The sequence below is a fragment of the Hymenobacter endophyticus genome (genome assembly GCF_032464715.1).
GTDB classification, from domain to species: Bacteria; Bacteroidota; Bacteroidia; order Cytophagales; family Hymenobacteraceae; genus Hymenobacter; species Hymenobacter endophyticus.
Genome location: NZ_JAWDJT010000006.1, coordinates 1 through 57671 on the forward strand (window position 1 = coordinate 1; position 57671 = coordinate 57671).

The 57671-nt window shown below is 57.8% G+C and carries 51 protein-coding genes and 1 tRNA gene (1 of these 52 running past the window's edge); 23 read left to right on the forward strand and 29 right to left on the reverse strand.

The genetic code is table 11. The features are described from left to right. Positions 1–66: 66 nt before the first annotated feature. From ROI90_RS10430 to rpmH, 10 genes are all read right to left on the reverse strand, one after another. Positions 67–624 (reverse strand): hypothetical protein, encoded by a 558-nt coding sequence (locus ROI90_RS10430; RefSeq protein ID WP_315998287.1) that lies wholly within the window; start codon positions 622–624, stop codon positions 67–69. 39 nt (positions 625–663) lie between these two features. After that, positions 664–1953, reverse strand: a complete 1290-nt coding sequence (locus ROI90_RS10435; protein WP_315998288.1) for a serine hydrolase — start codon at positions 1951–1953, stop codon at positions 664–666. A 218-nt stretch (positions 1954–2171) separates the two neighbouring features. Next, entirely contained in the window at positions 2172–3461 is a 1290-nt protein-coding gene (locus ROI90_RS10440; protein ID WP_315998289.1) for a hypothetical protein, read from the reverse strand. 59 nt (positions 3462–3520) lie between these two features. Then, positions 3521–4363 (reverse strand): ion transporter, encoded by an 843-nt coding sequence (locus ROI90_RS10445; protein WP_315998290.1) that lies wholly within the window; start codon positions 4361–4363, stop codon positions 3521–3523. 21 nt (positions 4364–4384) lie between these two features. Next, positions 4385–5701 (reverse strand): APC family permease, encoded by a 1317-nt coding sequence (locus ROI90_RS10450; protein ID WP_315998291.1) that lies wholly within the window; start codon positions 5699–5701, stop codon positions 4385–4387. Positions 5702–5958: 257 nt separating this feature from the next. After that, positions 5959–6480 carry a DUF2480 family protein gene (locus ROI90_RS10455; protein ID WP_315998292.1) on the reverse strand — a complete coding sequence of 174 codons (522 nt, stop codon included), beginning with the start codon at positions 6478–6480 and terminating at the stop codon, positions 5959–5961. 59 nt (positions 6481–6539) lie between these two features. After that, the gene (tsaB, locus tag ROI90_RS10460; RefSeq protein ID WP_315998293.1) at positions 6540–7241 is read right to left on the reverse strand and encodes a tRNA (adenosine(37)-N6)-threonylcarbamoyltransferase complex dimerization subunit type 1 TsaB; all 702 of its coding nucleotides are present in this window, start codon (positions 7239–7241) and stop codon (positions 6540–6542) included. Positions 7242–7884: 643 nt separating this feature from the next. Then, positions 7885–9597 carry a S41 family peptidase gene (locus tag ROI90_RS10465; RefSeq protein WP_315998294.1) on the reverse strand — a complete coding sequence of 571 codons (1713 nt, stop codon included), beginning with the start codon at positions 9595–9597 and terminating at the stop codon, positions 7885–7887. Between the two features lie 95 nt (positions 9598–9692). Beyond that, positions 9693–10127: a ribonuclease P protein component gene (locus tag ROI90_RS10470; RefSeq protein WP_315998295.1), complete on the reverse strand. Its 435-nt coding sequence runs from the start codon at positions 10125–10127 to the stop codon at positions 9693–9695. Positions 10128–10164: 37 nt separating this feature from the next. Further along, a complete protein-coding gene (rpmH, locus tag ROI90_RS10475) occupies positions 10165–10323 on the reverse strand; it encodes a 50S ribosomal protein L34 (RefSeq protein ID WP_045689549.1) in 159 nt (52 codons plus the stop codon). Positions 10324–10556: 233 nt separating this feature from the next. On the opposite strand from rpmH, the gene ROI90_RS10480 reads away from it, so the two are divergent. Together ROI90_RS10480 and ROI90_RS10485 are read left to right on the forward strand one after the other, a co-directional pair. Beyond that, on the forward strand, positions 10557–12290 hold the full coding sequence (locus ROI90_RS10480; protein ID WP_315998296.1) for a M61 family metallopeptidase: 1734 nt from the start codon (positions 10557–10559) through the stop codon (positions 12288–12290). Between the two features lie 193 nt (positions 12291–12483). Then, positions 12484–13290: a hypothetical protein gene (locus ROI90_RS10485; RefSeq protein WP_315998297.1), complete on the forward strand. Its 807-nt coding sequence runs from the start codon at positions 12484–12486 to the stop codon at positions 13288–13290. Between the two features lie 500 nt (positions 13291–13790). On the opposite strand, the gene ROI90_RS10490 is transcribed toward ROI90_RS10485, so the two are convergent. The 3 genes from ROI90_RS10490 to ROI90_RS10500 all read right to left on the reverse strand — a co-directional run bounded on the left by ROI90_RS10490 (position 13791) and on the right by ROI90_RS10500 (position 15416). Beyond that, positions 13791–14033 (reverse strand): hypothetical protein, encoded by a 243-nt coding sequence (locus ROI90_RS10490; protein WP_315998298.1) that lies wholly within the window; start codon positions 14031–14033, stop codon positions 13791–13793. A gap of 217 nt (positions 14034–14250) precedes the next feature. Beyond that, positions 14251–15180 (reverse strand): PfkB family carbohydrate kinase, encoded by a 930-nt coding sequence (locus ROI90_RS10495; protein WP_315998299.1) that lies wholly within the window; start codon positions 15178–15180, stop codon positions 14251–14253. Positions 15181–15342: 162 nt separating this feature from the next. Continuing rightward, positions 15343–15416: transfer RNA gene (locus tag ROI90_RS10500), tRNA-His, on the reverse strand. 218 nt (positions 15417–15634) lie between these two features. On the opposite strand from ROI90_RS10500, the gene ROI90_RS10505 reads away from it, so the two are divergent. After that, positions 15635–17065: a DEAD/DEAH box helicase gene (locus tag ROI90_RS10505; protein ID WP_315998300.1), complete on the forward strand. Its 1431-nt coding sequence runs from the start codon at positions 15635–15637 to the stop codon at positions 17063–17065. 103 nt (positions 17066–17168) lie between these two features. Here ROI90_RS10505 and ROI90_RS10510 read toward each other — a convergent pair whose 3' ends face one another. From ROI90_RS10510 to ROI90_RS10520, 3 genes are all read right to left on the reverse strand, one after another. After that, positions 17169–17627, reverse strand: a complete 459-nt coding sequence (locus ROI90_RS10510) for a hypothetical protein (RefSeq protein WP_315998301.1) — start codon at positions 17625–17627, stop codon at positions 17169–17171. A gap of 127 nt (positions 17628–17754) precedes the next feature. Further along, on the reverse strand, positions 17755–18459 hold the full coding sequence (gene upp, locus ROI90_RS10515) for a uracil phosphoribosyltransferase (protein ID WP_315998302.1): 705 nt from the start codon (positions 18457–18459) through the stop codon (positions 17755–17757). Further along, the gene (locus ROI90_RS10520; RefSeq protein WP_315998303.1) at positions 18447–19397 is read right to left on the reverse strand and encodes a GNAT family N-acetyltransferase; all 951 of its coding nucleotides are present in this window, start codon (positions 19395–19397) and stop codon (positions 18447–18449) included. Before ROI90_RS10520 ends, upp begins: the two co-directional genes overlap by 13 nt. A 112-nt stretch (positions 19398–19509) precedes the next feature. On the opposite strand from ROI90_RS10520, the gene ROI90_RS10525 reads away from it, so the two are divergent. The 11 genes from ROI90_RS10525 to ROI90_RS10575 all read left to right on the forward strand — a co-directional run bounded on the left by ROI90_RS10525 (position 19510) and on the right by ROI90_RS10575 (position 30644). Next, on the forward strand, positions 19510–21405 hold the full coding sequence (locus ROI90_RS10525; RefSeq protein ID WP_315998304.1) for a hypothetical protein: 1896 nt from the start codon (positions 19510–19512) through the stop codon (positions 21403–21405). Between the two features lie 11 nt (positions 21406–21416). Next, complete coding sequence (locus ROI90_RS10530; RefSeq protein ID WP_315998305.1) at positions 21417–21773, forward strand: hypothetical protein; 357 nt, start codon at positions 21417–21419, stop codon at positions 21771–21773. Positions 21774–22211: 438 nt separating this feature from the next. Continuing rightward, complete coding sequence (locus ROI90_RS10535; protein ID WP_315998306.1) at positions 22212–22577, forward strand: hypothetical protein; 366 nt, start codon at positions 22212–22214, stop codon at positions 22575–22577. After that, entirely contained in the window at positions 22578–23174 is a 597-nt protein-coding gene (locus ROI90_RS10540) for a YceI family protein (protein WP_315998307.1), read from the forward strand. Between the two features lie 38 nt (positions 23175–23212). Continuing rightward, entirely contained in the window at positions 23213–24139 is a 927-nt protein-coding gene (locus ROI90_RS10545) for a DUF5777 family beta-barrel protein (RefSeq protein WP_315998308.1), read from the forward strand. Between the two features lie 43 nt (positions 24140–24182). Then, on the forward strand, positions 24183–24626 hold the full coding sequence (locus ROI90_RS10550; protein WP_315998309.1) for a CHRD domain-containing protein: 444 nt from the start codon (positions 24183–24185) through the stop codon (positions 24624–24626). 138 nt (positions 24627–24764) lie between these two features. Then, on the forward strand, positions 24765–26609 hold the full coding sequence (locus ROI90_RS10555; RefSeq protein WP_315998310.1) for an ABC transporter ATP-binding protein: 1845 nt from the start codon (positions 24765–24767) through the stop codon (positions 26607–26609). A 128-nt stretch (positions 26610–26737) separates the two neighbouring features. After that, complete coding sequence (locus tag ROI90_RS10560) at positions 26738–27181, forward strand: hypothetical protein (RefSeq protein ID WP_315998311.1); 444 nt, start codon at positions 26738–26740, stop codon at positions 27179–27181. A gap of 12 nt (positions 27182–27193) precedes the next feature. Further along, positions 27194–27784 (forward strand): D-sedoheptulose 7-phosphate isomerase, encoded by a 591-nt coding sequence (lpcA, locus tag ROI90_RS10565; protein WP_315998312.1) that lies wholly within the window; start codon positions 27194–27196, stop codon positions 27782–27784. Positions 27785–27946: 162 nt separating this feature from the next. Then, complete coding sequence (locus ROI90_RS10570) at positions 27947–29485, forward strand: YifB family Mg chelatase-like AAA ATPase (protein ID WP_315998313.1); 1539 nt, start codon at positions 27947–27949, stop codon at positions 29483–29485. 124 nt (positions 29486–29609) lie between these two features. Then, a complete protein-coding gene (locus ROI90_RS10575) occupies positions 29610–30644 on the forward strand; it encodes a quinone-dependent dihydroorotate dehydrogenase (RefSeq protein WP_315998483.1) in 1035 nt (344 codons plus the stop codon). A 181-nt stretch (positions 30645–30825) separates the two neighbouring features. On the opposite strand, the gene ROI90_RS10580 is transcribed toward ROI90_RS10575, so the two are convergent. Beyond that, positions 30826–31476, reverse strand: a complete 651-nt coding sequence (locus ROI90_RS10580) for a DUF2306 domain-containing protein (RefSeq protein WP_315998314.1) — start codon at positions 31474–31476, stop codon at positions 30826–30828. A gap of 175 nt (positions 31477–31651) precedes the next feature. Further along, a complete protein-coding gene (locus ROI90_RS10585) occupies positions 31652–32578 on the reverse strand; it encodes an acyloxyacyl hydrolase (RefSeq protein WP_315998315.1) in 927 nt (308 codons plus the stop codon). A 452-nt stretch (positions 32579–33030) separates the two neighbouring features. Here ROI90_RS10585 and ROI90_RS10590 point away from each other — a divergent pair, with 452 nt between their 5' ends. Both ROI90_RS10590 and ROI90_RS10595 read left to right on the forward strand, forming a co-directional pair. Next, a complete protein-coding gene (locus ROI90_RS10590; protein WP_315998316.1) occupies positions 33031–33786 on the forward strand; it encodes a porin family protein in 756 nt (251 codons plus the stop codon). Positions 33787–33960: 174 nt separating this feature from the next. Beyond that, entirely contained in the window at positions 33961–34629 is a 669-nt protein-coding gene (locus ROI90_RS10595) for a porin family protein (RefSeq protein ID WP_315998317.1), read from the forward strand. A gap of 177 nt (positions 34630–34806) precedes the next feature. Here ROI90_RS10595 and ROI90_RS10600 read toward each other — a convergent pair whose 3' ends face one another. The 9 genes from ROI90_RS10600 to uvrA form a co-directional block, all read right to left on the reverse strand. Further along, positions 34807–36171 (reverse strand): dipeptidase, encoded by a 1365-nt coding sequence (locus ROI90_RS10600; RefSeq protein ID WP_315998318.1) that lies wholly within the window; start codon positions 36169–36171, stop codon positions 34807–34809. Between the two features lie 79 nt (positions 36172–36250). Next, complete coding sequence (locus tag ROI90_RS10605) at positions 36251–36673, reverse strand: hypothetical protein (RefSeq protein WP_315998319.1); 423 nt, start codon at positions 36671–36673, stop codon at positions 36251–36253. Positions 36674–36713: 40 nt separating this feature from the next. Continuing rightward, positions 36714–37355 (reverse strand): glycerol-3-phosphate 1-O-acyltransferase PlsY, encoded by a 642-nt coding sequence (plsY, locus tag ROI90_RS10610; protein ID WP_315998320.1) that lies wholly within the window; start codon positions 37353–37355, stop codon positions 36714–36716. A 229-nt stretch (positions 37356–37584) separates the two neighbouring features. Continuing rightward, on the reverse strand, positions 37585–42822 hold the full coding sequence (locus tag ROI90_RS10615) for a hypothetical protein (protein ID WP_315998321.1): 5238 nt from the start codon (positions 42820–42822) through the stop codon (positions 37585–37587). A 208-nt stretch (positions 42823–43030) separates the two neighbouring features. Beyond that, positions 43031–43867, reverse strand: coding sequence for a 50S ribosomal protein L11 methyltransferase (prmA, locus tag ROI90_RS10620; protein WP_315998322.1), 837 nt, complete (start codon positions 43865–43867; stop codon positions 43031–43033). A 93-nt stretch (positions 43868–43960) separates the two neighbouring features. Beyond that, positions 43961–44341, reverse strand: coding sequence for a DUF6150 family protein (locus ROI90_RS10625; RefSeq protein WP_315998323.1), 381 nt, complete (start codon positions 44339–44341; stop codon positions 43961–43963). Between the two features lie 147 nt (positions 44342–44488). Then, entirely contained in the window at positions 44489–45253 is a 765-nt protein-coding gene (gene tpiA, locus ROI90_RS10630; RefSeq protein ID WP_315998324.1) for a triose-phosphate isomerase, read from the reverse strand. A gap of 178 nt (positions 45254–45431) precedes the next feature. Then, entirely contained in the window at positions 45432–46238 is an 807-nt protein-coding gene (locus tag ROI90_RS10635; RefSeq protein WP_315998325.1) for a hypothetical protein, read from the reverse strand. Between the two features lie 200 nt (positions 46239–46438). After that, positions 46439–49273, reverse strand: coding sequence for an excinuclease ABC subunit UvrA (uvrA, locus tag ROI90_RS10640; RefSeq protein ID WP_315998326.1), 2835 nt, complete (start codon positions 49271–49273; stop codon positions 46439–46441). 200 nt (positions 49274–49473) lie between these two features. On the opposite strand from uvrA, the gene ROI90_RS10645 reads away from it, so the two are divergent. From ROI90_RS10645 to ROI90_RS10655, 3 genes are all read left to right on the forward strand, one after another. After that, on the forward strand, positions 49474–50397 hold the full coding sequence (locus ROI90_RS10645; protein WP_315998327.1) for a hypothetical protein: 924 nt from the start codon (positions 49474–49476) through the stop codon (positions 50395–50397). Between the two features lie 333 nt (positions 50398–50730). Next, positions 50731–51159, forward strand: a complete 429-nt coding sequence (locus tag ROI90_RS10650) for a hypothetical protein (protein ID WP_315998328.1) — start codon at positions 50731–50733, stop codon at positions 51157–51159. 142 nt (positions 51160–51301) lie between these two features. After that, the gene (locus tag ROI90_RS10655) at positions 51302–51925 is read left to right on the forward strand and encodes a hypothetical protein (protein WP_315998329.1); all 624 of its coding nucleotides are present in this window, start codon (positions 51302–51304) and stop codon (positions 51923–51925) included. A gap of 13 nt (positions 51926–51938) precedes the next feature. Here ROI90_RS10655 and ROI90_RS10660 read toward each other — a convergent pair whose 3' ends face one another. Continuing rightward, entirely contained in the window at positions 51939–52631 is a 693-nt protein-coding gene (locus ROI90_RS10660; protein WP_315998330.1) for an SGNH/GDSL hydrolase family protein, read from the reverse strand. Positions 52632–52950: 319 nt separating this feature from the next. On the opposite strand from ROI90_RS10660, the gene ROI90_RS10665 reads away from it, so the two are divergent. The 3 genes from ROI90_RS10665 (at position 52951) to ROI90_RS10675 (ending at position 55999) form a co-directional block, all read left to right on the forward strand. Beyond that, positions 52951–54444 (forward strand): alpha/beta hydrolase family protein, encoded by a 1494-nt coding sequence (locus tag ROI90_RS10665; RefSeq protein WP_315998331.1) that lies wholly within the window; start codon positions 52951–52953, stop codon positions 54442–54444. A gap of 111 nt (positions 54445–54555) precedes the next feature. Further along, on the forward strand, positions 54556–55164 hold the full coding sequence (locus tag ROI90_RS10670) for a hypothetical protein (protein ID WP_315998332.1): 609 nt from the start codon (positions 54556–54558) through the stop codon (positions 55162–55164). Between the two features lie 88 nt (positions 55165–55252). Next, positions 55253–55999 (forward strand): copper resistance protein NlpE N-terminal domain-containing protein, encoded by a 747-nt coding sequence (locus ROI90_RS10675; protein WP_315998333.1) that lies wholly within the window; start codon positions 55253–55255, stop codon positions 55997–55999. A gap of 79 nt (positions 56000–56078) precedes the next feature. Here the strand turns inward: ROI90_RS10675 and ROI90_RS10680 are convergent, their stop codons facing one another. After that, positions 56079–57371, reverse strand: a complete 1293-nt coding sequence (locus ROI90_RS10680; RefSeq protein WP_315998334.1) for an MFS transporter — start codon at positions 57369–57371, stop codon at positions 56079–56081. Between the two features lie 224 nt (positions 57372–57595). Here ROI90_RS10680 and ROI90_RS10685 point away from each other — a divergent pair, with 224 nt between their 5' ends. After that, on the forward strand, positions 57596–57671 hold the beginning of the coding sequence (locus ROI90_RS10685) for a hypothetical protein (protein WP_315998335.1). The gene runs 347 nt beyond the window's last position; 76 of the gene's 423 nt are visible here — the first part of the coding sequence; it begins with the start codon at positions 57596–57598; the stop codon falls past the right edge of the window.

Sequence of the window (57671 nt, forward strand, 5' to 3'; positions counted from 1 at the left end):
GGCGTGTTGTTCGTGTTGTTAGCCCCTTCCGGTCGAAGCGGGTTGCAAAGGTACGCAGCTTTTTGATTACTGCAAGACCTTTTGAAAACTTTTTTTCGAAGCAAACTTCGTTGCGTTTTCATCCTTCTCGTTTCCCCCTCTTCCGTTGAAGCGGGGTGCAAAGGTAACTCCCCTTTTTGCTTTTTCCAAGAACCGAAGAAGAAAAGTTTTTATTGTTTTCTTCGTTTCCAGTTCGTGGTACCCGTTTCTTCGGGTAGAACCGGGGTGCAAAGGTAAGCGACTGTTCTGCCTTTTTCCAAGAACCAGGCGAAAAAAGTTTTTCGCATCTAACCCGTGCAAAGCGCCTCCTTCTGAAGCGGGGTGCAAAGGTAGCAACTTCTCGCTGCTATTTGCAACCCTAGTGGCTATCTTTTTTTCAGCCGGTGTTTCCGGGGAACCCAACGGGCTGAAGCCAGATGCCGGCAGGCAAGGTAGAACTGGCGCGCTGGTGGCCCCAAGGGTTGGCAGCGGCCCCATCCGCGTTTCGGATTGGGAGTGCAAAAGTGGGGCTTTGGGGCGGAACTTCCAAACCCAGACGCGAAAATATCCGTTCAAGGCCGCACTAACAGGCTCTTTCGGCCACACAATCAGTTAGATTCATTTTACAGCTATGTATCCTTTGTGCTAGCGTGTAGTTTCTGGAGTAGCAAAATCTGGGAGAATGGGACGAACCAAGCGCGGGCGGTGGGATTCATATTGCCGAATAGTTTGCCCCAGTGCCGCTAAGAAGGGTAAGCCGACAGTTTCGTACTCGTAAGCTCCATCGTTGATAATACCATCCTTGTTCACATATAAAACGGCACTCAGCATGAATTCCGTTTGATGGGTGGAATCGGCGAAGTACGCAACGTCGGCTACGTAGCCGTGTGACATACCTACTATATTATAGATGCGGAGGCCGGGCTCTGCAGTTGCTGTTGAGTGGCGGCCATACAACAGGTACTTCTTATAAGCATCGAAATACCGACTGCCTTTGTACATCTTATACAGAGAGCTATGCGGCGTGTGATGGAGGTAGTAGCGTAAAAACGCATGATCGGTAGCAGTGAGGCGTAGGTGTTGGGCGGCGGGCAGGGCATCGGGGAACAGGACTGCTTGGAGCAGACTAGTAATGGATTGTAGTGGTAGGTAATTGGCTGTGGTAAAATCGTAGGGCTGTGGAATGATGCGGCCACCAGCCTGATAGGCCTGGCCTTTGGTAATGCGGCCGAGGGGGAATGATAAGGGATGTAGGTTGACAACGGCAGGCTGCTGATATACGACCTCTCCGGTAGCGGCACTTCGAAACTGTATTGGATTGGTGTACCGATTGGCGGCTGTGTCGCAGGGGGCGAAGCGGCGCACGATGCGGGACTCTGGGTAACCGAGTTCGGCCAAGCGGGTATTGAGCGGGCCCTGGCCCAAAAATTCGTAGAGGCGGTTGTAGGCGTGGTTGTCGCTGACGAGCAGCATCCGCTTAATATAGTTACCGACGGTATTGACTTGGTCGGAGTCAGGAGAGGGATTGTAGGGTGCAGGCGTTTGGCAGCGGAAAGCCACGCCGGTTTGCATGGGCGAACGACGCGTGAGGCCAGGCCGGTTTAGATCATTCAGCTTTTCGAGGGCCAGAGCAGCGGTGGGCAGTTTTACCAAACTGGCCGGATTGAAATACTGGCGGGCATCAAGCCGAAAGTGGTGCGGCACAAACGTGGGCCGCTGCTGCGCGTCGCGGTTGATTTGGGTGTAGATGACTTGCAGCTCGTAGGCCTCGGCTCGGCTGACAACGGGCAGCAGGCGGGCGTCAGAATGCAGCAGGCTATCCAACAATGGGCTGTTGGGGGCAATAACAGTATGGGCTGGGCTGGTTTCGGCCGGAGAAAGGGCAAGGGCGGTGCCTAATGCCCCCATAGTAAGTAGCGCAGCAAATCGAATCATTGAGGAAGATACGGTGAAACCCCTCCCCTCTCCTGCTTAGGAAAATCAGAAAGCCGTTTCCTAATAGGAAACGGCTTTCTGATTTATCGACTCTCGCTGGTAGCAGCTGAATCGGACTGTGATTCACCAGCTGATGGAGGACGTAGGATGAGGCATCACCACATCGGCCTCTGGCTTTGTGCTATGGGTAGCGGCAATGCACTTATATATAGGAGTGCTCATGGCTGCACGGGCTTGCGGTTGCGGGCCAGTAGCAGGTTGGAATCGTTCTGCCGCCAATTGTAGCCGGTACCAAACGGTAATGGGCGCGGCGGGTTGGCTTTATCGGTATAAGCAGCGGTGAGGGCCGGCTGGTACTGCTTGGCGAACAGGTTGATGGGCCGCTTATAAGTGCCGTAGTAGGTAAGCTGCCAGTTGGCGGGCGGGAAGTACTTCATGGCAATGCCTGAATCATCCTGCAAGAGGTAGTTGCTGCGTTCCAGGATGAGGGTGCGGACTTTGCTGAAGTAGCTTTTGTGCATCAGGTAGGTAGCCGACTTCACATAGGTAGTAAGCGGGCCGAGGCTGCGCACATAGTTCAAGGCAGCTTCTTTCGTCTTGCCCAGCTTCCAGTCGCTGAGGTCGGCGGAGAGGTAGACGACGGTTTTCGGCTGGCCGGATTTACTACGCAGTTTCACCTCTACTCCGGGTACCACGTTGAGGCCAGGCTTTTGCACAGTGGCCGAATCGGCATCGGTGAGTTGGCCCTCGGGGGTGAGCTGCACGTAACGCAAGGCTTCCACCTGATGGTCGGTGCGGGCGGCAAACAGTAGCAGCAAGGGTACTACACCGCCGATGTTAACGCGCTGGTTGTTACGCTCCGCCGTTTTGACAATGGAATTTGCCTTACTGAGGGTATTGGTGTCGGGTTTTTTGGAATTCAACTCCACCGCCATATCGTTGGTGCGAAAAAAGCTGAAGTTGAGAACGGACCAGAGGGAGGCTTTCAGGGCTGGAAAGAGGCGCGGATCTTCCAGTGTAGCCGGGGCCGGCACTGTTCCAATCGGCTCCAGCCCCATCAGCACGTAGGTGGTGCTGGTAGGAAACATGGTAACGACGTTAAGAAAATCGGGGCCACTGAAGGGGTAAAATACTGTGGGGCTGGCGGCGCGCACTGAATCCAACTCGGTGGCAGCCCACTGCTCTATTTTGGCCGTGCGGGTGGCGTGGTAGGTGGTCCAGCTTTTGGCCTGGTCAGCGGCATATGCCTGCCAGGCGGGCTGAGCGGTAAGAGGGCCCAGTTCACTTCGCTTGCTAACGGGCAGACCCGCCAGAAACGCGGCTATATTGTGGGTAGTGGTAGTATCGGGGGCCGCCGGGGGGGCCGGAGCAGCCGCTGGGGCAGCGGTGGTATCAGGCGGGGCGGTGGAGGAAGCGGCTTGTTCCTGGCGGGCGGTTTTTTGTTCGGAGCAGGCAACCAGCGTTACAACCAGGGCCGGCATCAGAAGCCGGACAGGGAAAAGGCGCATAGAACGGAATAAGGTGAAGATGTAGCGAAAGGTAAGAAAAGCCCGTTTATATAGCGTTTCTAGAGTTTTTCGCCGCACTGCCAGCAGTATTCGGCTTCCCGCTTGTGGTCGGGAGCCTGGCAGACGTGGCAGACGACTTGCCTGTATGGAGAAACGGGCGGGGCGGCGTTACCGGCTCCGGCCATTTGGGCCGAAACGATGCCGGTGGGCACAGCAATAATAGCGTACCCCATAATCATCAGCACCGAAGCCAGGGTTTGCCCCAGGATGGTAACGGGCGAAATGTCGCCGTATCCCACGGTGGTTACCGTAACAATGGCCCAGTAAATACTCTTCGGAATGCTGCTAAAACCGTTCTGGCCGCCTTCCACTACATACATAAGCGTGCCGATGACGGTGACCAAGGTGAGTACGGCAGACATGAAGACCAGAATCTTAAAGCGGCTGGCTTTAAGGGCCGTCACGATAAACTCTCCCTCACCCACAAACTGCCCTAGCTTGAAAATACGGAAGACCCGCAGCAGCCGCAGCGTACGAATGACAAGCAGGTAGCGGCTGCCCACCATCAGCAGGCTGGCCAGCGTCGGTACAATAGCTAAAAAATCGATGATGCCTAACAGGCTGAAGGCGTAGGTGAGAGGCCGGCGAACCACTAGCAGCCGGGCCAGATACTCCAACAGAAACATCCCGGTAAACACCCACTCAATAGCGCGCAAGTAGCTACCGTACTGAGCATTGATGCTTCGCACGCTTTCCAGCATCACCACCACCACGCTCAGCACAATGGCTACCAGTAAGGCTATATCAAAGTTGCGCCCAGCACGGGTATCCGATTCGAAAATGATCTGGTAGGCGCGTTGTTTCCAGGCTGGCTGCGGAGAGTCGGGGGTGGGGCTGGACATGCAAAGAGGCGGCAGAAAAGGTTAGGCGCGAAGCACGCGGCGCCGGCTTAGCCAGTATACCAGCAGCCCTACCACCAACGTAGCCAAGCCGTAGAGCGTTTCCTGCGGTTTGTCGCGGGCAATGAACCAAAGTGTCCAGCCATTAAGCAGCAGAAACACCAGTGGCGTAACCGGGTAGCCCCAGGCCCGGTAAGGGCGCGGCAGCTCCGGGTTCCGCATCCGCAGAATAAACAGCCCCAGTACTGTAAGGAACGTGAACAGGTTCAGAATAAAGCCGGCATACACCACCACTTCCGAAAACGACGACACCAGCACGAACAGCAGCGTAAGTGCTCCTTGGAACAGCGTGGCCCGCACTGGCACACCCGCTGCACTACGCTGTGCTAGCCATTGCAGGGCCGGGACATCCTCCCCCATGGCCTGCACAATGCGCGGCCCGGCAAATACCATGGAACTGACGGTAGAAACAAGTAAAGCCGCAATTAGGCCGCCCATCAGCCGGCCGCCCGCTCCTCCCAACAGGGAGGTAGCCGCCACGAAACCCACTTCCACCTGGCCTCTCAATTGGGTAATGGGCGTAGAGTAAAGAAAGATAAAGTTCAGCCCCACATACAGCACCAGCACAATGGCCGTACCAGTAAGCAAAATCCGGGGCAGGTTGTGCTGCGGATTTTCTACTTCGCCCGTGAGGTAGGCAGCCGCATTCCAGCCCGAGTAGGCATAGGACACGAAAATCAGGGAAACGGCAAAAGCAGGACTCAGCAGCTGCTGCCAATCAGAGGCAGCTTGGGGCAGAAAGGTCAGCGGCTGAGGCTCAGCCAACCACAAACCAGCCCCGATAAAACCGGCCAGCACGGCTACTTTCACGGCGGTTATTACTACCTGCAGGTGGCTGCCCACTTTACGGCTACTGGCGTGCACCGCTGTGAGTACCACCACCACTACCACGGCCAACACCCGGGGCGGCAACGCGGGCCATACGCTCCCGGCGTACCGCTCCAACGCCAGTGCAGCAGCGGCAGTTGGAGCCGCAAACCCTACCGTAGCCGATGCCCACCCCGATAAAAAGCCCAGCGCCGGGTGATAAATGCGCGACAAGTAGTGGTACTCCCCACCCGAGCGGGGCATGGCGGCCGCCAGTTCTCCGTAGCACAAAGCTCCGCACAGGGCAATAACCCCTCCTACCACCCACAGCATCAACAGCGCAAAACCACTCTGGATAGTCTCTACCTGAAACCCTAGGCTGGTGAAAACCCCGGTACCTACCATGTTGGCCACTACCAGGGACACGCCGGTTAGAACACTAATTTTGTAAGGAGACGGTGAGGAGGAGGTCATGCAGAACAGGGTTTAGCGGCCAAAGATGCACATTCCGGCCGGCTGGCCGCTGCTTTCTTCTAATCCAGCCCGCTGCCCTGCTGCCCACCCGACAAGGTAGATGCAACTCGGCTTTTAGCTTACGTCTGCTCTCCTGAAAACCAGCTACGCCAACGTATTTGCCGCACCTCTATAAATGTGTTTCGAAATCTACAATTAGCAAAAAAGGTCCGCCAGCAGTGCTAACGAACCTTTTTATATCGACTGTGGCCTGAGACTTAGGCGCTGACTTTGTCTTTGGGGCGCTTGTAGAGCGGTACGGTGCTGCACGGCTCCCCATACATAATGCTGGCGGCTACGGGCAGCAGCTTTTGCATGATGGCCACGTAGGCGTAGGTAGGTACGGGCTTGTCGCCGCAACCCTTAATGACCAGTTTAGCGTCGCGGAATTGCTCAGCATCTACCCCAGCAATGGCTTCCTGGAATAACTCCTGCTCCAGGGCTTCCAAGTTGCCAAATACATAGCGGTGAGCATGGTTTTGGAGCTTACCAGCCAGGAGCATGTAGGCCCAAGTGGGTACAATAGCATCGGACGAGCAGATGATGGCCACATTTTTCCCGTCGTATTGGGTCCAGTCGTGGGTTTTAATGAATTCCCGGAAATCCTTCTCGCGCAGCATCAAGCCGTGAAACAGATTATCCTTGATATCATATACCACCCGCTCACCGGCATGAATAAACTCCTCCAGGTTGAAAGTGACCAGACCGGAGTTGGCTACACGGTTTACAAACTCTTCCATGCGTATTAGTGCTTCGTTGGTAAGGCTGAGGGTGCGGTATTCAGTGAAATAGCCGAGTCCTACGCTTTGTTCTTGGGAGTAGTAGTGTACACGTCTTTCAAATAGAAAGGCTCGTAGTACGCTACGCTTTTGAATTGTTGCTGCTCATAAGCCCGAAGCGCCAACGCTCCTACGGCCACTGCCGAGGGCTCAATACCGGATAGAAACCCGGCTTGGGCCTTTTCGGCTACTAACGGCTGAAACTTGGCAGCTCCACTTCCGAAGAACAACAACGAATGCCCATCCAATTGTTCGTTCAGCGTGTTCTCATCCAGCAGCAAGGGAGTAGGGGCCAGCACTTCAGTACCGTCGGCACGGTATACACCGGCGTATACTTCCATCCGGCGGGCATCCAGCATGGGGCAATACAGAAACTGCTCGGGCCGGGCCGTAGCGGCTGCTATCTGGTAGGCCAAGCTTTGCAGGGTACTGATGGCCAATAGCGGAATGTCCAGCGCGTAGCACAAGCCCTTGGCCGCCGCCGCCCCAATGCGCAGCCCCGTGTAAGAACCTGGCCCATCTGAAACCGCCACGGCCGCTACATCCTGCAACGTGTATAGCGTGTTCTCCAACAATTGATTGATGAGCACACTCAGGTGTGAAGAATGCGACTTTTCCAGCCGCAACTCCGACTGCCCAACTAGCTTACCAGTATCCAAGCGGTGCAAAGCAACGGAACAGACTGGCGACGAGGTTTCGAGGGAAAGTAACAACTTAGACATGGCCGCAAAGGTACAGCCCAGGGCCGGAAGCAAAGCACATTCATTCGTGCTCTTATAGCTTACCTAGCGCTTTTGGTAGCCTCGTACAGCAACTTATTGAAACGTGGTTGAATAAACCATACCCCTACTGGCCACGACAAAAACAGCAAGATCGTACCAAAGTAAAAACCAACTTCAGACTTGCGTTTCTTCTCAATAGCTACGAGGCATGCTGCCAGAAATCATGGTCCATGGAGCACAGCATACAGTATGTAGAAACTTGGTAAAGCTGCCAGCCCTTCCGCATAATAAGTCCGGTCGTCTGAAAGAATTACTAGACCGGATAAGCTAGCAGCAACTAACGTTATATTCACCAGAAACCACGTTAAATTATAGTCTGCATCGCGTGGTAACAATCGAAATAACGTGTTGCCCAATACAGCAAATCACATGAAATATAGACAATAGCCTATAGCACTTATTATACTCGAAAGCAATTCTTGACCTGCGATGGTCAGATTCATCATAACTAGTAGCACCAGCGTCAGCAGAAAGACCTGCCAATGCTTTGCACGCAGCACTAAATCATTCATTCGCCCTTTGTATAAACAGAAAAGACAACCCCAATATCGGATTGTCTTTTCTGTTTATACAAATGTCTTATTTACTGTCGGCCGCCCGCCGTGCTGCGCTTAGCCTCGGGTCGGGTTTTTGCTTCCACAGTACCCGGCTTTAATAAAGCGGCATAGCGAGGCACATCATTAAGCACGGCCTGCGCCATCAGAATGTTGGGGTCATCGTCGAAGCTAGCTTCAATGCCGCCTTTCTGGAAGTAATAGCGCGACACAATTTCCTGTTCCAGCAACTCCCGAATTTCGGGTTTGAAGCGCATCAGGTCGTTGGCTTTGTTGGTGGTTACCTTCCGGCGCATGGCTTCCAACTCTACTTTCACGTCGTCGTAGTGCTTTTCGTCCTTCACTTTTTTGGTCAGGTCGGCTAGCGCCTTCTCCGCATCTGTACTGTAGTTGATGTCCTTCCCCTTGAGGTAGTCCATAAACTTCTGGTAATCGGCGTCGGTGAGCTTAAACTGGCGGGCGGGGACAATGGTAGCATGCTCCGAGCGGTAACGCGTAGCGTAATCAAACAGGTAGCTTTTTTGGAGCAGTACTCGCGTGATGTCGGCAATTTCCCGGTCTACTACTTCCACGTCGGGAGCCACGCCGCCACCGTCGTACACAGTACGGCCGGCTACCGTTTTAAAAGCTGTGCGCAGCGAATCGGGCACTTTACCCAGCGTCCCATCATCGGCTCGGTGGGAGTAGTCGATTTCCTGAATGCAGCGGCCGCTCGGAATGTAATACTTGGCTGTCGTCACTTTCAGCTGTGAGTTATAGCTCAGCGGGCGGGTGGCTTGCACAAGGCCTTTCCCGAACGTCCGCTCCCCTACCAGCACAGCCCGGTCGTAGTCCTGCAACACCCCCGACACAATCTCGGAAGCCGAGGCTGAGCGGTTGGAAGTAATAACGACCATAGGAATCTGGGTATCGAGGGGAGCATCCAAGGCTTTGTAGGTCTTGTTCCAGTCCGACACTTTGCCTTTGGTGCTCACGATATCCTTGCCCTTGTCTACGAACAGGTTGGAGATATTCACGGCCTCGTTGAGCAAGCCGCCGGGATTATCCCGAATATCAAACACTAGCTTTTTGGCGCCTTGTTCTTTCAGCTTCGCCACGGCCAGCCGTACTTCCTTGCCCGCATCTACCGTGAAGCCCGAAAGCTGGAAGTAGCCAATTTCAGGTGTGAGCATACCGTAGTACGGCACGTTGTCCACCTGAATCTTGTCGCGGGTAATGGCAATTTCCACCGGGGCATCTTGGCCATAGCGGGTTACCATCAGTTTCACCTGGGAGTTGGCCTGCCCCTTCAGCAGCTTGCTGATGTCGGCATTGGACTTCTTGTCCACATTCACCCCGTTGATGGTCAGGATTTCGTCGCCCGGTAACAGGCCGGCTTTCTGGGCGGGGTAGCCTTCGTAGGCGGCCTGCACCACCGTTTTGCTATTGCGTTTCACCACTACTGCCCCAATGCCACCGTACTGGCCCGTGGTCATCGTGCGGAAGTCTTCAATATCGTCCTCCGGGATGTAGTTGGTATAAGGGTCCAACGACTTCAGCATGGCGTCGATACCCGTTTTTACCAGCTTGGCTGGGGGTACCTCGTCCACGTAATAGGTGTTCACCTCCTTAAATAAGGTGGCGAAGATGTCGAGGTTCTTGGCAATTTCGAAGTACCGCTCATTGTCGGTAGCTGCGCGGAAGGATACGAGCAGACCGGCACCGCCCAGCAAGGCAGCCAGGGCCAAAGATTTTTTGCGCATAAAAGGGGCTGAAGGCAACTGTACGACCCTAAACGGTAGGCCGGAGGGTCGGTTTGCATTTCACTCCTGAAAAGCTCCCCCCAGCACATTTGTTGTCAAGACCCGGCTCCTGCCTGCGCAGTTGCACCGGTCTCGGCAAGCAAACGCTCCAGCCCTGAAGTTAATTTCTTTTCGATAAGGGCCAAGGGCTTTTTTTCCTTGCCGGTATAGATAATGGCCAGTTGGGCTACCCGATGCCCGCCGGGGGCTTCCAGCAGTCGGTACTTGTTGAGGCGGTAGGCCTCCCGTAGCAGACGCTTCAGGTAGTTGCGGTCAACGGCGCGCTTAAAGTTGCGCTTGCTCACGCTTACTAACACCTGCGGCGGCTCGGCTGAAGGCACTTCGGCGGCCCGCCAAGTGAGGCGCAAGGGGTATAAACCAAAAGAAGAACCCTGCCCGAAAAGCGCTTCAATGAGCTTTTTTCGGCACAGATGTTCTTCTTTCGGGAACGAGTAGGAGCGTGCGCCCGGCGTTGAAACAGGAGTCGTCATCGGCGGGAGCAGCGGCCATTCAGCCGCCGGCAGCGGCTTAGCGCTTATGACGACCTTCGTCAGATACGGTCAGGCGCTTGCGGCCTTTGGCACGACGACGAGCGATTACGCTACGGCCGTTAGCGGTTTCCATGCGCGAGCGGAAACCGTGCTTGTTGCGGCGCTTGCGCTGCGAGGGCTGAAAAGTACGTTTCATGGTATGGGTAAGTGACTCTGTTACAAGTAAGGCCGGCAAAGGTAACAGGATGATTTGGAAAAGGCAATGCTTCGGGCAGCTTTTTCCGGCCTTCTACTCTGTTACTTAGCAAAAACCACGTCGCAAGATACGGTGGTTTTTCCGCTTGAATCCGTACACTTTCCTGTACTGGCCGGTTGGCAATACGTACCTTTATGCCGGGCTTTTTGGCCGCTGCCGCTTCCTTGTTTTCCATGATTCACTACCACGTTTCTTTCGACAATCCGCTCACGTTTTACCTGCACATTCAAATGACGTTTGAAGTGCCTACGGGCACTGAGGCGCCAGTGGAGCTGCAGTTGCCCGCGTGGCGGCCGGGGCGGTATGAGTTGCAGAACTTTGCCCAGAAGCTGCAGCATGTAGTAGTGGAAGATGCAGCCTCGGGCGAGCCGGTGGCCGCGCGCAAAATCACCAAGGACCGGTGGCAATTAAGTGGCGCGGCGGGCCGCACAGTACGGGTGCGCTACAACTTCTACGCCCACCAGATGGACGCTGGTGGCTCCTGGCTGGATGAAACCCAATTGTACCTGAACCCGGTCCAGGCCTTCATGTACATCGAGGGTCGGGAGCAAGAAACCAGTCAGCTGCTGCTGGAGCTACCGCTGGATTGGCAGATTGCCTGCGGGCTTCCTCAGCGGGGACCCAATCTGTTGGAAGCGCGCAGTTTCGACCATTTGGCTGATTCGCCGCTCATTGCCAGCCCCACGCTGCAGTACCGCAATTACGAGGTTAACGGGTTGCCCTTTTACATCTGGATACAGGGGGAATGTCCCGTGGATTGGGCGCGGCTGGTGCAGGATTTCCGGGCATTTAGCGAGGAACAACTGAAGCTGTTTGGCTCATTCCCGGCCCAGGACTACCATTTCCTGAACCAGATTCTACCCTACAAACACTACCACGGCGTAGAACACCTTAACTCCACGGTAATTGTACTCGGCCCGGCAGAGCTACTCATGACTGAAGGCCTGTATAAGGAGTTGCTGGGCGTGAGCTGCCACGAGCTGTTTCACGCCTGGAACATCAAGAGCATTCGGCCGGCCGAAATGCAGCCCTATGACTACGCCCGGGAAAACTATTTCCGCACCTGTTTCATAGCCGAAGGCATTACCACCTACTATGGTGAGTACCTGCTGGCACGCAGTGGCGTACGCACTGCAGAGCAGTATTTTGCCGAGCTGAACACAGTACTGCGCAAGCATTACGATGACTACGGCCGCTACCACCTTTCGGTGGCCGATGCCAGCATGGACCTGTGGCTGGATGGCTACAAGCCCGGCGTACCGGACCGCAAAGTATCGGTGTACCACAAAGGCGCTCTGGTAGCCCTGCTGCTGGACCTTACGCTGCGGCAGCTCTCGGGTCATCAACGGAGCCTGGATGACGTGATGCGCCGCCTATGGGAAAACTTCGGCAAAACCGGCGTGGGCTATACTGAAGAGGACTACACTCAGATAGTACAAGAAGTGGCGGGGCGTGATATGCACGCTTATTTTGATAAGTTCATCTATGGCACGGCCCCGCTGGAAGAGCCACTGAACCGGGTGCTTGGCTTTGTGGGTTGCCGCTTGCGTATGGATGAAAACGCTTCAGTTTCGGAAGGAGTGTATGGGTTCCGGACAGTGGTGAAGAACGAGCGGACAGAGGTAACGGATATTTTGCCCGATGCTCCCGCAGCCTTGGCCCTGACCGTAGACGACGAAGTAGTAGCTGTTAATGGCCGCCGGGTAGATATGAACCTGCAGGTATTGCTCAGCGACGGAGCCGACCACCACGAAGTGACTGTTTTCCGGCAAAACCGGCTCCTGACGGTGGCGCTGGCAGCTGATCCGGCGCACCGGTTCTGGCAGAAAATAACGGTAGAAAAGCTTCCCTCTGCTACTGCTGAGCAGCAGGCTAGTTTCCAGCAGTGGCTGGGCCAGGCCTTTTAGTGAAAATCCGGTTTGTTTTCCGACCTCTACCCTCCCATTGCCAGTATAATTGTGCACTTTCTTTCTGCGGATTTTTGTACTGTTTGCCGTGGCTAATATTCGCAGTTTAGGAACTCTCTGCACGCTTTTTCCTTTTCGTTCTCTGTCCACCCGACAACGACGCGCCTTTCGACCCAAGCCTACTCTATCACTCATGTTCCGGTTTCGTACCGTAGCAACCGTCCTGCCACTGGCGGTGGTGCTACCGGCCTGTTCGTTGCGCATGCAGCCCGCCGAAAAGCCTCGGCCCAATGTTGCATTACCGCCCTTGCCGCCTCCCAAGCCCCCGCGCATCTACCGTCTTCAGCACCTGGATACTTTGGTACAGGTGCCAGGCCGGGTTCTGCGCATCTATCCGGCACCCCGCCAAGCCTATACCCAACTAAAAAGCCCCGACTGGGTGCTCAGTAAACCCGCTTCAGCGGAGGAAGAAGATTCTTTCCTGGACTTTGCTTCGGAAGAAAAGCTGCGCCTGGCCAAAACGGGTCCGCGCGTGCTCCGGACGGGGCGGGCGCTGCGGTTGCGGCCCACGGCGGCCCCGGAAGTGAGGCTGGTGAACAATCCCGTCGAAGACGAGCGGAATGTAGCTTACGAGTATTTGGCCACCCTGCCCAGTATTCATCAATGGCTGATTTCGGTGCATTTGTATGAGGGCGGATATTATATGCTGGTGGATCAGCGCAGTGGCCGCCGCACGCAGCTGATGGCTCCACCCGTAATTGCCCCCGACGGCCGCCACTTTGTGTGCGGTAACTCTGACGTGCTGGCCAGGTTTGAGCCCAGCGGCCTGCAACTCTGGAGTCTCGATGATAAAGCGCCCCATCTGCTCTGGGAACGGCAAACGGAATGGGGCTGTACTCAGCCGCGCTGGCTTGACAACCGGACCATTCTGTTTGAACAGGATTTCTTCGACAAAGGCGACGTAGATACCCGCGTAGTACGCCTCACAGTGGTACCGTAGCAACTCTTAGTAAAGCCAAAAGCCCCACCAGATTGTTTGGTGGGGCTTTTGGCTTTACTAAGGCCAGCATAACCGGCTTTTTTATCGGGGCCTTTCTGACTTTTATTTACTGACATGGCCACCGGACGGGCTGTTTTGATCTGGTTGCCAGCTTGGGTGATGAAGTTCTGGCTTAGATTCTGGGGCTGATTGCTTCCACTACCGGAATGGTTGCGTGCATCCAGGGCCACGGGATTGGCCTCCGGCCGGCTAGTGTCCTCCGACCCATGGGCGTATCCCGCTTGTTAGCTACGGGCTTATTCTATTCGTTTTTTGTAGCAGTAAGAGCGAAAGGAGAAGCAGGTATCTATACTGCTCCTACTGCACTACTCCCATCTGGATTTACAAAACAAACAGGCTTTTTCTAAGCTAAACACTAGATAAACACAACATGAACGTTGCATTTCGTGTGAATAGCTCGAAAAAAGCCTGCCTGGTACTTACGACTAAAACAAGGTGAATTAGTCGCCTTGCTTGCCGGGACCTTTGCCCCCGCCTACCGACATTGGGTTATTGCCCTGGGGGTTATTGCGGATGTTGTGCACTCCTTCGCCGGCCGAGTTACCATCGGTGGTGTTGCCGTGCGCCGATACGTCCATGGTATTGGGGCTTTGCACCTGGGTGCTTTTCTTTTTGGTATTGGCCGCCGGGTTTACGGAAGTTTTATCGTTGGTCAGGTCGGTTTGCTTTTTGCTCATGCTCATAGCCGTGGGATTTACGGGTGGATGAATATTCCTTGTACCCGGTAGCGTTGGCGCAGGTTGCTACAAAATTTGGCTCATTCTCAAAAGCTATAACGCAAAACACCTGTTATCCTGAGCGGAGCGAAGGACCTTATCACGTCAGAACAAGTTGTTCTCATGTGATAAGGTCCTTCGCTCCGCTCAGGATAACAGGTGTTTGAAGCTACTGCCGGAACAGTTAGGCTTCGGTAGCTACGGGCTGCACGGCCACCAGCTCACCGAACTGCTTTTCGCGGGCTTCAATTTCTTCCTGGGTTAGGTTGAGCAGACGCTCGGTGCCGAACTTCTCCACGCAGAACGAGGCCATAGCGGAGCCGTGAATCACGGCGCGCTTCATGTTCTCGAAGCTGATATCATCGGTGGCGGCCAGGTAGCCAATAAAGCCCCCCGCAAACGTGTCGCCGGCACCGGTGGGGTCGAATACTTCCTCCAGGGGCAGGGCCGGGGCGAAGAAAATCTGGTTTTTATGGAATAGCAAGGCGCCGTGTTCCCCTTTCTTAATGATGAGGTATTTCGGACCCATTTCCATGATGATTTTAGCGGCTTTCACTAATGAGTGCTGCCCCGACAGCTGGCGGGCTTCCTCGTCGTTGATGCTGAGTACGTCCACCATCTCAATGGTCGTTTTCAGCTCGTCCATGGCCACATCCATCCAGAAGTTCATCGTATCCATCACGATGAGCTTGGGGCGGTTTACGAGGCGCTGAATCACGAGGCGCTGAATCTGGGGCGTGAGGTTGCCCAGCATCAGATACTTGCAATCCTGGTAGGAATCGGGCAGAATGGGGTCGAAATCAGCCAGCACGTTCAGCTCAGTAGCCAGGGTTTCGCGGGAGTTCAGGTCGTTGGAGTACTTGCCCGACCAGAAGAACGACTTCTCGCCCTGCTTGATCTGCAGACCTTCGGTGTCCACGCCATGCTCGCCCAGCATCACGATATCCGACTGCGGAAAATCGTCGCCTACTACGGCCACAATTTTTACCGGCTTCACCGAATAGGAAGCCGACAGGCTGATGTACGTGGCGGCGCCGCCAACAATCTTGTCAGTTTTGCCGAAGGGCGTTTCCAGGGCATCGAAGGCCACCGTGCCAATAACAACCAGACTCATAGACTCAAAGGGAAAATAGGTTCAGGGTTCTACTTATACCAGCTCGCAACACTAAGCCAGCTCGAATCCTTCCGGGAAGGCATAAAAAAGCTGCACAATGCCCGGGTAGGACAATAAAAAAGGCCTCTGCCGAGGAGGAGAGGCCTTTTTCGAAAATTAGTGGGTAAATAATGGGGCTCGAACCCACGACCTTCGGAATCACAATCCGACGCTCTAACCAGCTGAGCTATATCTACCGTGTTGGGTATTGTGTCACAAAAGTAGGCCTACCTGGGGGATTTGCAAAAATATCGGGCAGTTTTTTTCCACTGGTGCGCTAACTGCCTGTTACGCAAATTGGTGGGCGCACTGCACAAAATGCCGTTTTTCGGTTTCGTCCGCTCCTTCGATGGTATGTAGCGGGGCCCACGCCCGGATTCCGCGTACCTTTGTGGTTTACAATACGCTTTGCCTTATGTCTGACACGCCGCAGCCGCTCACTTTCGCTGATTTCAAACTCAACAAACAACTCCTGACGGCAGTGGAGGAAGCAGGTTTTACGGAGCCTACGCCCGTGCAGCAGCAAACCATTCCGCTGCTACTGGCCGGCCACGATGTACTGGGCATCGCCCAAACCGGCACCGGCAAAACTGCTGCGTTTGGCCTGCCGCTGCTGATGAAGGTGAAGTACGCTCAGGGCATTCACCCGCGGGCCCTGGTAATGGCCCCTACCCGGGAACTGGCCATGCAGTTGGAAACCCATCTTAAAAAGCTGGCCGTTTACACCGATTTGCGCATTTTCGCCATCTACGGCGGACTAGGGCCTAAAACCCAGATTGAAACCATTGCCAAGGGCGTGGATATCCTGATTGCTACGCCGGGCCGCCTGATGGAGCTGTACCTGAAGGGTGATTTGGTGCTGAAGGAGCTGAAAACCCTGGTGCTGGATGAGGCCGACAAGATGATGGATATGGGCTTTATGCCCCAGATCCGGCGCCTGCTGGAGGTAATTCCGCGCAAGCGCCAGAACGTGCTGTTCTCGGCCACGATGCCGGAGAAAGTAACCACGCTAAGCGAGGAATTTCTGGAGTTTCCGGTACGGATAGAGGTGACGCCGGCGGCTACTTCGGCCCAGACGGTCAGCCAGACGCTGTACGAGGTGCCCAACCTGCTCACCAAAATCAACCTGCTGGAGTACCTGTTCCTTGATTGGGACACCTTCCACCGCGTGATGATTTTTACGCGCACCAAGGAGCACGCCGACAACGTGGCCAGCTTCCTGCAGCGCAAAGCCCACGGTGAGGTGCGGGCTATTCACGGCAACAAGGGCCAGAATATGCGCATCAACGCCATGGAGGCCTTCAAGGCCGGGGAAGTCCGTTTTCTGGTGGCTACCGACGTGGCAGCCCGGGGTATTGACGTACCCGAGGTATCACACGTGGTGAATTTCGACGTGCCGCTGGTGTACGACGACTACGTGCACCGCATTGGCCGTACGGGCCGGGCCCAGCACACCGGCGCGGCCATCACCTTCGCCAATGAGGCCGAGATGTACCACATGGAGCGCATTGCGGAGCTGATCCGACAGGAAATTCCGCTGCTACCCATCCCGGAAGGCGTGGAAATTGCCAAAACCTCCTTCGATGAGCAGCAGAACATGGACCGGGAGAAGGACGAGCGACGCAAGCGCGAGGACCCCAACTTCAAGGGCGCCTTCCATGAGCGGAAAGAGTGGATTAAGCCCGGCGTTACCATTGACAAGCGCACCGGCCGGGAGTTCAAGGCCGGGCCCAGCCGCAGCCAGAAAGGCAAGAAGGCCAACCCATCCAAAGGCAAAGCATCCTCCCACTCCTCCAAAGCCTTCCGCGCCGCCCAGGGCCGCGCCCGCGCTAAGCGGAGCAAGTAGCGGTGAGATTGTGAAGTTGTGAAATGCTGAGTGGCCGTTCTGTTGGCGCGAAATGCGCTTATAGAACGGCCACTCAGCATTTCACTAACCCACTAAATCACCGTTACCGGTAGTGGTCGAAGATGGGAAGGTGGCTGAACCGGATGGCTAGTAGGGTGAAGGCAAAGCCCCAGAGAGCCGCACTCCAGGCCATGTGGAGCAGAATACGCCAGCGCGGAACGTGCAGCTGCGTGGCAATGACGGTGCCGCCCACAGGGCTGAACAGGATGGGCGTAAGAAAGGCAATACCCACCATGCCGAAGCGGCGGTAAATGCTCACAATAGTGCGGGTGCGGCGGTTGAACAGCGGCTTGCCCTTCTGCTCCCGTTTGTGCCGCAGGTGCAGGGCCCACCGCCGGCCCAGGCCTGATATCAGCACCACCGTCGTCATCATGCCCGCCACCGACAGGCCCCAGACCAGCGGCATGGGCAGGCCCGCTGCCACCCCCGCAATGGGGGCGGCCACGAACTTGAACATGCCGATGGCGAAAACCGTGGCGTATTTGAGCAGATCAGGTAACACGGGACAGAAGCAGTAAACGAGAGAAGCAGAGCAAAGATAACTGGTGAAGGGCCGCCGGGTTGGAGACAGGCCGTTAGCAGACTGTTACGAAACCTACCGGTTGCAAGCCTGGTTCAACGGCTGGGGTTTATAGCTTGCTGCCGTACGACAGGTCGCCGGCGTCGCCCAGGCCGGGCACAATGTAGGCCTGCTCATTGAGGCCCTGGTCGATGGCGGCAACCCAGAGGGTGGCTTCGGGAATTTCGCGGGTCACGTACTCCACACCCTGGGGGCTGGCAATAACGGCGGCAATGTGCACCTGCCGGGGCGTACCGAAGCGCAGCATGGCCCGGTAGGTTTGCACCAGGCTTTTACCCGAGGCCAGCATGGGGTCGGCCAGAATCAGGACCCGCTCATCCAGGCTGGGGGCCGAAAGATAGTCGACCTGTACCTGCACCTGGGCCGTACCCTCAATGCGGTAGGCGGCGGCAAAGGCGGAAGGCGACTGGTCGAAGTAGTTCAAAAAACCCTGGTGAAACGGCAGCCCGGCCCGCAACACGGTGGCCAGTACCGGAAAATCGTGGAGCAGCTTGCCGCTGGACTCGCCCAGGGGCGTGCGTACGGTTTGGTCGGTGTAGCTGAGGTGGGCGCTGATTTTGTAGGCAATGATTTCGCCCAGGCGCTGCAGGTTACGGCGGAAACGCAGGGAATCCTGCTGCACGGTTACGTCGCGCAATTCGGCCAGAAAGTGGTTAGCCACCGAGGGTTCGGCACACACTTCGTGCACGCGGGGGTTGGCCGCAGCGGCGGCTGCAGCGGAAAGGTTGGCAGAAGAAGGCGTCAGCGCATCCATTTCAGGTACCAGGGGCGTTGGGTGAAGGATAAGGCCGCGTATGGAACGGGCGCGGCCCCGAAATTGGCGAAAAAACGAGCAATAGACGGTATCATCCCGCCCTCAAAATCGAGTACCAGCCCGGGTGTGCCGGCGTGGGCCCGGATGGCAGCATCTACCAGCAGTAACGGAGCCGCCGCTTTTTTACCTTGCACGGAGGCCGCAGCAAACAAATACACCAGCCGGGTACGGTATAGCACGAACAACGCTCCGGCCAGCAGCTCCCCGGTTTCGGGTTGCCAGGCCACGCGGATTTCCAGCAGTTGCCGGGCCGCCAGTGCCTGCACCAAGCGGCGCAACGTGGCGTAGTGGCGCGCTTGCAGGCCGGCAGCCGGGCCCTGCGTTTGCTGAAACAAGGTTAGCAGCGGCTCGATATCCTGGGTTTCGGCCACGAGCGGCGGAAGCTCAGCGGCCGCCTGTAGGCGCAGGCGGCGGCGGTAGTCGGCGCAATAGCCAGCCCGGATGACCGCATACGACTGCTGCAACGGAAGAAGGTACGTCTGGCGCTGCTGCACAGCCAGTGGGAGCGGCACGGCGGCGGGCAGGTGGTTTTGGTCGTTTAGCTGCAGGTAGCCGCGGGTGTAGTGGGTGGGGAGCGTGCCCAGAGGCCAGTTTTCCGGCGCGGCCAGGCCAATATCGCCCCCTGACAGTACCCCCAGCTGCTGGGTGAAGGGAGGCTGATATACTTCCCGGCCCCAAGGGCGGCGCTTTACGGGCATAGGCCATACGGCCAGGTAGCGGCCCGTTGCTTCCTCTACTTCAACCAGCGCGTCCCAGCGGCCGGCCGTGGCCCCCAGCCACCAGCTGGCAGCGTAAGGAACCACCTGACGGGCCGAATTCACGCAGGCATCCCAGGCGGCTAAATCCAGTTCTGAGTAGCGCAGCAGGCGAATGGGCATGCCCAAAGGTACTGCCCCGCCGCTTCCGTCGTTAGCTGCTTCAGCCAATCCTTGCACAAACTCCGTAGGTTTGCCCACCTACGCGCCGGCTTCGGCGTACACGGCTCTGCTTATGAGAAATTCCTACTGCTACTTATTGGGTTTGATGAGCTTGCTGGCCGCGCCAGCCGCTGCCCAGGATACGCCTTCCCGCCCCACTGATGGCCAGGGCAACTGGCTCACCTACGACCAGCCTCCCAAGCCTAGCAAACCTGAAACTGCGGCTCCACTCCAGACGCAGCCAGGGGGCTCGGGCAAGACGACCATGGGTACTACCTACGTGCCCCTGGATGCTGATATATACCGCCTGATTGACCGGTATGTAATTCTGCACGGCCCTGACTCCTTGAGTGATCCGCATACTTCTGTTCGGCCCTATACCCGCGCCGCCGTAGCCCACCTGGCCGAACGGATGCTGCAGGATTCCTCGGCCGGCCTTTCGCGGCAGGACCGGTTTAATATCCGGTATCTGCTGCGCGACAACTGGCACGATGCCCGCCAGGATTCGGCCATTAATCTGCGGGAGAAGCCGTTGCTGAAGTACTTTTATCAGCGGCCCTCTGACCTATACAGCCTGGAGCACCCGGAGTTTTCCCTGCGCGTGAACCCCGTGCTGGGGCTGAGCCTGGGCAACTCGGATGGGGCCAAGAGCTACGCGTTCCTGAATACCCGGGGCGTGCAGGTAGAAGGCACCATTGACAAGCGACTGGGCTTTTACGCCTTCCTGGCCGACAACCAGATGGCCGTGCCCCGGTACGTGCAGGAACGGGTGGAGCGCGACAATGCCGTGCCGCACGAAGGCTTCTGGAAACCGTTTAAAACTACCGGTGGGCAGTACGACTACCTTACGGCGCGGGGTTACCTCACCTACGCGGCAGGTCGCCACGTAAGCCTGCAACTGGGCCACGACCGGAACCAGATTGGCAACGGCTACCGCAGCCTGATCCTGTCGGACTACTCCTCGCCCTACTTGTTTTTGAAGGTGCAGACGCGCATCTGGAAGTTTCATTACCAGAATCTGTTCACCCAGCTCATCACCGACCCTGGCAACCTGGATGCTTCTTACGACCGGAAGTTTCTGGCCATGCACCATTTAAGCCTGGATGTGCTGCCTAACCTGAATATCGGGCTATTCGAGAGCGTGCTGTCAGCCTCGTCGCGGCGGGATTCGGTGATTCGCAACGGGCAGGTGCAGGTGCAACGGCGCAACACCTTCGATATTCAGTACCTGAACCCCATCATTTTTTATCGAGCCATTGAGCAGAGCACCGGCTCCCAGGATGGCAATGCTCTGCTGGGCCTCGATTTCAAATGGAACCTGTGGAAGCGGGTGCAACTGTACGGCCAACTGGTGCTGGATGAGTTTGTGCTCAGCCAGATCAGGGCCAGCAACGGCTGGTGGGCCAACAAACAGGCGGTGCAGCTGGGGGCCAAATACATCAATGTAGCCGGTATCCGCAACTTCGACTTGCAGGGCGAAATCAACTTTATCCGGCCCTACACCTACCAGGCCCTCGATAAATTCCGGGACTACCAGCACGCCGCCCAGCCTCTGGCCCACCCCATGGGTGCTAACTTATGGGAGCTGATTGGCATTGCCAGCTTCCAGCCCCTACCCCGCTTGCACGTAGTAGGCAAAGGTTTCCTGGTGAAGCAGGGGTTGGACCCCGCCGGTCAGAATTTTGGCTCTAATGTGCTGCTGCCTTACAACAACCGTCCCCTCGACAGCAATGGGCAGGTACGGGAGTTCGGATTTGAGGTAGGCTCGGGCATTGCCTCCTATTTGTTCCACGGCGACATGACGGCTACCTGGCAGGCGGCCCACAACCTCTGGCTGGATGGCAAAGTCATCTACCGTCACCGAACCTACGAGGGCGGCCAAGTTCCGCCTTACTTCACCGCCGATAATGGCCTGCTGGCCTCGGTGGCTCTGCGCTGGAACATTGCCCAGCGCTTGCACGAGTTTTAACTGGCCCAAGTATGCGTCATGAGTCGGCTACCATGCTGTTGTACCGCCCCGTTAACCAGGCTGAGCTGGATTTGATTGCGGCCTCGGGGTGGGCGGCGTTTCCGCCCCGCTTGCCGGAGCAGCCATTTTTCTACCCGGTACTCAATGAGCAGTACGCCGCTCAAATTGCCCGCGACTGGAACGTGCCGTACTACGGCGTGGGCTACGTGCTCCGGTTTGCAGTGGAAGCTGATTATGCCGACCAGTTTCCAGTGCAGAACGTGGGCAACCGGGAGCATAACGAGCTATGGGTACCTGCCGAGGAACTGCCCGAGTTTAACAACCACATTGTGGGGCAGATAGAGGTAATCAGTATCTTCTCTGCCTAACCTCAGCGCCTATTTCACGCAACAAGCCCTTGCCATTCAGGCAGGGGCTTTTTTGTAGTTAACACTTCATGACTCAGAGCCAACGGTAGCATTTATCCAATATGCAGCAGACATTACACAAGCTCAACAGTATAAAATCAAGGTGCGGAAAGTAGGTCTGTTCGTCTTCCGGTGGCACCCGTTCGTCTTGATATAACAGCATTTCAGCTAATCATATAGCTATTTCGAAGAGTAGGGAAATACGAAGGGAGTTCTACTGCGTAGGTTTGCTTCAATCCGGGAAATAATTCCCGGATTTAGAAACATGTGTATCCGGGCCCACCGCTTTGCTAGCCGCCTGCCAGCAGCAGAGTACCGACAATAGGCCCAGGTTCTCGTTACCTACCGCCTCCTGAAGCGTTGCTTGGCAGCGCTGATACCCGCCCATTTCCCGTACCTATGTTGCAACGCTACTATCTGTTTTGCCTATTAGCCCTGCTCAGCAGCTGCGCCTATGACAGCGCCGACGAGCTTGTGAAGCCCGTGCAGCCATGCACCACGCCCACCACAGTAAGCTACGCCCTGAACATCTCCCCCCTGCTAGACCGCAACTGCCGCAGCTGCCATAACTCGGTGCTGCTTACTGGCAACGTGAACCTGGATAACCTGTCGGAGATACAAACCCGGGCCAAAACTGGCCAGTTGATGGGTGTAGTCACGCACGCGCCCGGTTTTCAGCAGATGCCCCAAGGTGGAGCCAAACTCTCTGATTGTGACATTGCTCTTTTACAGCAGTGGGTAACGGCTGGAGCCCCCAATAACTAAATGGTCTGGCCACGTGCGCACCAAGCGGCGCTACTGCGGTGGGGATTACTGGTACTGCTGACTATTGGCGTATTAGAAAGCCAGGGCCAGGGGCGCTACATGACTCAAACCGGCTCAGTCAGCTTCTTTTCCACCAGCATCATTGAAGATATTGAGGCGCATACCGAGGAGGTATCGGCCATTTTCGACCTGCAGAACGGACAGCTAGCCTTCAGCATTCCAATCAAGTCGTTCCAGTTTAAGCGCACCCTCATGCAGGAGCACTTCAACGAGAACTACATGGAGACGGGGCGTTTTCCGAAAGCCACGTTCCGGGGCAAGGTGCAGGAGTTGAACACGGGCGCCCTGCTGAAAGGTGGCTCGCAACGGATAACGGTGGAAGGGGATATTACCATTCATGGGGTAACGCGCCGCATCACCGTACCGGGCGTGCTCGAACTCAGCCAAGGCTCTTTGCTGGTAAACGCCTATTTCAGCGTGGCCCCGGCCGACTACAACATTGAAATTCCGCTGCTGGTGCGCGAAAATATTGCCAAAGTGGTGGGCGTGAAAGTGCGCCTCACTTGTGAGCAGGCCGCCCAGATTTCGGTTAAATAACCCTTTTGGTTTTCTCCTTACCTCTTCATTTCTGCTGTATGCGGCTACACTTTTACGATTATTTTATCCGGGTAGGGGCGGCTCTGCTACTAGTGCTGGGGCTGGCAGCGCCGGCGCTGGCCCAGGACAATGACCTGCTAGGCCAGCTGGAAAAACAGGCTACGGCCCAGCCTACCCGTGAGGCCGTGCACGCCACCTTCAAAAGCACCCGGCTCATCAATGGGCATACCATCGAAACGCCCGGGCAGGGCACCATGGTATTCCTGATTTCGCACCGCTTTGGCACCCTTAACAGCGGGGCCTACAACTTCTTCGGCCTCGACCAGGCCACCATCCGCCTGGGCCTGGAATACGCCCTGACCGACCACCTGGAAATTGGCGTGGGCCGCAGCTCGGTAGGGAAGGCGTTGGATGGGTTTGTGAAGTACCGCGCCATCACCCAAACTACTGGCCCCCGCGCCATGCCCGTGAGCCTGACGCTGTTCAGCAGCGCCGCCCTCACCACCCTCAAGTACAACGACAACATCGACCACACGCTGCCGCGTCGCCTGGTGTACTCCTACCAGGCTCTCATTGCCCGCAAGTTCAATGAGAACCTCTCCTTGCAGGTGATGCCCACGCTGGTGCACCGCAACTTAGTGATGGAAGCCAAAGATGCCAACGACGTGTACGCCCTGGGCATCGGGGGCCGCCAGAAAATCACCAAGCGCACCTCCATCAACCTGGAGTACTACTACCTGATGCGTGACAACAAGCCCACCGGCGTGCGCAATGCCGTGGCCGCCGGCCTGGATATTGAAACCGGCGGGCACGTTTTTCAGCTGCACGTGACCAACTCCCAGGGCATGATTGAGCAGCACTTCGTGAGCGAAACCCGGGGCAATTTCTTCGACGGTGACATCTACTTCGGCTTCAATGTGAACCGCAACTTCACCGTGCGGCCTAAAAAAGGCTTCCGCAACTAATAGCTTCTTCTTAACTCAGTTTTCCCTTTTTTACCCCAACCCCATGCTACACAAAATTACTTCCCTGGTACTGGCCGCCGGCCTGCTCACCTTCAGTGCCTGCAACAACGACGACGATGACGCGACTCCCGCGAGCAACATGGTAAACGTGGCCGCCACGCTGGATGGCAAGCAGGAAGTGCCCGCCAACTCCTCCACCGCCACCGGCGCCATGACCGGCACTTACGATAAAACTACCCGTACGCTCACATACCGTGTTACCTACACCGGCCTCACGCCGGCGGCCGGACACATTCACCAAGCGGCCCCGGGCGTAAATGGCGGCGTTATTGTACCCTTCTCTAGCGTGGCTACCTCGCCCATTACCGGCACGGCTACCCTCTCGGAAGCCGATGGCGCCAAGCTGCTCAGCGGTGAAACTTACGTGAACCTGCACACGCAGGCGTATAGCGGCGGCGAAATCCGCGGCAACATGACGGTAAAGTAATCTTCGGGCGAAACCGTCTGATGATACACAGCCCCCGGCGCGCAGGTGCCGGGGGCTGTGCGCGTTCCGGGAGTACCGTTACCGGCCTTGCCGCGGCCTATGCCCCGCCGCAGGGAATGCCCTAACTTTGCCGTTCCGATGAAGACCTACCTCCGCATTCTGCAATACGCCCGCCCCTGGGCGGTGTTTCTGCCGCAATACCTGCTGTTCACCGTGCTGACTATTTTTTTCAGCATCGGCAACTTCACGCTCATCATTCCGCTGCTGAGCGTGCTGTTCGACAAGACGGATAAGGTGCCGGCCAAAGCCCCCGACCAGATACCCGGCTTTCAGCCCACCATTCAGTGGGTGACGGATACGTTCAATTACTTTTTTGCCCAGGTATTGGAGCAACGGGGCAAGCTTGGGGCGCTGGCATTTGTGTGCGTGGTGGTGGTGGTATCGGTACTGCTGAGCAACGTGTTTCGCTACCTGAGCCTGCGGCTGCTGGCTACGGTGCGGGCCCGCGTAATCCGCAACCTGCGCCGCGACCTGTACCACCGCATCATTAGCCTGCAGTTGGGCTTCTTTGGCAGTGAGCGGAAAGGGGATTTAATGTCGCGCTTCACGGCGGATGTGCAGGAAGTGGAAACCTCGGTAGTGAATACCATGACGGCCGTTATTAAGGAGCCGCTGACCATCATTGCTTACTTTATTGTGCTGTTCCACATTTCAATACCGCTCACGCTGTTTACGCTGATTTTGCTCCCCATTTCGGGCGGCATTATTGCCACCGTAGCCAAGCGCCTGCGTACCCAGGCCAAGCAGAGCCAAAGCACGCTGGGCACCATGTTGTCGGTGATTGATGAAACGCTGGGCGGCATCCGGGTTATCAAAGCGTTTAATGCGCAGAACTACATTAAAGGCAAGTTCGAGGACCAGAATGACCTGTACGCGCGCACTTCCCGCACCATTGACAACACCCGCGACCTAGCCTCGCCCTTCTCGGAGTTTGCGGGCGTATCAGTAGTAGCCGGGCTGCTGTACTTTGGCGGCACGCTGATTTTGGGCGGGCAAACGGCCCTTACCGGCGAAACCTTTATCGGCTACGTAGTACTGTTTTCGCAGGTGCTCACACCGGCCAAGGCCCTGTCGGCTTCATTCGGCAATATCCAGAGGGGGCTGGTGGCCGGGGAGCGGGTGCTGAGCATCATTGATACCGAGCCGGCCATTCGGGACAAGCCCGATGCGAAGCTGCTGCCGGCCTTCGAGCAGCAGATTGAGCTGCGCAACCTGCAGTTCAGCTACGGCGACGTGCCCGTGCTCCAGGACATCAACCTAACCATTCCCAAAGGCAAAACCGTAGCCTTGGTAGGCCCTAGCGGCGGCGGCAAAAGTACCCTGGCCGACCTGCTGCCCCGTTTCTACGACCCCACCGGCGGGCAGCTGCTCATTGACGGCCACGACGTGCGCGACTGTACCATTCACTCCGTGCGCGACCAGATGGGCATCGTGACGCAGGAAAGCATCCTGTTCAACGATACCATCTTCAACAACATCCGCTTCAACACCGAGGCCACGGAAGCCCAGGTGCTGGAAGCCGCCCGCATTGCCAACGCCCACGACTTCATCACGGCCTCGCCGGAGGGCTACCAGACGATGATTGGGGACCGGGGCAGTCGGCTTTCGGGCGGGCAGCGGCAGCGCCTAAGCATTGCCCGCGCCATTTTGCGCAACCCGCCCATTCTGATTCTGGACGAAGCCACCTCGGCCCTCGATACCGAGAGCGAGAAGCTGGTGCAGGAAGCTCTGACCCGGCTTATGCAAAACCGCACCAGCCTGGTCATTGCCCACCGCCTGAGTACCGTGCAGCACGCCGACGAAATTATTGTGTTGCAGCATGGTCGCATTGCGGAGCGCGGCACCCATGAGGAGCTACTGCGCCGGGGGGGCCTTTACCAGCGCCTCAACACTATGCAGGCTACCAACGCGGCGTTGGCTTAAGCAGCTGGATGAATACAGCAAAGCCGGCTTTAACTACTGTATTGTTGAGTTGCTATATTTAGTCCGTAAATCGGGCTCTGCCGTATGACGGGCTAAATCCCCTCTTCCACCACAACTTTCCTTGGCTCATGCTTGCTCTTAAACGATTGGTAACTATTCTGGTCATGGTATTTCTGCTGCTAGCGCTGTTGGTCCTGCTGGTGCCCTCGGTGCAGAGTAGTTTTGCCAGCATGGCAGGCTCACGCGAAAGCCTTTTGCTTGGTCTGTTTGTAGCTGCCGTAGTGCTGCTAGGCCTGCAGCTGCTCACCGAAAACCTGGACAGCGTACTGCTGCGCCGGGAGGTGGCCGCCCGGGAAGGCAAAATCAACGAGCTGAAGGCCCGCCTCTACGACCACCAGCTGGACCAGCAGCGCACCGCCGAGCGGCCCCCAGTTGTGCCCCGCACCGGCGTTACCACCTACCCCGATTCCTACCAGCCCACATTTCCCGAGTCGGACCCCGCCCTGCCCAACGCCCCCATCGACCAGCCCAACTCTATCATTCCGCCGAATAAGCCTAACTACCCGGCGTAATTCCTGCCTTCCGTGACGCACACTTCGCTTACCGACCTTATCCACACCGAGCTTACCGAGGCCCAGACCGTGCTTGAGCGGTTTGTGCAGGAACCGGCCAACCTGGCAGCCATTGAGCAGGCCGCGCGCCTGGTAGCCGCCAGCCTCGATGCGGGCGGCAAAGTCCTGACCTGCGGCAACGGCGGCTCCCTCTGCGACGCCCAGCATTTTGCCGAGGAGCTTACCGGCCGCTACCGCCAGAACCGCCGCGCCCTGGCCGCCATTGCCCTTACCGAGGCCTCCCACATGAGCTGCGTGGCCAACGACTTCGGCTACGACCACGTGTTCAGCCGCTTCGTAGAGGCCCTGGGCCGCCCCGGCGACGTGCTGCTGGCCATCAGCACCAGCGGCAACTCGCCCAATGTGTTGCGGGCCGCCGAAGCTGCCCGCGCCGCCGGCATGCACGTCGTCAGCCTTACGGGCAAGGATGGCGGGCAGCTGGCGGGCATCAGCGACGTGGAAATCCGGGTGCCGCACACCGGCTACGCTGACCGGATTCAGGAAATCCACATCAAGGCCATTCACATTATGATCATGCTAATTGAGCAGCTGGTGAAGCCCTAGCCGGCATACGCCCTGCCCAAGGCCACTACAAGGACCTTTCCACGCTGAAAAACGCCGAATAACGGGGTATTTCGGCGTGGGAAGGTCCTTGTATTGTTGAGGTTAATCGTATCTTCCGCTCTTTGTATCCAAGTATTCACGTCCAGTTTCGCTTCACTAGCTATGCTTACCAAAACCTTCGGCTCGGCCGTGCAAGGGGTTAACGCGTATACTATTACCATTGAAGTAGTTGTATCCATGGGCACCGGGTTTTACGTGGTGGGTTTGCCCGATAATGCTATTAAGGAAAGCCAGCAGCGGGTGGAGGCGGCCCTGAAGTTTCGGGGGTACCGCATGCCCCGCACCAAGGTGGTGGTGAACATGGCTCCGGCCGACATTCGCAAGGAGGGCTCGGCCTACGATTTGCCCATTGCCGTGGGCATCCTGCACGCCTCCCAACAACTCACCACCGAGCGGCTGGGCGAGTACGTGCTTATGGGAGAACTGTCGTTGGATGGGGAGCTGCGGCCCGTGCGGGGCGTGCTGCCCATTGCCATTCAGGCCCGCAAAGAGGGCTTCAAGGGTTTTATTCTGCCACAGGAAAACGCCCGGGAAGCCGCCATTGTCAACAACCTCGATATTATTCCGGTGGGCACCATGCAGGAGGCCGTTGACTTTCTGGAAGGCCGCCAGCAGATTGAGCCGGTGGTTATTGATACCCGGGACGTATTTCAGCAGGCCGCCAACCAGTACGCCGCCGACTTTGCCGACGTGCAGGGCCAGGAAAACATCAAGCGGGCTCTGGAAATTGCCGCCGCCGGGGGCCACAACGTCATTATGATCGGGCCGCCCGGCGCGGGCAAAACCATGCTGGCCAAGCGCCTGCCCAGCATTTTGCCCGCCCTGAGTATGCAGGAAGCCCTGGAAAGCACCAAAATCCACTCAGTAGCCGGTAAGCTGGGGGCCAATGCTTCTTTGCTGAACACCCGGCCCTTCCGCAGCCCCCACCACACTATTTCCGATGTAGCGTTGGTAGGCGGGGGCGGCAACCCGCAACCGGGCGAAATATCCCTGGCCCACAACGGCGTGCTGTTTCTGGATGAGCTGCCGGAGTTCAAACGCACGGTGCTGGAAGTGATGCGCCAGCCGCTGGAGGAGCGCCGCGTCACCATCTCCCGGGCCAAAGTCAGCATTGATTTCCCGGCCAACTTCATGCTCATTGCCAGCATGAACCCCTGCCCCTGCGGCTATTACAATCACCCTGAGAAGGAATGCGTGTGCGGGCCCGGCGTGGTGCAGCGCTACCTCAACAAAGTAAGCGGCCCGCTCCTAGACCGCATTGACCTGCACGTGGAGGTGACGCCCGTCACCTTCGATCAGATGACGGAAACGCGCCGCTCCGAGGACAGCCGCACCATTCAGGCCCGGGTGGAGCAGGCCCGGCAGAAACAGACCGAGCGGTTCGAGGAATTTCCCGAAATTCACTCCAACGCCATGATGCCCTCCCAAATGGTGAAGGACATCTGCCGTATTGATGCCGCCGGCCTCACGCTACTGAAAACGGCTATGGAGCGCCTCGGCCTCTCGGCTCGCGCCTACGACCGAATCCTGAAAGTAGCCCGCACCATTGCCGACTTAGCCAGCTCCGAGGAAATCCAGCTGCCCCACTTAGCCGAAGCCATCCAGTACCGCAGCCTCGACCGGGAAGGCTGGGCGGGGTAATGGTGAATTTGTGAAGTGGTGAATTTGTGAAACTGATGTTCAGCCTGTACAAGTAGCGCAGGCAGAACGGAAACTTCACAAATTCACCACTTCACAAGTTCACCTTTCCCATCTTTGCGGCGTGATATACGACGCCTTGGTTAAGCCCCTGCTTTTTCGGTTGGATGCGGAAAAAGCCCACCATTTGGTATTCAACAACCTGAAGCGGGCCTACCGCCTGCCGGGCGCGGCGGCGGCACTGCGCGGGCTCTATGGTTTGCGCCACCCCAACCTGGAGCGGGAGGTGTTCGGGTTGCGCTTCCAGAACCCGGTGGGGTTGGCGGCAGGCTTCGACAAAAATGCTGAACTGGTGACTGAGCTGGCGGCCTTGGGGTTTGGCTTCGTGGAAATCGGGACGGTGACGCCCCGTTCCCAGCCCGGCAACCCCACGCCCCGGCTGTTTCGCCTGCCCCAGGACCGGGCGTTGGTAAACCGCATGGGTTTCAACAACCACGGGGCTGAAGCCGCTGCCGCCCGCCTGCGCCAGCGCCGCCCCGAGGGGTTGATTATTGGCGGCAACATTGGCAAGAACAAGGACACGCCCAACGAGCAAGCCGCCCAGGACTACGTGGCCTGCGTGGAAGCCCTGCACGAAGTGGTGGACTACTTCGTGGTAAATGTATCGTCGCCGAACACGCCGGGGCTGCGGCAGCTGCAGGAGCGGGAGCCGCTGATCCAGCTGTTGCAGCAGGTGCAGGAGCGTAACCAGGCGCTGCCCCGGCCTCGGCCGCTTCTGCTCAAAATTGCCCCCGACCTCACTGACTCCCAACTCGACGACATCCTGCTTATTGCCCGCGAAACTAACCTCAGCGGCTTGGTAGCCACCAACACCACCATCAGCCGGGACGGCCTTGCCACGCCGGCCGCGCAGGTAGCCGGCCTGGGAGCGGGCGGGCTCAGCGGCAAGCCGCTACGGCAGCGGGCCACCGAGGTAATCCGCTACCTAAGCCAGCACAGCCGGGGCCAGCTGCCCATTATCGGGGTAGGCGGGATTCACTCGGCCGCCGATGCGCGGGAAAAACTGGAAGCTGGTGCCTCCTTGCTTCAGCTCTACACTGGCTTCATCTACGAGGGCCCGGCCCTGGTACGGGGTATCAACAGTGCGCTGGTGAAGTTGTAAAGCTGTCATTGCGAGTCGCACGAAATAGCCCTTCGTGTAGAGCTAAAGCGAAAGAGCAGAAGGCCCCTGAATTTCGGGCTACCGTCAGAGCTCTTCTCTTTTTTAGGCCTTCGATAAAAGATGAACTGGTTTGGTTTCCAGCCTCGCATTGACATACCTGCCAGCTTACCACTTCACAAACTCACAACGTTACAATTTCACCCTTAGGCGCATAGCGGCGCTGCAGCCAGATGAGCAAGGGTACTAGCACCAGCGTGGGCCAGAGGAAGTTGAGGGGAAAAGCAATAAACTTGAGGCTGGTAGCCGAAAACGCCGATACCGCCGCAATGTAGGCGCCCACGAAGCCCGAAATATGATTGCGCAGCCATTGGCCGGCAGGCCAGGCCCCCGGCCGCCGGAACGCCCACAGCTGCCGTAGCGTCGTCATCAGACCAATGCCTCCAAACACCAGCATCACCACGTTGAACGGCCGCGCCCACAAGCCGTAACCCAGCGTTCCGGCAAAAATCAACAACCCTAGTAAGGCACTTGCCCAGTCATAAAGGCCGGGCCGCTGACCAACACCCATACTCCTGTGGTACAGGGAGCGGTACCCGAATTGCGCCAGATACAGGCTGAATATGCCCGTCAGCAGCAGAAATGTGAGGCCTTTGAAGCTGGCCGCTACGATGGCCGTGGTACCCGCCACCAGCATGGCATAAAAGAACACTCTGCCCCACAGCCGGTGCGCCGGGCCGCCTTTACGCACTAACAGAGCTACCGGAGCCACGAAGAATCCGGTAAAGCCGGCGGCAATGTGCAGCCAGCGGTTCAGCAGTAAGAAGGTTTCCATGAGAAGAGAGGATCAGCAGTTGACGAGAGGTAGTTAGGCAAAACTGCCGGCTTAGGTACAGAGCCGCAATTACCACTTACCCAAGTGTGCCTACTACCTTCCGAATCCTCATATACGTTTCCCCAACTGTTCTCCCGAACTTCCTTGTTCAAGTATTTCCTTGTTCAAGTACTTTCTACAACCTCACTCCTACCCGGCACTCAACTACATCGGCAGAGCCGCCGTGTACTTTCAGGTCAACACTGCCGAACACCCGATTAGTGAAATGATATTTCAGCCCTAACCGCTCGTAGTAGAAGTTGTTGGATTTATAGGGGTTATACACATAGACCCCCAGGTGCGACACAAACGCCAGCCGCCCGAACAGCAGCTCATGGCCCACGTGTACCCCAGCCTTCTTTACATCGGGTAGTCGGCTATCGGCCTGGGCCGTGTCCTGTATCTGCGCTAGCAAGCTTCGGTCATAAAACCCCTCTGCCCCAACCACCAAGCTACTTTTGCGGTTTATGCGCCGGCCCACGGCCAGCGTCACGGAGTTTACCCAATAGCGGCGGTGGTCGGTGGTATTGCGCTGCTTCCAGCCTACTGAGCTACTCAAATTCCAGAAAGTATGGCCTATGTCGGTCGGCTCGGGTGGGGGCGCGGTACTCAGCGGCCGGAATGGGCGCTGCTGGTGGTAATTAAGCCCTAACACCACGGTGGGTAGGTTTACCCCGAAATTAGGCTTGGTGGTAGCGCCATTGGAATAATGATTCAGCCCCAACCCCAGCAACAGCCCCAGGTGCTGCGTAAGGGCTACATCATACTCCAGGCGGGTCTGGATGGTGGCGTTGAGGGCCGAGCTGACGATGGTGTTTTTGTGGTTGGTATCCGGATTATAGCGTACCGGAAAGTAGCCCACACCCGTGCCAATACGAAAATTCAGCTCCTGCCGCCGGGTGCGCCAGAACGATTTATTGATGTACGCAGTAGCGGCATAAGAGCGGCCCAGCATCGGGTTGTGGTAGTCGTAGTACACCAACGCCAGGCCTACTTTGGGGTAGCGGTACCAGGCATGCCAGGGTTCCGAGCCGTTCGTTTGGCGCTGCAGATTCAGTTCCACCCCGGTTGGGTGTGATACGGCCAAGTGCTTAACAGACGCTGTGTGTCCCAAGATAAAGCTGCCTTGTCCATACGCCCCAACCACCCACGGGGCAGCAGACTGATGCTGAGCCTGCACTTTTTGTACTCCTCCCCAGCAAAGCAGCCCAAGCAGCAGCTGCCTGTTCCAAAGTATCATACGTTCAATAGCAAGCACCCCAGCCAAAAGTAGCACAATCAGGCCGTTACTGTTCAGGAAACCCGCAGGATTTATGCTTCTGATAATTCCCTATAACTGTTGAGGTTAATGGGAAACACTGGGGCTCCGCCAAGATGATTCTCAAATTAAATATGACTTTTACCGCAACCCTGGTACCCTAACTTACGCTAAGAGCCCCTGAAAACCACGAAAGACGTGGCTGTGAAGTTGAGAGGACGCTGCTGGTCTGTGCGTTCAAACCACCCCCTATTGACATGAAAAACATTGCTCTCCTGGCCGCCCTGGGCGTGGCCTCCGTTTCCGCCGTACACGCTCAGGACGCTGGCGGCTTCCGCCTCGGTGTGAAAGTGGGTGGTACCTACTCCAATATCTCCGGCGACAATGTAAGCCAGATTACTGGCGCTGGCTACAGCACCGACCTGGGCGACTACAAATTGGGCTACAATGCCGGGGTAGGCGTGAGCATTCCGCTTTCTTCGGATGGCTTCTTCTCCTTCGCCCCAGAGCTGCTCTACAACCGTAAGGGCTACGAAATTCAATCAAAGCAAACGGGCAGCCTGGGCACCGAGAACGGCAAAACAGTGGAGAGCCGCGAAATTGAACAGCAACGCGTGCTGCACTATCTAGATGTGCCACTGCTTGCTAGAATCAACGCGGGCGGCTTGTTCTTTGAACTAGGCCCACAGGTAAGCTACCTGTTCGGCTCGAAGAACAAGCAGCAAACCACCACCAAATATACCGATGGCACCAAGGTTAAATCTGATAATGACAGTGGCTTCCGCGACTACACCGGTATCAGCCGCGACGAAGCGTACAAGTCGGATCTGGCGCAGTTTGACATCAGCGGCGTAGCCGGCGTGGGCTACATGACCGACGGTGGCATCAGCCTGGGCCTGCGCTACGCCCGCGGCTTCAACTCCCTCATCGACACCAAAGACCAGGATAACGAGCCGAAAGCATTCAACAACGCCTTCACTCTGCAACTGGGCTACCTGATTCCGACGAAATAGTTGGATTACTGTATCAGAATAGCTGCTCCCACCGTGTGGGGGCAGCTATTTTTTTGGCTGATGCATACCTCTTTGCCTGTATATCTGCGTTTAAGGCAGGGTGCTGGCACGCTTTTCGTTCAGCTAGTTTAGTTCCATGCAGTTCCTCTTTCTCACTTCAATTCTGTTGTGCTCATGAAAAAGTCAGTACTAGCCGCTGCGGCCCTGCTCGCTACTGTTGCCATTTCCGAGTCGAAAGCCCAGGGTATTCGCTTCGGCCTGAAAGGCGGTGGCAACCTCTCCAACATCTCGGGTGATTTGACCAACGAGGATCAGTATAAAAACAAGTTTGGGTTCCACGGCGGAGCCATGCTGAACATTGGCCTGCTCGACGACGGTTTTCTATCGGTGCAGCCGGAAGTACTGTTCTCGCAAAAAGGCTTTACCTACGCCGATGACGAGTTTACCGTAGGCGGCCTCAAGTATAAGTACGACGGTGACCGGACCTACAACTATATTGATGTGCCGGTGCTGCTGAAGGTCCGCGCTGGCGGAGCTTATTTTGAAGCCGGCCCGCAGTACAGCTACCTGCTTAAGGTGAAGGATGAGTCCAGCGTATCGGTGAATGGCAACACAGCCTACCAGCGCAAGGGCGTGGCAGACCTCAGCAACGTAAACCGCAACGAAATAGGCTACGCGGCTGGCTTAGGCTACCAGGCCGACAACGGCTTTATGCTAGGCCTGCGCTACAACGGCTCCTTCACCGATTTTGCCAAGGACGGCTACACCGGCGACGCCGATGTGCGCAACGCCCGCAACTCGGTATTCCAGGCCTCGGTAGGCTTCCTGCTACCCGGCAAATAAGCATTATCTGCTTTATCAAAAACGGCCCTGCTTCCGGTTGGAGGCAGGGCCGTTTTTGTATAGTAACACACCTGCCTGTGCGGCAATCTGCGTCAACTTCCTGCCATTCTATATCCTGCAAAAATGCCCAGCTACTTATGCAGTAGCCGGGCATTTTTGCATAGCAGCAAGCGTTGCTTAGCCCTTCACGGCCGCCGCGTAGTTGCGGTAGAAATGCGGGATGGTTTCGATGCCTTTCAGGAAGTTGAACACGCCGTAGTGCTCGTTGGGCGAGTGAATGGCGTCACTGTCGAGGCCGAAACCGAGCAGCACGGTATCCAGGCCCAGCTCGCTCTTGAACATGGCCACGATGGGGATGGAGCCGCCGCCGCGCGTAGGAATCGGGCGCTTGCCAAAGGTGGTTTCCATGGCATCGGCTGCCGCTTTGTAGGCCACCGAGTTGGTGGGTGTAACTACTGGCTCGCCGCCGTGGTGGGGTTTCACCTTCACCGTCACGCCGCTGGGGGCAATGCTTTCGAAGTGCTTCTGGAACAGAGCCGTAATTTCGTCGGATGTCTGGTTAGGCACCAGGCGCATGGAAATCTTGGCGTAGGCTTTGGAGGCAATAACGGTTTTGGCGCCCTCGCCGGTGTAGCCGCCCCAGATGCCGTTCACATCCAGCGTGGGCCGGATGCCGATGCGCTCCACGGTGGTGTAGCCCTTTTCGCCGTAGGTATCGGGCAGGCCGATGCTCTTTTTGAATTCGTCGTCGGAGTGCGGCACGCGGTTTAGCTCGGCGCGCTCCGCGTCCGTCAGCACGGCTACGTTGTTGTAGAACTCGGGGATGGTGATGTGGTTGTTTTCGTCGTGCAGAGAGGCAATCATCTTACAGAGCACGTTGATGGGGTTGGCCACGGCACCGCCGTAGAGGCCGGAGTGCAGGTCCCGGTTGGGGCCGGTTACTTCCACCTCGTGGTAGCTCAGCCCGCGCAGTCCCACCTCAATGCTGGGCTCGTCGTTGGCTAGCATGCCGGTGTCGGAAATCAGGATGACGTCGGCCTTCAGCTTCTCCTTGTTGGCGCGCACGAAGATGCCGAGGTTGTTGGAGCCGATTTCCTCCTCCCCTTCAATCATCACCTTGATGTTACAGGGCAGGCCGCCCTCCTGGTTCATCACCTCCAGGGCCTTTACGTGCATGTACACCTGGCCTTTGTCGTCGCAGGCGCCGCGGGCGTAAATCTTCTCGTCCTTGATAACGGGCTCGAACGGGGGCGAATCCCACAGCTCGTAGGGGTCGGCGGGCTGCACATCGTAGTGGCCATACACCAGCACGGTGGGTAGCGCGGGGTCAATGATTTTCTCGCCGTACACGATGGGGTTGCCGGCCGTGGGGCACAGCTCCACGTTTTCCAGGCCAACTTCCAGGAAGCGGGCCTTCAGGTACTCGGCGGCCTGCAGCACGTCGCCGTGAAACTTGGGGTCGGCGGAAACCGACGGAATACGGAGCCAGTCGATGAGTTCGGTGAGGAAACGCTGCTGGTTCTGCTCGAGGTAGGAAGCCATGCGGGGTGGGTTAGGGGTTGGAAATGCGGAGGTAAAAGTAGTGGATGCCGTTCAGCAAGCAGAATTTTACTCTGCCTGTTTAAAATCTAAAGAGGTCATGTAATACACGCGTTACGCGGGGTAAGAAGTAGTATTTCCTGTCGTCATGCATTTCCACCACATATAAATTGATGAACACACTGCGTATGGAGTTGATGGCAGCGCGTGGGTGCACTACTGCTTTACCGTAACGCTTGACTATTACCTCTTCATCCGTCAGGAACACGAAATGCAGCAGGTAGCTGACGGCTACTGCGAGCAGGAACAGCACCGCCAGAGAGGCAGCTATGGGCACATACGCTTCAGCCGGAACCTTATCCCACCTCACCAGTAGCGTTACGGCCAGAATAGCTAGGAGGAACATAATCGGCCCTCCATATTTTGGCCAGTATGTCAGCCGGGTGTGCTGTCTTATCCCTGGACTTGCCAGCCCGGCCGGCACGTCCGATTTCCCAAAAAACATACAGTAGATGGCGGATTAGAATTGATTTGAATGCCCATCATCATTTCTTATCCCAGGGCATGGGCACGCGGCTTTCGGTGCCGGCGCGCAGGCGCTGGATGTTGGCGCGGTGGGTATAGATGAGCAATCCGGCCACCACGAAGCCAAACCACAGCAGCAGCTGGTTATCGGGGCGGAACGGGGGCAGCAGCTGTAGCAAAGCAAACACCACCCCGGCCGACATGCTGCTCAGGGACACGTAGCGTGACACCAGCAGCACCGCAATAAACACCAGAATGCACACGCCCACGGTAGCCGGGGCAATGGCCAGCATCACACCCAGAATAGTCGCCACGCCCTTCCCGCCCCGGAACCCGGCCCAGATGGGGTAAATGTGCCCCACCACCGCCAGCACTCCGCAGGCCAGTTGGTAGTACAGCAGCTGCGAGGGCAGAATAGCACCCTGGTTCAGCATAACGGTAGCCAGGGAGGTAGCCACCCAGCCCTTCAGCACATCCACGGCCATAACAAAGGAACCGGGCTTCTTGCCCAGCACCCGGAAGGTGTTGGTAGCCCCGGAGTTGCCGGAGCCATGCTCCCGGATATCCAGCCCGAAAAACGCCCGCCCGACCCATAATGCCGTGGGAATGGAGCCAATGAGGTAAGCGGCCACCAGCAGGCCGAGCACTAAGGGGAGATTCATGCGGGAAGGGAGTAGCAGTTCAGTCGATGGGGTAAAGATACGGAGCCGGGGCGCAGTCGTTCCGGTCCGGCGGCGGCACGCCGTCGGGCCGGTTGAAGGTAGCTGACACCCACACGACAACGCACCAACATCAGCTTGCTGCAACAGGGCCCGACGGCGTGCCGCCCGCCGGACCGGAACCGACCTCATAAACCAACGCCCCGGCCGCTGGGCGGTCGGGGCGTTGTGATTACTCTTCCCCGAAGGGGTCGTTGGCGTCTTTCTTCTTTTTCTTCTTGGACTCCTTTTTGGGCTCCTCCACCGGGGCATCGGTGGGCGGGGTGGCCTCCACGGCTTCGTCCTTTTTCTTCTTCTTTTTGCCGGTTTCCTCAGCGGGGGCAGCGTCGGCGGCGGGAGTTGGGGCGGCTTCTATGGGCTCGTCCTTTTTCTTCTTTTTCTTGCTGGTAGGCTCCTCCACGGGCGGGGCCGCGTTGGGGTCGGCCTCCAGGGCTTCATCCACTACGTCCTTTTTCTTCTTCTTTTTCTTATTGGCATCCTGGTCGAAGTCGAAGTTGCCGGTAGGCTGGGGCTGAGTAACGTTTACCTTCTTCTTGGCGGTTTCCTTGAGGAAGTCCTTGCGGAAGTGGTTGAGGAAGCTCTGCACTTCCTGGTCGTCGCCGAGGTAGAAGCCGTACTGCGTGGCCGTGTTGTAGTCGCCCTTGGCTTTTAGGCCAATGATTTCATCATAGGAGCCGTGTTGGGCTTTGGTTAGCACCACATTGTTGGAGTATTTGATGTAGTACCAGGTTTGGGGCTCGGCTTCCAGGTACAGCTCCACGGCGTCGCCGGTGCTTTCCTTCTTGATTTCGATGTAGCCGTCAATCAGGGCATTGATGTCCTTCTTGCCCACGCTTACCAGGCCAATTTTGCCCACCGAGTACCACGACTTGAACTTCTCATTCCAGCGCAGATTCACCTGGCTCAGCACCACCGTGTGCAGAAACTTGGCCGACACCTTTTGCAGGGGCACGTAACCGCCCTTGCGGGTACTGTAGTCCTGCACGGCCTTATTGCCGATGAACTCACCCATTTTGTAGAGTTGAGCCGGGGAGCCGTTGAGGGCCTCTGGGGCGCCCTTGGCGTTAGTGGCCAAGTCGGTGCCCATGGCCTCCACCGCTTTTTCGGGCAGCACAATATCAAAGGCCATAAAGGTATCCAGGTCGTAGAGGTTGCTGTCGGGCTTGGCCGTGCCCAGGCCGGCCGCCGTGAGGGTGTAGTCCTTGTTAGAGTTGATCAGGTTGAGCTTACCCCGGAAACTCATCTGGCCCGTAGAATCCTGCAGGCTCAGCACCGAGCCCTCGTATACATCGGGGTCGTTGGGGTCGTGCTGGCTGATGGCGTAGGTTTTCTTGCGGATGTTGTAGGTCAGGTTGCCATCCACCTCAAACAGGTTCATATCCGTCACGCCGGGCTTAGCGGCCACAAACAGCGGATATATTTTGCTGGTACCATCGGCCATGAACAGGCCCGTGAGCATGGGCGTACCATCCTCGGCCTTGGGCTTGTTAAGCTTGATGCGGATGGCCTTGGGGTCGATGGTATCCTGCACGGCAAACCACTCGGAGGCCGCCGCCGACTTCACGAAGTTCAGCTTGGCCTGCCCGTCGAAGGTGAAGCCCTTTTTCTGGGAGTTCATGGTGATGCCGCCCCGGTACCCGATGCGGGGCGCGAGGTTGAACTTGTCGGTGGCGGCCAGGGTAGCTACGGCAATGGTGGGCGGCGAGGGTGGGGTTTCCGTCTCGTCGCCGGCCGGGCCGCGCTTCAGTAGGCCTTTGGCCACGCCGCCGGTGCCCTTGCGCCCCGCCGAAGCCAGCATGGTCGCCGCAGAATCAACGTGGAAGTTGGCAAACTTGATGGCGAAGGAGTCGGCGGAGGTTTTGTAGCTGTACAGGGCGTTGCCCGAGAAGGCCGTGCGCGACAACACCCGAATTTCGCCCTTGTATAGGTTGTGGTACTTGCGCAGGGTGTCCATCACAATACCGGCGTTCTGGAAGGCCCGCATTTCGGCGTTGGGCAGAATGTACACCTTGCTGGAGTCGGGCAGTATCCAGGCATCGGCCGAGGAAATGCGCGGTACCCCGCCGGCTACCAGGCGGTAGCGGCTCAGATCGTACTGGCCGGTGGCCGCCTGAAATTTCAGGCCCCGCTGCTCTGGTTTGGTGCTATAAAAGAAGGAGCGGGAGGAATCGGCCCCGGGTGCCAGCTGCAGCTGCACCAGCTTTTTCTTGAAGTCCCACTTCCCGCCCGACAGCGTGGTACGGTACTGCGAGTAGGGCAGTTCAATGCTGGATTTGCTGTCGTCCGCCTCCCGGGCAAACTCCGTGTTGCCGGCTTTCAAATCGTAGGTGAAGCTCACGTTGTTGGCCGTAAGGGCCGGCTTGTTCACCTCCGCCGATTTGATGTTCAGCGTAGACTTAGAGCCGGTGTAGCGCGTGGGCTTAAAGGCAAACGAGGTGGAGCGGATAAACGACTGGGGCCCGTCCATGCGGCCATCACCGAACAGGCCGGTGGGCGTGTAGGTGAGCGTACCCTTGAAGCCGTAGGTATTGTCGTATACCTTGAAGGCCTCGCCCTTGTCCTGGCTGGTGAGGTACATGGAGTCCTGCTTCACGGCCCACTTCATCTGGTAGCCGGGCAGGAACGTCACCTTGGCAAACTCCGTCCCGTTGAGCGGCCCCGGCAGAATGGAGGCCGTTTTGCCCACCGTTACCACCGAGTCCTTGTAAAAGATAAACTGGTCGCTCTGGAAGTCGCCGGTCAGGTACTTGATGTTGCCGATGCCTTGGAAGCCGTGGTTGTTCATGGCCACCTTGTTGAACAGGCGCCCTTTGCCCCCGTACAGCGGAAAACCGTCCTTGGGCACATTGTACACAAAGCCCAGGGAGCCGTCGTCCTGCATGCTCAGCTTGGTATCGAAGTTGGGCACAATGCCCCCGCTCACGAAGGTGCCTTTGAAGCCCACGGCCGCCCGGTTCTTGTTGTTCAGAGAGTCGAGCTTGAAGGGCGGAATATCGAAGTACATGGTAGTATCGTAGGCTCCGCCCAGCACTTCGGGCTTGTCGAAGAACACGTAGGCCCCGGTGCTGGCGTCAAACGAGGGGTAGGCCCCCAGCTTCTTGCGGCCCGATTTGTTGTTGGGCGCGTTGATGTAGAGGCGGCCGGCCGAGTTCTTCTTCTTGTTGGTCAGGGTCCAGTCCAGGTCTTTGCGAGCTTTCATCACCGAGCCCTTGGAGCCCTTGCCCTTCACGATGATGGAGTCAATCTTCACCAGGTCGATGTAGAAGCCGTCGTAGTCGAACTTGAACTCCTTGCCCTTGAACACGAAGGCTGAAGCCACTACGGTACCGTTGAACAGCACACCCCGGTTTTTTTGAATTCGAATCACCGAGGAATCCGGCTTCACAAACACCGTCACGGAGTCGTCGGAGAAGTTGAACCGGTCCACGCCCCGCACAATCAGGTCGTTGGTATTCAGGTCCAGGGTGGCGTTTTTACCGTTCGGGGCCAGGCTCTTGATGGCAATGTGGTCGTAGTCCTTTTTGCCCCGCGACGAGTTTACGTAGTGCAGCGCCTTGGGCAGCAGCACAATCTGGTCGGAATAGGGATACCAGGCCACGTACCCGTCGCGGGCCAGGCCGGCCACGGCGGAGCGCACGTTATCGGGCTTAAGCTTGCGGAAGCTGGCCACCTCCTGCACCGTAAACAGGCGCTTGTTGCCGTTTTCCATGCTGTAGCCCACCACCATCTGCAAGGGGTGCAGCTTGTTGATGGCCTTGATTTGCTGGTAGCGGGTATTGGTGTAGAACTCCTTGCTCTCGAAGTTGGCCGTTACCTGATTTTTAGCGGTCAGCACGCTGAAGTCGATGTGGGGCGTGCGCACGGGCCAGGTCAGCAGTTCGGCCGCCACCTCCATCTGGTGGTAGGAGTCGTAGTAGGGCGTGGATTTGTAGAGGCCCTCTTCCCGGGCCAGCTGCAGAATCTGCTTGCCTTTGTTGTACTTCAGCTTCACGCCGGGGTGGGTGAGCGAGTCCTGCTTATCCTGAAAAATGGACACCTGCGCGTGCTGGGCCGTGATGATAGAGTCGCCGAGCACGTAGGCCCGGGAGGAGGCCCGGAACTTGGGCTTACCATCCACATCCACAATAATGCGCGACATGGCTCCGTCCAGGGAAGCCGACAATGCCCGGTTGCCCGTGAGCGAGAAGCCCCCGAAGTAGCGAATATTCTCGCCGATGTTCTTCACGCGGGCATCGTTGGTGGCGGAAATGAAGCGCGGATAGCCCGATACCACACCCACTTTGCGCTGCACGCTTTTGTAGGCAAACCAGCCTTTCACGGGCGTTTCCAGCACGGCCGGGTAGGTGAGCGTAACGGGGTTGGCCACAAACTCGGCCTTCAGAATATCGAAGTCGTAGGCGGTAAGAGCCACCGAGGCGGGGTTGCTGTTTACCTGCCAGGCAAACTCCCCACCGTAGCCCACAAACCGGTTGCTAGCAGCCACCACGGCCCCGCTGGTTTTGCGGATGTACACTGAGTCGGAAGGCGACACCAGAAACAAGTCGGCATCCTTGAGCATGATGGCTGGCCCCCGGGTAGGCGGCGGCAAGTACGTATCATAGGAAGGTACGGCGGCCGCATCCCAGCCCGAGTCGGCGGGCTTGGCGGCGGCGGTACCGGTGCTCTTTTTGGCGGGGGTACTCCAGCCGTCATCGGCATTGCTCCAGGGGTCATCGTCGCCCCAGCCGCTGCTTTTTTTGGTGCCGGCTTTGGTGTTAAGTGGTTTGGTAGAAACGGTGGGCGTAACCGGCGCGGCCGGAGCCGGGGCTGGTGGGGCCAGGGAGGGCATATCCTGGGCGTGGTAGGCAAAGCTGAACGTCCCTCCCACTACTTGCAAGGAGCTGTAGCGCGACTTGTGCAGAAACTTGGTGGCCAGAAACGAGGCGCTGGTGGCCAGAAATTTCTCGGCGTCGGCGGGCTGCTCCTTTTCCAGGGTTTTGCCCGCTACGTCCAGAAACTCCGTCATCTGCTGATCGGAGAAGTTCTGAACCAGGGCGCCAGCGGCAATGGCCGTGTAAAACTGCTCGAAGTGGGGTTTGGGCCGGAACTTGCGACCCAACATATACTGGCTTAGGGCCACAATGTAGCGCTGCTGGGTGGCCGTAAGGCGGTTGCTGGCCCATACCTGCTGCAGGCGGGTGCCGGCCGCTTTAGCCGACGCGTTGTTGGTAGTGGCCATCATCGACTGCACATCCACCATAAACTGCTCGGGCTCCGAGCTGAGCTTACCCGCAAACTTGGGCAGCACCGGCGCCGCCGGTGCGGGTTCACCCTTTTTAACTGGCTGGGGCTTTTGCTGCGCCCAAGCCGGAGCGCCAACCCCCAAGCCCACTATCACGGCGCAAACCCATCTAAAAGCGAAGTGCTTCATATACCTATCCACAGAAACCTGATTACTCGCCTACAATTTCAGCAAAAGACAGCACTTTCCGGTGTCCAGAGGCCTCTGCCTATCCACAATCATACTCGGGCTTTTTTTCGTTCAATTCTGAGTGTCAGCCCTTTTTCAGCAAAAACCCTACCGCCCTGGCCGGCTGGCCCAAGCGGTAGGGTTTTATGGCAAAAGCCAGAAGTGGCGCTTACGCAGGCTGCCGAAACACGGCCGAAACCCAGTGATTCTGCACCAAGTGGCTTTCATACACAAAGCCGGCTTTTTCGGCAGCCTCCCGGATCAGGGGCAAATCGTCCTCGTAGAAGCCGCTGAACAGAATGGGGCCGCCAGGCTTGAGGTACTGGGCATAGGCACCCATGTCCTCCAGCAGCACGTTGCGGTTGATGTTGGCCAGAATCAGGTCGAAAGGAGCTTCGCCTTCCAGGGCGGTTACGTCGCCGAGGCGGGCTTCCACTTTGTCCTGCACGTTGTTTTCCTGGGCGTTATCGGCGGCGTTTTCGGCCGTCCAGGGCTCCACGTCCACGGCCAGCACGTAGTCGGCACCCAGATGCACGGCCATAACGGCCAGAATGCCGGTGCCGCAGCCCATATCCAGCACCCGCTTGCCCTGGTGGTCGATGTGGAGCTGGTTGGTAATCATCAGGGCCGTGGTATCGTGGTGGCCGGTGCCGAAGGACATGCGCGGCATAATCACGATTTCGTACTGCAAATCGGGCCGGGCCTCGTGGAAGGGCGCGCGCACCGACACCTGGTCGGCAATTACCAGGGGCTGGAAGTTCTTTTCCCACTCGGCGTTCCAATTCTGGCGGGTAATCACGCGGTGCGAGAACTCCAGCTCGCCCAGGCCCTCGTAGCGGCTCATGATTTCGGCCACGTTATCAGCCGAGAACTGGTCCTCATCAATGTAGGCGCAGAAGCCCTCGTCGTTATCCTCGAAGGTGTTGTAGCCCACTTCGGCCAGCTCGGCCACCAGTATGTCGCTCAGCTCGCGGGGAGCCTGCACGCGCAGTTCAACGTAATCCATTGCAGCAGTTCAGCTAGAAAGTCAGGGAAACAAAACCGTCCCGCGCCAGGCGGCGCGGGACGGCAAAGGTCGGAGGAAAAAATGGCTCCCCGGCTACTGCTTGCGGCAGCCGGCGTGGCCGCGCACTTTAGTATAGTGAAACGAAAAGTCGGCCAGGTTGCGGTTGTCGGTTACAAAGAGCACGTAATCGGCAAAGTCGCGGGAGTCGGAGAGGTACCACAAGCCCACCTTATCGGCGAAGAGCTTATTGGTTTCCTGATACACCAGCACGTCGGCAAACGCTTCCTCCGGCTCCTGGTACACCACGCCAAAGCACTGCCCCCGGCGGCGCGGGTCGGTTTCCAGAAACACCGTACCGTAAAGACGGCAGGGGTCCACGGAGGTAGCAACGGCCGGTGCCAGCGGCAGCAGGCGGGGCGCAGGCGCAAATGGGTTGAGTGCCAGCAGGCCGGAGAGCAGAAAGGCAGGAAGCATGATCGGTATGAAACTGGCGGCCTAAAAAGGATTGTCATCCTGCGACGGTAGCCGAAGAACTTTACCACGTGGAAACGGCAATTTTCGTTCCAGCGTGGTAAGGTCCTTCGGCTACCGCCGCAGGATGACAACAGATGCAGAGTTAGCCTAGAACGACTTGATGATTTCCGTGAAGTCGCGGGACTTGAGGGAGGCACCGCCAATGAGGCCGCCGTCCACATCGAGTTGGCTGAACAGCTCACGGGCATTTTGGGCGTTGGCCGAGCCGCCGTAGAGGATGCTGGTGTTGAGGGCCGCCTCGGCGTCGTAGGCGCGGGCAATCTGCTCCCGAATAAAGGCGTGCACTTCCTGGGCCTGCTGGCTGGTGGCCGTTTTGCCGGTACCAATGGCCCAGATGGGCTCGTAGGCAATAACTACCTGGTCGAATTCCTCATTACTGAGGTGGAACAGGCCGTCTTTCAGCTGCTTGCTGATGAAGTTGAAAGTCTCGTCGGCCTCCCGGGTTTCCAGGCTTTCACCCACGCAGAAAATGGGCTTGAGGCCGGCGGCAAGGGCCGCTTTCAGCTTCTGGCTCAGCAGTTCATCATCCTCGTGGAAATACTGCCGGCGCTCCGAGTGGCCCAAAATCACATACTCCACTCCTACCGACTGCAGCATCTTGGCCGATACCTCACCAGTGTAAGCGCCGCTTTCTTTCTGGTGGCAGTTCTGCGCGCCTAGGTGGAAGCGGCCGCCCTGAGGCAGCTGCTTGCCAATGGCCGATAGAAAGGGGAAGGGCGGGCATACTACCACCTCAACTGAGGAGTTGGTGGCTTCGTCCTGCACCATATTTACAATTTCGGAAATCAGCGCCTGGCCGTCCTGGAGCGTGGTATTCATCTTCCAGTTGCCGGCCACAATATTCTTACGCATAGCGGAAAGGGTTGAGGTTGGGGTTCGGGTGCAAGTTAGGGGAATGCGGGGTAGTGGTTCCGGTCCGGCGGCTGAAAGCCGTCGGGCCGGTCGTCGTTCGGTTCATCGGCACGGGAACGTAGCAACATCAGCTTGCGGCAACCGGCCCGACGGCTTGCAGCCGCCGGACCGGAGCGTTCTATTTCGCTACTCTCCTTCCCCACCATACCAGCCCCAGACTCGCCACGGCTACCAGCCCGGCCGCGGCCAGCGCCATCCAGGCCAGCACCAGCGTATCCGCCTCCGTGCAACGGACGGCCCAAATGCCCACCAGCCCCCATGTAACGGCCGCCGGGTAAGCCAGCTCCCGGAACCGCTTGGTTACGTTGAGCGCCAGCCCCGCCACAATGCCTACCAGAATAATGGCTATTTCGATGCCTTTGGCCTCGCTCACCTGCCAGCGCGTGCCCAGGGCCACGGTGGCATTTACGGTTAGCGCCACCGAAATCCAGCCCAGGTACAACCCAAAGGGAATATTTACCCAGGCCGGAGCCTCACCCCGGGCGGCAAACTGCCGCACGCGGCCGTACACCACCGCCAGCCCGGCCAGAATACCCAGCATTACCACCAGGCTTGCAGGCAGCAGCTCATAGGCAAAAACCACCAGCCACAGACCCGTGAGCCCATTTACCAGCACCAGCGGCCGGGCTACCGCATCGGGTAGCGGGTTGCGGCGCTGGGCGGGCAGCAGCTGCCAGACCGCATACACCAGCAAACTCAGGAAAATGATGCCCCAGATGCTGAAAGCGTAGCCAGCCGGCGTAAGCGGCGTGGGGTATTTGCCGGAAACCACCGCGTTGGTCTGCCCATTGAAGGGAAACCGCTGCGACACGTAGTTCAAGGCAATGTTGCCCACAATGGCCGCCGAAGCCGCCCAGCGCCAGGCCCGGCTTTCAGTGGGGGCCGTCAACGCGTCAAAGGCAGCAGTAGAAGTAGAAGAGTTCATAAATCACAGATGGTGCAGATGAAGCCGCTGATAACGCTGATTCGTTCTACGATTTTGCGGTAAAGATGTCGGATAGATTCGGGCCTAGTTAGTTCAGTACTGGTTGTGCTGAACTAACTAGGCCCGAATCCTTTCATCCTCTACCTGATACGCCGGAACGAATTTGCGGCATCTGCGGCTGCATCTGCACCATCTGTGATTTACAGCTTCTCGGCCAGGAAACGGGCGGTGTGGTTGGTATCCTTGAGCTTTACCATCTCCTCGGGGATGCCCTCAAAAAGTAGGTGGCCGCCGTTGGTGCCGCCCTCGGGGCCCAGGTCAATTACCCAGTCGGCGCACTTGATGATGTCCATGTTGTGCTCGATGATGAGCACCGAGTTGCCCTGCTCCACCAGCGCATTCAGAGCCGTCATCAGCTTGTTGATATCGTGGAAGTGCAGGCCGGTGCTGGGCTCATCGAAAATGAACAGGATTTTATCGTTCTGCAGGGTGTTGCCCTTGGTCAGGAAGGAAGCCAGCTTCACACGCTGGGCCTCCCCGCCGCTCAGCGTATTGGCCGACTGCCCCAGGCGGATGTAGCCCAGCCCCACGTCATCCAAGGGCTTGAGGCGTTCCACAATTTTGGGCTGGTCCCGGAAGAACTCGATGCTGTCCTCGATGGTCATTTCAAGCACCTCGTTGATGCTTTTCTCCTTGTATTGCACGTCCAGCACGTCCTGCTTGAACTTGCGGCCCTCGCAGGCTTCGCAGGTCAGGTAGATGTCGGCCATGAACTGCATTTCAATCTTCACCTGACCTTCGCCCTGGCACACCTCGCAGCGGCCCCCATCAATGTTGAAGGAGAAGTGCGAGGGTTTGAAGCCCCGGGCCTTGGCCAGCTGCTGGTCGGCAAACAAGGTCCGGATGGCGTCGTAGGCTTTCACGTAGGTTACCGGGTTGGAGCGGCTACTCTTGCCGATGGGGTTCTGGTCCACGAACTCCACGTGCGTTACCTGTCCGTTCACGCCCGTGAGGCGGTCGAACTTGCCGGTGGCCTCGCCCGCGCCGCCGCCCAGCTGCTTGAGCAGGGCCGGGGCCAGAATCCGCTTCACCAGGGTGCTTTTGCCGGAGCCCGATACGCCCGTTACCACTGTCATCACGTTCAGCGGAAACTTGACGGATACGTTCTTGAGGTTGTTTTCGCGGGCTCCGGTTAGCTCCAAGGCGTTGCGCCAGGGGCGGCGCACCTTGGGTACTTCCACCGCCATGCGGCCGCTCAGGTACTGGCCAGTGTAGGTGTCCGACGTCAAGACCTCCGCATAAGTACCCTGGAACTGCAGGATACCGCCGCCGCTGCCAGCCTCGGGCCCGATGTCGATAATCTGGTCGGCCTGCTCCATCATCTTGTCCTCGTGCTCCACCACAATCACGGTGTTGCCGAGCTGCTGCAAGGAGCGCAACACGCCAATCAACTGCTCGGCATCCTTGGGGTGCAGACCAATCGAGGGCTCATCCAAAATGTACATGGAGCCCACCAGCGCCGAGCCGAGCGAAGTAGCCAACGAAATCCGCTGGCTTTCCCCGCCCGAAAGCGTGCTGCTGAGGCGGTTGAGGGTGAGGTAGCCCAGGCCCACCCGGTTCAAATACTCCAAGCGGTTGGTGACTTCCGTCACGAGGCGCTCGGCCACTTTGGCTTCGTGCTCGGGCAGGTCGAGAGTCTGGAAAAACTCCAGGGCCCGGCTTACCGGCAGCAGCACCAAATCGGTAATGCTCTGGCCCTGGATTTTGACGTACTGGGCATCTTTGCGCAGGCGGGTGCCGCGGCAGTCGGGGCAGGTGGTGCGGCCCCGGTAGCGGCTTTGTAGCACCCGGTACTGGATTTTGTGGGTCTGCTCCGATACCCACTTGAAGTATTTATCCAGCCCGTCGAAGTACTTGTTGCCCTTCCATAGCAACGTGCGTTCGGCCTCACTCAGCTCGTTGTAGGGCCGGTGAATAGGGAAATCGAAGCGGATGCCGTTTTTGAGCAGCGGCTTCAGCCACTCGCTCTGCTTGTCGGTGCGCCAGGGGGCAATGGCACCCTCGTACACCGTCATGCTCTTGTCGGGGATTACCAGGTCCTCATCAATGCCCAGCACCGAGCCGAACCCCTCGCAGGTCTGGCAGGCGCCGTAGGGGTTGTTAAAGGAGAAGAAGTTGACGCTGGGCTCCTCAAACACCAGCCCGTCCAGCTCAAATCGGTCGGAGAAAGTGCGGGTTTCCTCATCCATCTTCACGATGCAGGTACCGTGACCCTCGAAGAAGGCGGTCTGCACCGAGTCGGCCAGGCGGAACATGAGGTCCTCGTCGCCGGGCTGGATGGCGGTGCGGTCAATCATGATGAACACCTCCCCTTTCACCTCGGGCTGACCCTCGGCCAGTAGCTCCTCAATGAAGGCCGTTTCGCCGTTTACTACCACCCGGCTGTAACCCTTCTGCAGCAGCAAATCCAGCTCCTTGCTCATGGGGCGGCCATCCTGGGCGGGTTGCAGGGGGGCCAGCAGCATCACGCGGGTGCCTTCGGGCAGGCGCATGAGGGCGTCCACCACGTCGGCCACGTTGTCTTTCTTCACCTGCTCCCCGCTGATGGGCGAGTAGGTGCGGCCCACCCGCGCAAACAGCAGCTTCAGGTAGTCGTAGATTTCGGTGCTGGTGCCCACGGTGGAGCGGTTGTTCTTGATGCTGACCTTCTGCTCGATGGCAATGGCCGGCGAAATGCCCCGGATGTAGTCCACGTCGGGCTTGTCCATGCGGCCCAGGAACTGGCGGGCGTAGCTGCTGAGGCTTTCCACGTACATGCGCTGGCCCTCAGCGTACAGCGTATCAAACGCCAACGACGACTTACCCGAGCCCGACAAGCCAGTTACCACAATGAACTTGTTGCGCGGCAGGGCCACGCTGAGGTTTTTCAGGTTGTGAACCCGGGCGTTCTTAATCAGGATAAACTCGCGGGGGTCGAGTTGGTCAATAGGGTCGGCCGCGGGGGCGGTTACTTGCAGAGCGGAATTATTGGCCATAGGTCGGGTAACAACGACGGCTGGGGGTTTGGTTTCCCCAGGCTCGGTTTAGGTCAGGCGAAGGTACGGGGGATTGGCAGCGGACGAAACAGGCATCTTCATAACGGTACCCGATGCCCACAAATTCTTAACATTGCGTTACGTCACTCTATGTATTCCCGATGCCCGTTGCAAGTCCATTAGCTTCCCTATATACTGTTTTGCAAGCCGTTCGCGCCAACGCGGAAACCAACGCGCCGCTGCTCCGCAAAAACGAAGCGGCTACCCGTGCTGCCCTCATTGACCCCGTGCTACGGGCGCTGGGATGGGATACGGCCAACGTGCAGATGGTAGAGCCGGAAAAGACGATTGGCGGCGACCTGCGGGTTGATTATCTGTTGCGCGACACTACCGGCAAACCGCATCTAGTAATAGAAGCGAAATGCTTAGACGCCAGCCTAGACAAACACGGCTACGTGAGCAAAGTGCTGGGCTACGCGCTGGGATTCAAGGTGCAGACTGTTTTTATCACCGACGGTCTGAGTTGGCATTGCTATTCCAGCCTGCACAAAGGCAATACCGAAGCCATTACGTTTTCTTTGACCGATAATTTGTTGCCCGCCGCCTTACACCTGGTTCAGTGGCTGGATGCTGCCCAGAGCGGCTACGGCATCACCCTTCCGGCACCTCTGGCAATAGAAACAAGTACAGCTCCGGTCCTTACGAAGGCTATCAAGCATCCAAAGCCGCAGAAAGAAGCAGTTGGGCTAACCGAGTTTATTGAATTGACTCATATCAATACGCTACAATTACAGCCTGGCCAAAAACCCAAACAACTGCAGCTACCAGATGGGTCGATAGCGCCCGTGAAAACATGGAAGGATATTCTGGAGAAATCATGCGAATTTGTATTGCAGCACAATCAAGGCATTTCTCTTCCCTACCCCGATAAAGCCGGGAAAAAGAGGTTTTTGTTAGCTTATTCAAAACCAGAAGTTGGTTCGAGCACGCCTTCGTCCTACATGAAAAACCCCATTTTTATTTACACACATTATAGCGCTATGGATTGCATTGCCAATGCACTTCATATGCTCAAACTGACGCCTCATACATTGCAAAAAACAGTTCCAGGGGTCAGATTTTAACTCGCCCCTCTCTCGCTCGGCTATGTCTCTCTGGCTCAATTGGTACATGGATTGCGTCACGTACCTCATACCCCTGACATAAAGGATACGCCTTCACTGTCATAACGCAGTAAATCAAAGCTGCACCATCTGAAGCAATCTGGGTGGCGCGGTTGTCGTTCAGAGCGGGCGAGGCACTGCCTCCCGTCAGGGCCGGCACGTGTTGCGCTGCCCTACACTCGCGCCAGAAGGCAAATCACAGACGTACAACGTAATAAAGCGCACATAACTACATGTCCTGCGTGTGGTATGTCAACCACAGTAAATACTTCAATGGCAATCTAACAAGGACATATGCACTCATCTACTTCCCAGGAAATTGACCTGCTTCTGGAAAAGGCCAAAAGCTCTGGAAAAACTGAAGACCTCGCCGCCTTGTGGAAAGCAGCCCTGGAATTGCCACAGTGGCATTTTATAACGCGGCAAACAGCCAATATTGAAGACCGAAAACCATTTGTGGGCGTTCTGGACAATAAGCCTTGGATCTTCGTATTCACGGACCGACAGCGTGCACAGGAGTACGCGAGGACCATTACTGGTGGTGGATTTGTTGACGAAAGCGGTAACGTGTTGGTTATGTCCACCGACACCCCAAAGGCCATCGACTACCTATTGGCCCTGACCTCGCAGGGTGTGTACGGCGTCCGATTCAACGAACTGAATGGCTGGTTTTCCCCTCTCCAAAACCTGCCGGCAATTCTACAACACGTCCAGAGAGGCTGAGTAGCAGTAGCTCCATTAGGCACCTCTTGGGCCGGAATACCCATAAAACGGCACAGATGTATCCAACGCAACGCAAGGACGCACCCTCCTCGTAGGTATCATGGCGGGGCTACAGCACCGCTCCACCTCTCCTTGCTTTTGGATGAAAAAACGCCCCACTGTTCCTGCCTCACTATTATTGTTGCTGCTCAGCGGCTTTCTAGCTGTAACTGCCTGCCAAAAGAAAGCCAAGCCGACGGAGCAAACCCAGGTTCTGCCACAACGCCCAACGGAGTCTGTTTCGTCGGCCGAATCTGTTGCATCACCTGCCACTACCTACCCAATGGCGGCCGACCCAGTCGAAGCCGTCGTAACGGCCATCCGCCAGGAGTTTGCCCGCATCAACGCCGCGCCGCTGGACAGCTTGACAAAGCCGTTCCGCTGCGACACCGACGGCACCGTAACCTTCTATTCAGCCCAGGGGCGGGTGGTTAAAGTGGTTATTGACTGGGGCTTTTTGGGTGACGGCACCACTACTTCTGAGTACTATTACCAGAATAACAAGCTGATATTCTTCTACGAAACCTATACCGGTGGGCCAGCCGGGCTGCCAGAAACGACCAACGACGAAAGGATATACGTTCGGAATGACAAGGCCATCCGTTTCCTGAAAAACCACCGGGAAGCGCCCTGCTCACCCTGTACATTTGCCCGCACCTCGCGTCCCTACCGAATCCTGAATACCTTCAACGGCGGCGACGTAGAAGCGGCCCTCTGCCAGCAATAAGTAGCCGGCTCCCTTACTTTTTCAACCGTTTCCCTACTATCCGCGTCCAGACCGCATAGCCGGCGGGGGTCATGTGCAGGCTGTCGGAAACGTAGAACGGCGGCTGGGGCTTGCCATTTGGGCCTAGCAGCGGCGTAGCGGTATCCACGTAGCGCAGGTGCCTGGGGTGCTGCTCAATGTAGGCCCGAATGAGTTGGTTGGCTTCCTGCACTTTGGGGTAGAGCATCCAGCGCGAAGGGCTGGGCTTGATAGCCAGAAACACCAGCGGCACCTTGGGCAGCTTCTGCTGCATCAGCTTCTCAAAAGCCAAAAATGACTGAAACACCTCCTGAGGCGTAGCGCCGGAGCCGATGTCGTTGTCGCCCTCGTAGAGTATCACCTGCCGGGGGTGGTAGGCTACCACCAGCCTATCAAAGTAGTAGAGGGCATCGGGGAAGCGGGAGCCGCCGAAACCCCGGTTGAGCACCGGCCGATTGGCAAAATCCTGCTGTAGGGTTTCCCATTTCCGAATAGACGAGCTGCCGTAAAATAAAATGGGGTGCTTGGGTGGAGGTGTAAGGCTATCCTGACGGGCAAAGGCGCGTAACTCCTCGGTCCACTGGGCGGGGTTGGTAGGTGGAGCCTGAGCGGCGGCCATCTGCGCCGTAGCGGCCAATGCCAGGCCCGTAACTACTGAGAAAAACCGACGAAAAGAACGTGAAATCATAGCGGAAGTAAGCAGAACAATACTCTCCCGCCCGGCACAGCCGGTGGGCAAACGGAGGAAAGTCGGAAACTAGCTCCGGTGGTTGCTCCTGCCTATACTCCGGCTTGCGCGGGTGGCTGCCACCAAACATAGCAGCCATTTAATACTTTATCCATGGTTCTTGACCGGCGGATTACAAAGTTTTTTCGGCTTTTCCGGCGGCTATTCCCCGTTCTGCCCGCACTTGCGAAACCCAGGCTGGCATGTGTGCGTCAAGTTTGATATTTTCAGACGTATGTTGCCCTGGCGACAGTAAAATACCCTTCTCGTTTTTCACTTTATGAAGAAACTCCTACCCGTATTTCTTCTGCTCGGACTGCTACTATGGCTGATTCCTGGAGCAGTGCTGGCCGGTGATTCTCCCGCTCCGCTGAACGGCCAGTGGAAGGGGCCGCTGAAAGTACCTGGCGGTCAGCTTACGCTCATCATCACAGTGGTTCCGCTTTCCAACGGCACGTACTACGCCGCCCTCGATGCCCCCCAGCAGCGCATCAGCCGCATGCCGGCCGAAGTAGCCCTGAAGGGCACTGACATCACCATTAGCATACCGCAGGCTGGCAGCAAGTTTGTAGGCAAGGTGAAAGATGGTGGGGCCACGTTTCAGGGCACCTGGACGCAGCCCGGCCTCACCACCCCGCTCACGCTGAGCCGCATGAAGCCTACGGCCCAGCCCGTAGCTGCCAGCAAGCCCCGCCTGACTCCGCCTTACCGGGAGGAGGAAGTTAAATTTCTGAACACGAAAGCCGACCTGGCCCTGGCCGGCACGCTGACCATTCCGGCGGGCCCCGGCCCCTTCCCGGCGGTGGTACTCCTCTCCGACAACGGCCCCCAGAGCCGCGACGTGGAGCAGCAGGACTACCGCATGTTTGGCTCCTTGGCCGACTACCTCACCCGCCGGGGCATTGCCGTGCTGCGCTTTGATGACCGGGGTGTGGGCAAATCCCAGGGCAACCACTTCTCCACCACTACCGTGGATTTGGTGACGGACGCCCAGGCCGCCATGGTATACCTGCGGGCCAAACCCCTCATCGACCAGCGCTATATTGGACTGGTGGGCCACGGCGAAGGAGCCAACGTGGCCCTGCTGGCCGCCGCCGAACAGCAACCTGCCACCCCGGCTTTTGTGGTGTCGTTATCGGGCTACGGCGTGCCGGGCCGCGACGTGATTATGCGCCAGCAGCTGGAGATTATGCGCCTCATCGGCTCCAATCCGGCCCAGGTGAAAGCCGCCCTGGAGCTGCACAAGGAAATGGTAGACATCATCCGGCAGACCCCCAACGACAACCAGGCCCGGGGCAAAGTGGCCGCTACCCTGCGCTTCAACAACACCGATATGGACCCCCACATGGCCCGGGCGCGCGCCGTGCAGCTGACCTCACCCTGGTCGCGCTACTTCTTGGATTTCGACCCCACCCGCAGCCTAGCCGACGTGAAATGCCCGGTACTGCTGCTGGGTGGCTCCAATGATTTGCAGGTGGACTCACAGCAGAACATGGCTCCGCTTAAGCAGGGGCTGAAAAACGCCAAGGTGAAATCGACGAAGCTGGCGGGCCTCAACCATTGGTACCAGCCCGAAATGAAGGACTGGCCGGTGGTGAACGGGGAGCAGCAGCCGGTATTCTCGCCCAAAGCCCTGGACACCATGCGTGAATGGATATTCGCTAGCACGGAGCGGCCCCAGCCAGCGCCCTCCACCGGCAACACCGCTGATAAACCCTCAGCCCCCGCTAAAACGGCTAAAAAGGCTCCCAAATCGGCCCAGGCCAGCCGCTAGAAAGTACTTACCCCAACAAGCACCAGGAGCCTTAGCTTCTGGTGCTTTTTTGTAGCCTGACTGAGCCTCCTGCGGAACCCACCGGGTTACTCGCGTCGTTTATAGCAGCCCATGCCTTCCCTCCGCGCCGACTTACACGATTTGCTGACGTTTGAAATGCTCAGCCGGCATACGCTCGATATTCTGCGGCACAAGTATAGGGTGAGTGAGGGGGAGTTGTTTTCGGCGCTGATGCAGGTGCTACGGGAACAGCGGGCCAATACCGGGCCGCCGCTGCCCCCATCCAAACCCGGCGCGTTGGTGTGCGGACCTGATGAGCACATTTGCCGGCATTGCGGGGAGATTTTCCCGAAGCCGGCCGCCATGAAGCACCTCTGGCAGGCCCACGACTTAGTAGTGCGCCGCAACCCGGAAGCTCATTATACCACTGATGTCCGGCTGGCGGCGCTGTACCGGGAGGCCACGGCCGCCGGCACCGATTTGCGGTTGGTAATTTCGGCCTGGGAGGCTATGCTGAATGTAGAACGGCGCTATACCCCCATCCGGGCGGCGCACCAGCGGCGCTACCTGGTGCGGCGGCGCGGCTATACCATTCTGGTGGTGGGCAGCACTGCCCTCAACGGCCAGTATCAGCGCCACGACCTTAACCAGGACAGCCAGCGCCAAGGCTTTGTGCGTTGTTTGCGGGGCACGTTCGTGCTGGTACCCATGCGGGCCTGAGGAAGTAGTGCTTCAGCCGGGCCGGGTGTATCCAACCTCAGCGGCTTGCGTAGCAGGAAGTATTCACTCTCGTTTACCCTCCTCCGCTATGCCCCGTTACGTTTTCGCCGCTTCCGCCCTGCTTCTCCTAGCCGCCTGCCAGGGCCGGGAGCAGCCTTTCGGCACCGGCTCCCAAAATTCTGCTCCCGACAAAGACGCCGGAGCCGCCACCCTGCAGTTGGCCGGCGTGTACGCCGATACAGTGCCCTGCAACGACTGCCAGGGCATTGCCACCCGCCTCACCCTCAAGCCCGACAGCCTGTATGAGCTGCAGGAACTCTACTTGGGCCGCACCTCCCCCGTAAACTACCGCCGTGGCCCTTGGCGGGTACGGGGCCAGGTTGTAACCCTGGAGCCCAGCGGCAACGACCCCGTGCGGCGCTACCAGGTGGCCGGCAGCCGCACGCTGCAGCTTCTGGATGCCAATGGGGAGCCCCTGCCCACCTTCGGGCTGCGCTACCGCTCCGATGGTAACTTGAGCGAAGCCGGTACCCGCCGGGAGTTCACTGGTAAATACACCTACATGGCCGATGCGGCGGTGTTTGAGGAATGCGGCTCCGGTAAACGGTACGCGGTAGCTTTGGCCGGGGGCGTAACCGCCGACTTAGAGAAACGCTACACCGACACGCGCAAAACAGCGGGCCAGCCCGTATTTGCCCGCGTGCAGGGCGAATTGCAGCAGCAGGCCGGTACCAACGGCCAGGCCCCTACCCAAGCCCTGGTCATCAGCCAGATTTTGGAAATGAAGCCTGACCCCATCTGCCCCCAGGCACAAAAACAAGCCTTCCAGCAGTAAGAAGCTACTTTGCGGCACCAAGCAAAAGGCCCGGGCGGAAATTCCGCCCGGGCCTTTTGCTTGGGTTTTGATGCTTGCACTACGCGGGCTTTTTTTCCGGGGTCATATCCAGTTGACGCAGCTTATCGGCTTTCAGCGCGGTTATGCCCACTACCACAATGGTCATGATACCGCCGAATACGACCGAGGCCGTGGTGCCCAGCCACTTGGCCATAGCCCCCGACTCAAACGCCCCAATTTCGTTGCTGGAGCCAATGAAGATGTTGTTGACGGCTGACACCCGACCTTTCATGTAGTCGGGGGTGAACGTCTGGAGCAGAGTGGCGCGCACAATCACCGATACTGAGTCGAATACCCCCGTCAGGAACAGCAGGCCCAACGACAAGTAGAAATTGCGCGACAGGGCAAACCCGATGGTAGCCAGCCCGAAGCCGGCTACGGCCCAGAGTAACTTGCGCCCGGCGTGGCGCCGCAGCGGGAAATATGTGAGCAGCAATGCCATCAGTACCGAGCCTACTGCCGGGGCCGCTTCCAGGTGGCCCAGCCCCGAGGCTCCCACTTTCAGAATCTTCTCCGCGAATACCGGCAGCAGCGCCACCGCCCCACCAAACAGCACCGCAAATAAATCCAGGGACAGCGCCGCCAGCACCAATTGGTTGCCGAATATAAACCGCAGGCCGCTACTCAGGCTTTCCACAAAATCGGGGGCGGGCGCACCTTCCCGGGTTGGTAGCGGGTGCGAGGTCAGGCTGATAAACAGCCCCAGGGAAACTATCAATAGCCCGGTAGCTACAGTGTAGGCGTTGGCCACGCCCAAGTGCGCAATCAGGTAGCCCCCAATAACCGGCCCTATCACTGAGGAGCCCTGCCAGGTAGTGCTGTTCCAGGTAATGGCATTGGCTAGCTTATCACGGTCGGGTAGCAGCTGGGGCATGTAGGCAAACAAAGCGGGCCCCAGAAATCCACGAGCAATACCACTCACAAAAATCACGGCGTAAATCGGCAGTGTGCCCATTTGCCCGATATCCAGCACCCGCTTCTCTACTCCCCAGGCCAGCCCGGATAACACCACGGCGCACAGCAGCAGCAGGGTCACGGCCGCTACTACAATATTCTTGCGCTTCATCGAGTCGGCTACGTGGCCTGCGTACAAGGACACGGCAATGCTGGGAATGGCTTCCGTGAGGCCAATCAGGCCCAGTGCCCAGGGGTCGTCGGTGAGTTTGAACAGCTGCCAGCTCACCACCAGCCCCTGAATGCGGGTGGCCATCACAAAACTGGCCCGGGCCCCGATGAACCGCCGGAAATCGGGGATGCGCAGCGCGGCGTACGGGTCGTGGCCCGGCGTAGCGGGGGAAGCGGGAGCAGTCATGGCGCGGCGGGCCGGGAAGGAAACGGCCCGGCAAAGGTAGCGTGCCCCTGTTGCCGCGAAGCTCGGCCATGTCGTTTTTATCAGTTTGAGGCAACTCATTGCCCATCCTGCCAAGCCGCTTGCAGGGGTTTTTCGTATGCAGATACCTGACCATCCTGGGCAAGATGTTTATGTGCTGGCCCAAGCTCCTTGCCGCGCTTCCTGCTCTTTGTTCCTGCTCACGTATGAAGCCACCCTCCACTTCAGCTCTGCCCTCTTTCCTATCGTTGCAGGTGCGCCCAGAGCTGGCCGTGGCCATCA

Coding starts and splice junctions, on each gene's coding strand:
- ROI90_RS10535 (WP_315998306.1), top strand. CDS start 22,212: ATGTTGCAACGCTACTATCTGTTTTGCCTATTAGCCCTGCTCAGCAGC.
- ROI90_RS10580 (WP_315998314.1), bottom strand. CDS start 31,476: ATGGAAACCTTCTTACTGCTGAACCGCTGGCTGCACATTGCCGCCGGC.
- ROI90_RS10670 (WP_315998332.1), top strand. CDS start 54,556: ATGCCTTCCCTCCGCGCCGACTTACACGATTTGCTGACGTTTGAAATG.
- tsaB (WP_315998293.1), bottom strand. CDS start 7,241: ATGTCTAAGTTGTTACTTTCCCTCGAAACCTCGTCGCCAGTCTGTTCC.
- ROI90_RS10660 (WP_315998330.1), bottom strand. CDS start 52,631: ATGATTTCACGTTCTTTTCGTCGGTTTTTCTCAGTAGTTACGGGCCTG.
- ROI90_RS10495 (WP_315998299.1), bottom strand. CDS start 15,180: ATGAGTCTGGTTGTTATTGGCACGGTGGCCTTCGATGCCCTGGAAACG.
- upp (WP_315998302.1), bottom strand. CDS start 18,459: ATGGATGCGCTGACGCCTTCTTCTGCCAACCTTTCCGCTGCAGCCGCC.
- ROI90_RS10545 (WP_315998308.1), top strand. CDS start 23,213: ATGCGGCTACACTTTTACGATTATTTTATCCGGGTAGGGGCGGCTCTG.
- rpmH (WP_045689549.1), bottom strand. CDS start 10,323: ATGAAACGTACTTTTCAGCCCTCGCAGCGCAAGCGCCGCAACAAGCAC.
- ROI90_RS10615 (WP_315998321.1), bottom strand. CDS start 42,822: ATGAAGCACTTCGCTTTTAGATGGGTTTGCGCCGTGATAGTGGGCTTG.
- ROI90_RS10675 (WP_315998333.1), top strand. CDS start 55,253: ATGCCCCGTTACGTTTTCGCCGCTTCCGCCCTGCTTCTCCTAGCCGCC.
- ROI90_RS10625 (WP_315998323.1), bottom strand. CDS start 44,341: ATGCTTCCTGCCTTTCTGCTCTCCGGCCTGCTGGCACTCAACCCATTT.
- plsY (WP_315998320.1), bottom strand. CDS start 37,355: ATGAATCTCCCCTTAGTGCTCGGCCTGCTGGTGGCCGCTTACCTCATT.
- ROI90_RS10665 (WP_315998331.1), top strand. CDS start 52,951: ATGAAGAAACTCCTACCCGTATTTCTTCTGCTCGGACTGCTACTATGG.
- ROI90_RS10455 (WP_315998292.1), bottom strand. CDS start 6,480: ATGGAAGAGTTTGTAAACCGTGTAGCCAACTCCGGTCTGGTCACTTTC.
- ROI90_RS10555 (WP_315998310.1), top strand. CDS start 24,765: ATGAAGACCTACCTCCGCATTCTGCAATACGCCCGCCCCTGGGCGGTG.
- ROI90_RS10650 (WP_315998328.1), top strand. CDS start 50,731: ATGCACTCATCTACTTCCCAGGAAATTGACCTGCTTCTGGAAAAGGCC.
- ROI90_RS10505 (WP_315998300.1), top strand. CDS start 15,635: ATGTCTGACACGCCGCAGCCGCTCACTTTCGCTGATTTCAAACTCAAC.
- ROI90_RS10550 (WP_315998309.1), top strand. CDS start 24,183: ATGCTACACAAAATTACTTCCCTGGTACTGGCCGCCGGCCTGCTCACC.
- prmA (WP_315998322.1), bottom strand. CDS start 43,867: ATGGATTACGTTGAACTGCGCGTGCAGGCTCCCCGCGAGCTGAGCGAC.
- ROI90_RS10655 (WP_315998329.1), top strand. CDS start 51,302: ATGAAAAAACGCCCCACTGTTCCTGCCTCACTATTATTGTTGCTGCTC.
- ROI90_RS10520 (WP_315998303.1), bottom strand. CDS start 19,397: ATGCCCATTCGCCTGCTGCGCTACTCAGAACTGGATTTAGCCGCCTGG.
- ROI90_RS10600 (WP_315998318.1), bottom strand. CDS start 36,171: ATGGCTTCCTACCTCGAGCAGAACCAGCAGCGTTTCCTCACCGAACTC.
- ROI90_RS10560 (WP_315998311.1), top strand. CDS start 26,738: ATGCTTGCTCTTAAACGATTGGTAACTATTCTGGTCATGGTATTTCTG.
- ROI90_RS10450 (WP_315998291.1), bottom strand. CDS start 5,701: ATGACCTCCTCCTCACCGTCTCCTTACAAAATTAGTGTTCTAACCGGC.
- ROI90_RS10595 (WP_315998317.1), top strand. CDS start 33,961: ATGAAAAAGTCAGTACTAGCCGCTGCGGCCCTGCTCGCTACTGTTGCC.
- ROI90_RS10680 (WP_315998334.1), bottom strand. CDS start 57,371: ATGACTGCTCCCGCTTCCCCCGCTACGCCGGGCCACGACCCGTACGCC.
- ROI90_RS10445 (WP_315998290.1), bottom strand. CDS start 4,363: ATGTCCAGCCCCACCCCCGACTCTCCGCAGCCAGCCTGGAAACAACGC.
- ROI90_RS10570 (WP_315998313.1), top strand. CDS start 27,947: ATGCTTACCAAAACCTTCGGCTCGGCCGTGCAAGGGGTTAACGCGTAT.
- ROI90_RS10590 (WP_315998316.1), top strand. CDS start 33,031: ATGAAAAACATTGCTCTCCTGGCCGCCCTGGGCGTGGCCTCCGTTTCC.
- ROI90_RS10530 (WP_315998305.1), top strand. CDS start 21,417: ATGCGTCATGAGTCGGCTACCATGCTGTTGTACCGCCCCGTTAACCAG.
- ROI90_RS10485 (WP_315998297.1), top strand. CDS start 12,484: ATGTTCCGGTTTCGTACCGTAGCAACCGTCCTGCCACTGGCGGTGGTG.
- ROI90_RS10470 (WP_315998295.1), bottom strand. CDS start 10,127: ATGACGACTCCTGTTTCAACGCCGGGCGCACGCTCCTACTCGTTCCCG.
- ROI90_RS10465 (WP_315998294.1), bottom strand. CDS start 9,597: ATGCGCAAAAAATCTTTGGCCCTGGCTGCCTTGCTGGGCGGTGCCGGT.
- tpiA (WP_315998324.1), bottom strand. CDS start 45,253: ATGCGTAAGAATATTGTGGCCGGCAACTGGAAGATGAATACCACGCTC.
- ROI90_RS10440 (WP_315998289.1), bottom strand. CDS start 3,461: ATGCGCCTTTTCCCTGTCCGGCTTCTGATGCCGGCCCTGGTTGTAACG.
- ROI90_RS10540 (WP_315998307.1), top strand. CDS start 22,578: ATGGTCTGGCCACGTGCGCACCAAGCGGCGCTACTGCGGTGGGGATTA.
- ROI90_RS10525 (WP_315998304.1), top strand. CDS start 19,510: ATGAGAAATTCCTACTGCTACTTATTGGGTTTGATGAGCTTGCTGGCC.
- ROI90_RS10635 (WP_315998325.1), bottom strand. CDS start 46,238: ATGAACTCTTCTACTTCTACTGCTGCCTTTGACGCGTTGACGGCCCCC.
- ROI90_RS10490 (WP_315998298.1), bottom strand. CDS start 14,033: ATGAGCATGAGCAAAAAGCAAACCGACCTGACCAACGATAAAACTTCC.
- ROI90_RS10435 (WP_315998288.1), bottom strand. CDS start 1,953: ATGATTCGATTTGCTGCGCTACTTACTATGGGGGCATTAGGCACCGCC.
- ROI90_RS10605 (WP_315998319.1), bottom strand. CDS start 36,673: ATGTTTTTTGGGAAATCGGACGTGCCGGCCGGGCTGGCAAGTCCAGGG.
- uvrA (WP_315998326.1), bottom strand. CDS start 49,273: ATGGCCAATAATTCCGCTCTGCAAGTAACCGCCCCCGCGGCCGACCCT.
- ROI90_RS10480 (WP_315998296.1), top strand. CDS start 10,557: ATGATTCACTACCACGTTTCTTTCGACAATCCGCTCACGTTTTACCTG.